Source organism: Cognatiluteimonas profundi (assembly GCF_009792795.1).
Classification (GTDB): domain Bacteria; phylum Pseudomonadota; class Gammaproteobacteria; order Xanthomonadales; family Xanthomonadaceae; genus Cognatiluteimonas; species Cognatiluteimonas profundi.
In genome coordinates, this window is sequence record NZ_VKHQ01000004.1 from 57672 (window position 1) to 113863 (window position 56192).

Below are 56192 nucleotides of genomic sequence, written 5' to 3' on the forward strand. Positions count from 1 at the left end.
CGACATGATCGCCGGCCTGATCATCGAGCCCGTCGTCGGCAACGCGAATTGCCTGCCACCGCGCGACGGCTTCCTGGCGCACCTGCGCGAGCTGTGCACGCAACACGGCGCACTGCTGATCTTCGATGAAGTGATGACGGGCTTCCGGGTCGCGCTTGGCGGCGCACAAGGGCTGTACGCAGTCGCCCCGGACCTGAGCACCTTCGGCAAGATCATCGGCGGCGGCATGCCGGTCGGCGCATATGGCGGGCGCCGCGAGCTGATGGAGCAGATCGCGCCGAGCGGCCCGATCTACCAGGCGGGAACGCTCAGCGGCAACCCGGTGGCCATGGCCGCAGGCCTGGCAATGCTCGACCTGGTGGCCCAACCCGGTTTCCACGCCGACCTTGGACAACGCACCAACGTGCTGTGCGACGGACTGGAGGCAGCCGCGCGCGATGCCGGCGTGCCGCTGACGAGCAACCGCATCGGCGGCATGTTCGGCTTGTTCTTCACCAGCGAAAAAGTCGACACCTACGCACAGGCGCTGGCCTGCGACACCGCAGCGTTCAATCGATTCTTCCACGCCATGCTCGATCGCGGCGTCTATCTCGCGCCCTCCGCATTCGAGGCCGGATTCATGTCCAGCGCGCATGGGGATGCCGAAATCGCGCACACCCTGGCCGCGGCGCGCGAAGCCTTCCAGATCGCAAGGGGTTGACGATGTCCGCCACCAGCACGCTGCATCCCGCGACACTCGCCGTCCACGCCGGCGCCGAACCCGATGCCGAAACCGGCGCCGTGGCCCCGCCCATCCACCTGGCAACGACGTTCCGCCACGGACCCGCCGGTGAACGCCAGTCCGGCTATGAGTACCAGCGCGAGGGCAACCCGACGCAGGACCGACTGGAAACCGCACTGGCGACGCTGGAAGGCGGCGCTGGAGCGTTGGTGTTCGCGTCCGGCATGGCCGCCATCAGCGGCGTGCTCGAAGCCCTGCCGCCGGGATCTCGCATCCTGATTCCCGACGATTGCTACAGCGGATTGCGCTACCTGGCCGCTGAGTTCCTGCCCGAACGCGACGTCCACGCCATCGCCGTCGACATGGCCGACCTGCCCGCGGTGGAAGCTGCGTGCGCTGCCGCGCCGGTCGCGCTGATCTGGGTGGAAACGCCATCCAACCCGCTGCTGAAGGTCTGCGATGTCGCCGCGCTGTCGCGCATTGCACGGGCCCATGGCGCATTGCTGGCCTGCGACAACACCTTCGCCACGCCGGTGCTGCAGCGCCCCGTGTCGCTGGGCGCCGACGTCGTGATGCACTCGACGACCAAATACTTCGGCGGCCACAGCGATGTGCTGGGTGGCGCGCTGGTGTTCGCGCGACGCGACGACTTCTTCGATCGTGTCGCCCACCGCCGCCACATCACCGGCGCGGTGCTGGCACCCTTCAATGCGTGGCTGACCCTGCGTGGCTGTCGTTCGCTGCCGGCGCGGATGGCATTGCACTGTGCCAACGCACGCAGGCTCGCCGATTTCCTCGCCACGCACCCGGCGATCAAACGCGTGAACTATCCAGGCCTGGCGGCACACGCCGGCCACGCCGTCGCCGCGCGGCAGATGTCCGATTACGGCGCGATGATGAGCATCCAGCTGCGCGGCGGACGCGAAGCCGCGCTGTCGACAGCCGGCAAACTGCGCTTGTTCACCAACGCCACGTCTTTGGGCGGCTGCGAATCGCTCATCGAGCACCGCGCATCGGTGGAAGGCGCGCATCCGGTCTCGCCACAGGACCTGCTGCGGATTTCGGTTGGCCTGGAACATATCGACGACCTGGTCGCGGACTTCGAACAGGCGTTGGTGTAACCAGGTTCCAGCCCGTCATCGAATGGCGGCGGGCTTGAGCCCGCCCTACCAGCTGCCGGTATTCGGCATCGATGCCCACGGCTCGCGCGGTGGCAGATGCTCGCCCTTCTGCAGCAGTTCGATCGAGATCAGGTCGGGCGATCGCACGAAGGCCATGTGGCCGTCGCGTGGCGGGCGGTTGATGGTGATACCCATGGATTGCAGCTTCGCGCACAGCGCGTAGATGTCATCGACGCGGAATGCGAGGTGGCCGAAGTTGCGGGCACTGCCGTAGTCCTGCTCCGCCCCGCCATCGGGCGCCGGCCAGTTGCAGGTCAGCTCGATTTCGGCATCCGGCGTCTCATCGGCAGCGAGGAAGACCAGCGTGTATCTCCCCTGCGCGTTGTCCTGCCGCCGGACTTCGCGCAGGCCCAGGCCTTCGCAGTAGAAGCGCAGCGACGCGTCGAGATCGCGGACGCGCACCATCGTGTGCAGGTAGCGCATCGCAAACCTCCGGCAGTCAATCCAGGAACAGGTCAGGCAGCAGGTGCTGCGAAGGATCCACCGCGTACCGCGAAAAATCGGTGACGCCGGCCGCCCGCAGCACGTCCTCGTCGATCAGGAACCGGCCGGTCAGGTCTTTCGCCGGCTGCACGAGGATGGCGTGCGCCGCATCGGCCACGATGTCCGGCTTGCGGCACCACGCGGGATCGACGCCCGGAATCATGTTGATCGCATCGGTGGCGATGACCGTGCGCGGCCACAGCGCGTTGACGGCGACGCCTTGCGGGCCGAATTCCGCGGCAAGGCCGAGCGTGACGAAGCTCATGCCCATCTTCGCCAGCGTGTACCCGGTGTGCGCACCCCACCATTTGGGGTCGAGCGACGGCGGTGGCGCCAGCGTGAGGATGTGCGGATTCGGCGCCTGCAACAGCGATGGTAGGCAGGCTTGCGCGCACAGGAAACTGCCGCGCGAGTTTACCTGCTGCATCAGGTCGAAGCGCTTCATCGGGGTGTCCAGCGTTCCGCGCAGCCAGATCGCGCTGGCGTTGTTGACCAGGATGTCGATGCCGCCGAAGGTGTCGATCGTGGCCGCCACCGAGGCGCGCACGGCATCCTCGTCGCGGATGTCGCACTGCAGCGCCAGGGCGCGGCCGCCGGCGGCTTCGACTTCCGCGGCGACGCTGTGGATGGTGCCCGGCAGCCTGGGATTGGCGACGGCGGACTTGGATGCGATGGCGATGTTGGCGCCGTCGCGTGCGGCGCGCAGCGCGATCGCACGGCCGATGCCGCGCGAGGCACCGGTGATGAACAGGGTCTTGCCGGACAGTGTGTTCACGCGTTGATCCTTGGCTTGGGAGGTTGCCGGCTGTCGCCGGGCCTCACGGTTTCGGCCCCTGGCCTTCGTTGTCTTCCCATTGCAGCAGCTTGCGGGTCACGAAGCGATAAACCGGTTTGCCGGTGGCGAACCAGGCATTGCGCAGCCATGAGTGGCGCTGCAGCAGGCGCCGCTCCACGGGCGTCAGCGCTTGGGGGCAATACATGCGCTTGTGCTTGAGCAGATGGCGCAGGTCCTCGCGCGCGAGCAGGCGCAACCAGCGCGCCCGCGGCGGTCCGCGCACGGCGAGCTGGAAGTCGATCAGCGCGGGCTGGCCGTCGGCCAGCACCAGCCAGTTGGCTTCCTTGGCCAGGTCGTTGTGGGCGACGCCACGGCGGTGCAGGGCCTGCAGCAGCCGGCGCGCATTGGCAAAGTACGCCGTGTCGCCGCGCGGTGGCCGCTGGTACATGGCGGCGCCCTCCATGTAACTGCGATCCAGCACCCTGCCGTTCCAGCGCAGCAATTGCGGCGTCGCCGGCATGCCCTGGATGCAGCGCAGCGCGGCCGCCTCGCGTCGCGCCAACCACCATGCCGGCAGTCGCAGCCACGTCGGCACATGGCGCAGGTCGCGGCGCACGAACAGGCCCTCGGCGTCCTGCATCAGCGCGATCCGGCCGAAGCTGTCGGCTTTCAATGCCTGGATTTCAACCGCGTCCACGTGCGTCATCGCGACAGTGTAGGTGAGCCGCGTCATGTGCCGTCGCTCGACGGCGATGACAACAACACCAGCAGGTGGTCGAGTCGCGCATGCGGGTCGTCTTCCTGCAGCAGTTCCTGGCGCTGCGGTTCGGACAAGGGCAGCCATTCGGCCAGGCGCCAGCCAATCCATGCGGCCATGTCCAGTTGGGCAGGCGTCGCGTCGACGCCCGCCTGCTCGAGGATGCGCGCGAGCACCAGTCCCAGCACCGCGTGTTCGGGCCGCAAGGGATCATCGGGGTCCGGATCGCGCCAGTCGACCTGCGCCGTGATGACGCCATTGTCGCCAGGCTGCCGATGGCGCACCTGGAACCGGCGGCCACCGCGCACGCGCAGCGTCGGCACGCCATCGTCACCGGTGGAGAAATCCTCGATGCATGCCTGCGTGCCGTGCGTGGCCAGCGTCGCCGCAGTCTCCGGGGACGACGCATCCAGCAGGCACATGCCGAAGCCGGCGTCGCGGCGGCTGCATTCGCGCATGAGGTCCAGATGGCCCGGATCGACGAGGCGCAGGGTCAATCCCGCGCCCGGAACCAGGACAGCGCTGTAGGGCAACAGCAGCAGCGATGGCGACATCGCGGATCCCTCAAGGCGATCGGTCAGTCGCGCAGGGTCGCGAGGAAGCGGCGTGGTGCATTGTCGAAGCCGCCATTGGACATGAACACCACGTGGTCGCCCGCCTGCACGTGCTCGCGCAACGTGGCGACCAGCGCATCCACATCGGCAACCGCGATGCCCTCGCCGCGCAGGCCGTCGATCACCTTGCCGGCATCCCACGCCAGTTCCGGGCGCTGCAGGAACACGACGAGATCGGCATCGTCCAGCGACGGCGCCAGCGCATCGGCATGCGCGCCCAGGCGCATCGAATTGCTGCGCGGCTCCATGGCCGCCACGATGCGCGCCCTACCGACCCGCGCCCGCAGGCCGGCCAACGTGGTCGCGATCGCCGTCGGATGGTGGGCGAAGTCGTCGTACACGGTGATGCCGGCTGCGTCGCCGATCACCTCCATGCGGCGCTTCACGCTGTGGAAGGCCGACAGCGCCGGCAACACGGCGGCGATATCCACGCCCACCGCGGCGGCGGCGGCCAGCGATGCCAGCGCGTTCATGACGTTGTGGCGGCCGAGCAACGGCCAGCGGACTTCGCCGATGTCAACGCCATCGCGCACGACGATGAAGGCGCTGCCGTCGGCCTCGATCAGCCGGGCGGTCCACTGGTAGTCGCCGCCATCCAGTCCGAAGCGCTCGACCGGCGTCCAGCAGCCCATCGCCAGTACTTCGGCGAGACGCGCGTCCTCGCCATTGACGATCAGCCGGCCGCGGCGCGGCACCGTGCGCACGAAATGATGGAACTGGCGCTGGATCGCCTCGACGTCCGGGAAGATGTCGGCATGGTCGTACTCGAGGTTGTTGAGGATCGCCACCAGCGGCCGGTAATGAACGAACTTGCTGCGCTTGTCGAAGAATGCCGTGTCGTACTCGTCGGCCTCGACCACGAATTCGCGCCCGCCGCCAATCCGCGCCGATCCACCGAAATCCTCGGCGACGCCGCCGATCAGGAAGCCCGGCTCGCGCCCGGCCGTCTGCAGCAGGAACGTCAGGATGCTGGTTGTCGTGGTCTTGCCGTGGGTACCGGCGACGGCAAGCGTGTCGCGTCCGGGCAACACGTTCTCGGCCAGCCATTGCGCACCCGAGGTGTATTTGCGGCCGTCGTCCAGCACCTGCTCAACTGCAGCGTTGCCGCGTGACAGCGCATTGCCGACGACGATCTCGTCGCAATCGGTCGAGATGTTGTCGGGCGAATAGCCCTGGCGCAGCTCGATGCCCAGCTGTTCGAGCTGGGTGGACATCGGCGGGTACACGGTCTGGTCGCTGCCTTCGACTGCGTGTCCCAGTTCGCGCGCCAGCGCGGCCACGCCGCCCATGAAAGTCCCGGCGATGCCGAGGATGTGCAATTTCATCTGCAGGATCAGCCGATCAGCCGACCTCGCGCACGGGCGCGATCGCTTCGAGGATGCGGGTGAAGACGTCGTCCAGCGTGCCGACGCCGTTCACCACGCTCAGCATCCCGTGCTGGCGGTAGAAGTCGACGACTGGCGCGGTCTGTTCGTTGTAGATCGACAGGCGCTTGCGAACGGATTCGGGATTGTCGTCGGCGCGGCCTTCGGCCTTGGCGCGGCCGGCGATGCGTTCGACCAGCAGTTCGGTGTCGACGTCGAGCTGCACGGCGCAATCGATCGGTTGCCCGATCCGCCCCAGCAATGCATCCAGCGCGCTGGCCTGCGCGAGGTTGCGCGGATAGCCGTCCAGGATGAAGCCGTTGCCGGTGTCGCCACGCGAGAGGCGGTCTTCGATCATGCCGAGCAGGATCGCGTCGGAGACGAGGTCGCCACGGGCCATGATTTCCTTGGCTTCCAGCCCAAGCTTGCTGCCGGCCGCGACTTCCGCGCGCAGCAGGTCGCCGGTGGAGATGTGCGGCACCTGCAGGTGATCCTTCAGCCGCGTTGCCTGCGTGCCCTTGCCGGAGCCCGGCGCGCCCAACAAAACCAATCGCATCGATGACTCCAGGTTGCGCGGCCGGCGGGAGGCCAGTCGCGTCGCAGCGGTCGCTCACGGGTCCCGGCAGCGTCGGGGACTACACTCGCCAGGCCCGTCTCGCCCCGCCAAACGGCGGGCCAGCTTACCGCATCCGCAGCCAGGCCCAGACCGGGAAATCGACCAAGATGACTGTTGGAACCCTGCTCTACGCGCAATCAGGCGGCGTCACCGCCGTCATCAATGCCACTGCCGCCAGTGTGCTGGAGACGGCCAGGGCCCGCCGGGTCAAGGTGCTGGCCGGCCGCAACGGCATCCTCGGCGTGCTGCGCGAGGAGCTGATCGACACCTCGAAGGAATCCGCAGCCGCGATCCGCGGCCTTGCGCAGACGCCGGGCGGCGCGTTCGGATCGTGCCGGGTCAAGCTCAAATCGCTGGACGAGGACCGCGCGAAGTACGAGCGCCTGCTGGCCGTGTTCAAGGCCCACGACGTGCGCTGGTTCCTCTACAACGGCGGCAACGATTCCGCCGACACCGCGCTCAAGGTGTCGCAACTGGCCGACGAATACGGCTATCCACTGACCTGCGTGGGCGTGCCGAAGACCGTCGACAACGACCTCGCCGTCACCGACTGCTGTCCGGGCTTTGGCTCGGCCGCGAAGTACACCGCCGTATCCGTGCGCGAAGCGGCGCTGGACGTCGCCGCGATGGCCGACACGTCGACGAAGGTGTTCGTCTACGAAGCCATGGGCCGCCACGCCGGCTGGCTCGCCGCGGCCGCAGGGCTCGCCGGCCAGGGACCGGACGACGCGCCGCAGGTCATCCTGTTCCCCGAGCGCGCCTACGACGAGGACGCCTTCATCGGCCAGGTGCAGGCGGTCGTCGCGCGCGTGGGCTGGTGCGTGGTCGTCGCCAGCGAGGGCATCCGCACGGCGGATGGCAGGTTCGTCGCCGACGCCGGAGCGGGCAAGGACTCGTTCGGCCACACCCAGCTGGGTGGCGTGGCCGCGCACTTGGCCGGACGCGTCAAGGACCGGCTTGGCGTGAAAGTGCACTGGACGCTGCCCGACTACCTGCAGCGCTCGGCGCGACACATCGCATCGAAGACCGACCTCGACCAGGCGCGCGCGGTCGGCAAGGCGGCGGTGCAATTCGCACTGAAGGGCATGAACGCGACGATGCCGGTGATCGTGCGCACGGCCGATGCGCCATATGGCTGGAAGATCGAAGCGGCATCGCTCGACAGGATCGCCAATCGCGAGAAGACGATGCCGGCGAATTTCATCCGCAAGGACGGCCATGGCATCACGGCGGCGGCGCGTCGCTACCTGGAGCCCTTGATCCGTGGCGAGGCGTATCCCGCCTATGCGCGCGACGGGTTGCCGAAATACGTGTCGCTGAAGAACGTCGCCGCCGGGAAGAAATTGCCCGACTGGACCGCTTGACCCCAAGCGCCGGGATCAGCCCGGCGATGTCGATGCCGCGCGCTAGATCGCCTCGTGCCCGACATCCAGTTCGCGCACGTGCTTGGCGTCGCGACGCTGTTCGACCAGTCCGCGCACGCGTTCACGAACGCCTTCCGCATCGCGGATGTCGGCGAGCGTGACCACCGGCGTACTGGTGTCCGACGTGCTGAGCACGATGTCGCCGATGCCGACCATGCGTTGCCAGAACGTCTGCTGGAAATGCGTGTCCTTCACCCGGTACAGCTCGATGTCGTCGGTGACGCGACTGAAAACGCCGCGCGTGGTCTTGAGCCGCTGCGTGGTCAACTGGTAGCGCGTGGAGCGCGTCACCAGCGCGCGCCACAGCGCCCACGGGATCGGCACCAGCAGCACGCACGCGACCCACGCCCACAGGTTCTGCCACTGCGACGGCGCTCCGGTCCACATCGCCTGTTCGTCGGCCGACGGCATCACGGGGGCGGGCTCGTTCATGGCGTTCTCCAAGGATGGACAGCGGCATCATAGGCGCGTCGGGCGCGCATGTTGCGCGGACTGAAGCTCAAGAAATCCGAAACGATCCTTGCCCTGGTGGACAAGCGCTCCGGCGTGCAGGTCGCCATGGCGCAGGGCCAGGGTCGCAGGACCAGTTTCGGGCCGGGAGGCCTGGGCGGCGCAGGCGGGATCGGCGCGTGGAGCGATACGCCCGAAGGCAAGGTGATCGGGCTTGCCTTTGCCGATGCCTACAACAACCTGGTTCGATCATTGGCGCGAGTACAAGGCGCAGACGGTGCAAGGCGGCCTCGGCAAGGGCGGCCGCCTCGACATGGCGCAGTGAGGCTGCCGGCACGAGCGGCCCGACCCGTCGCGAAACGCCCTTCCGGCTAGGGGCAGGCCTTGCCCTCCACCGCCATCGCTGCCGCGTACAGCGGGATCGGGGACAGTGCGTGGGCCTTGGCCTTGGCCACTCCCTCGGCAAGATAGATGCGCGACTTGCCCTGGGGGTCGAGTTTCGGCGGCACGGCGGTATCCGCCGGATGGCGCCACACGGTCACGACGGCCTGTTGCCCCGGGCATGTCGCACTGGGAACCCGAATGCGGTCATTCAATATCCAGCCATCGCTGGTGGCTGGCTTCGCCGCCTTGGCCTCGACGAAGCGCGCGCGTGGCTGGCAGTTGGCGCTGGTCGGCACCGCCTGGAACAGATACGGCTTGGCGGCCTCGCCGGTAAATGCGCCTTCCAGCCGCGTGCAGGCCTCCGGAATGACGCGCAGCGTGTGCACCGCGCCGATGGCTTGCGGGGCACCAAGCGGACGGGCGATCTCCGGCGTTGGATCGGCTGCGAGAGCGGGCAATGCCACCGACAAGGGGATCACGGCAGCAAACAGCAGGGCGGCCAGGCGCATGGAGTGACTCCGGTGGATAGCAGGCCGGCAGGCTGGCACGGCCGGCCTGAACCCGCATTGACGCGGTTCCTCCGGTCGCGGTGCTGTGCGATAGTCGAGCGGTTGCCACTTGGCTTCCACCTGGGGAGGGTTTTCATGCTGGTCGAGAACGGTCTGTACCTGGCGCTTGGTTGCGCCGCACTCGCGATCCTTTACGGAATCATCTCCGCGCGCTGGATCAGCGCGCAGCCCGCCGGCAACGAACGCATGCAACAGATCGCCGGCGCGATCCAGGAAGGCGCCCGCGCCTACCTCAACCGGCAGTACACAACCATTGCGATCGCTGGAGTGGTGCTTGCGGCGCTCATCGCGTGGCAATTGGGCATCTACACCGCGATCGGGTTCCTGGTCGGCGCGGTGCTGTCCGGCGCTGCCGGCTACATCGGCATGAACGTGTCGGTGCGCGCCAACGTGCGCACCGCCGAAGCCGCGCGTCGTGGCATCAGCCCGGCGATGGACATCGCGTTTCGCGGCGGTGCCATCACCGGGATGCTCGTGGTTGGCCTCGGCCTGCTCGGCGTCGCCGGCTATTACCTGTTGCTGCAGCGCATGGGCGTCACCGGCGAACCGGCGCTGCACGCGCTGGTCGGACTGGCCTTCGGCGCATCGCTGATCTCGATCTTCGCGCGACTGGGCGGCGGCATCTTCACCAAGGGCGCCGACGTCGGCGCGGACCTGGTCGGCAAGGTCGAAGCCGGCATCCCCGAGGACGACCCGCGCAACCCGGCGGTCATCGCCGACAACGTGGGCGACAACGTGGGCGACTGCGCCGGCATGGCTGCCGACCTGTTCGAGACCTACGCGGTCACGATCATCGCGACGATGCTGCTCGGCGGCCTGACCTTTGCCGCCGACACCAACGCGGTGCTGTACCCGCTGCTGCTGGGCGCAGTGTCGATCATCGCCTCGATCATCGGCGCGTTCTTCGTCAAGGTGAAAGCAGGCGGCTCGATCATGGGCGCGCTGTACAAGGGCGTGATCGTCTCGGCGCTGCTGTCGGCCGTCGCATTCTGGTTCGTCACCGCCGACCTGTTCCCGGCCGGCCTGACCACGCTCGATGGTCTCGCGATCACCTCGATCAACATCTTCTACTGCGGCCTGATCGGCCTGGCGCTGACCGGCGCGATCGTGTGGATCACCGAATACTACACCGGCACGCAGTTCAAGCCGGTGCGGCACATCGCGCAGGCATCGACCACCGGACACGGCACCAACATCATCGCGGGCCTCGGCATCTCGATGAAGTCGACCGCGTTGCCGGTGATCGCGGTCTGCGCCGCGATCTGGGGCGCATTCGCGCTCGGCGGCCTGTACGGCATCGCCATCGCCGCCACCGCGATGCTGTCGATGGCCGGGATGATCGTCGCGCTGGATGCCTATGGGCCCATCACCGACAACGCCGGCGGCATCGCCGAAATGTCGGAACTGCCGCCTGAAGTGCGCGCCGTCACCGACCCGCTGGACGCCGTCGGCAACACGACCAAGGCCGTGACCAAGGGCTACGCGATCGGTTCGGCCGCGCTGGCCGCACTGGTGCTGTTCGCCGACTACACCCACAACCTCAACACGCTCGGCGAGGCCAAGGCGCTTGCCAGCGGCGTTGCGTACGAGGCGATGCGATTCGACCTCTCCGACCACATGGTGATCATCGGCCTGTTGATCGGCGGCCTGATCCCCTACCTGTTCGGCGCGATGGCGATGGAGGCCGTCGGCCGCGCTGCTGGCGCCGTCGTCGAGGAAGTCCGTCGCCAGTTCCGCGACATCCCGGGGATCATGCAGGGCACCGGCAAGCCGGACTACTCGCGTGCGGTCGACATGCTGACCAAGTCGGCGATCAAGGAAATGATCGTGCCATCGCTGTTACCGGTTGCCGTGCCGGTCGTCGTGGGCCTGCTGCTCGGGCCGAAGGCGCTTGGCGGTTTGCTGATCGGCACGATCGTCACCGGCCTGTTCGTCGCGATCTCGATGACGACCGGCGGCGGCGCGTGGGACAACGCCAAGAAGTACATCGAGGATGGCAACTTCGGCGGCAAGGGTTCCGAGGCCCACAAGGCCGCGGTCACCGGCGATACCGTCGGCGATCCCTACAAGGACACCGCCGGCCCGGCGATCAACCCGCTGATCAAGATCATCAACATCGTGGCCTTGCTGCTGGTGCCACTGCTGATGCGCTGATCGCGACCCGCAATTGAAGAAAAGCCCCGCTCCGGCGGGGTTTTTTTTCGCTCGGCGGCCAGGTCCCATTCGGCCCATTGAAAAAAGGACATGGCGGCGTGAAGATTCGCCTTCACACAGCCCCCTGGAGGCGACGATGGCCGGTTCGTTCTTTGCGGAAATCCGCGCGTTGCACATCATCGTGGCGGCGGCATGGTTCGGGGCCGCGGCATTCGTGACGCTGTACCTGATGCCGGCGATGCGCCAGGTCGGACCGCAGGGCGGCCCGGTCATGCAGGCGCTGGACCAGCGCAAGTTCCACGTCTTCATGGCGGCCAACGCCGGACTCACGGTACTCAGCGGCTGCTGGCTGTACTGGACGCTGACCGCAGGCCTGCAGCCTGGCGTGGTGCACAGCCCGATGGGCGTGGTGTTCGGCCTGGGCGGGCTTGCCGGCCTGCTGGCGGCCATCCTCGGGGCGGCGGTGATCGGCCGCAACGTCAAGCGACTCGCGCTGGTCGCGGGCAAAGCCGCAACCGGAGACCCATCAGCCGCCGGGGAAATGGCGGCACTGCAGCAGCGCATCCGCACTGCCAGCCGGCTGGTCCTGATGCTGATGGTGGCCGCCCTGCTGTCCATGACCCTCGGTCACAGCGTGTAGTCCGCGCGGAACCTGCCGGCGAGCAGTCGGCGGGCCGCGGAATTGCTGCATTGCAGCACGTGTTGCCGTATCCTGCGCAGCCCCCGCGCGGCCGATCCGGCTGCGTCCGCATGCCGGAGTCAACACCCCCATGGGCCTGGATCTCGTCGCCACCGGCCGCAATCCGCCGGACGAAATCAACGTCATCATCGAAATCCCGAAGGATGCGGAGCCGGTCAAGTACGAGGTCGACAAGGCCAGCGGCGCGATCTTCGTCGACCGCATCCTGTCCACGCCGATGCGCTACCCCTGCAACTACGGTTACATCCCGCACACGGTCTGCGGGGATGGCGACCCGGCCGATGTACTGGTGATCCTGCCCTTGCCGCTGATCCCCGGCTCGGTGATCCGCTGCCGTCCGGTGGGCGTGCTGAAGATGAGCGATGAAGCCGGCAGTGACGAAAAGATCCTCGCCGTGCCGATCGACAGCGTCTTCGCCGGCTACAGCCATATCGACGACATCGGCAAGGTCAGCCCGCACTGGTGCGAACGCATCGGGCACTTCTTCGAGCACTACAAGGACCTGGAGAAGGGCAAGTGGGTCAAGCTCGATGGCTGGGGCGGCGCGGCCGAAGCCAAGCGCATCCTCAGCGAGGCGATCGTGCGCTACGACGGCACGCCGGCCTCCGACAAGCCGCACTTCTGACCCGGATCAGCGATCGGCCATCGCCTCGGCGCGGCTGATCGTGTCCTGCAACGCCGGCATCAGCGGCTCGATGGCCGCGGCATGGCGGGTCCACTTGCGCGGATCGGGCGCGGTCAACGTGTGCCGCGATGGCGGCAATTGCGCGGACAAGGCGACATCCCAGCCGTAGCCCAGCGTCGCGCACAGTGCTGCGGTTTCCGCCGGCGGATCGGCCAGGAACCGGTCGAAACGGATCGCGCACCAGCGGTCGCCCGGCAGCGCCTGCAGGTCATCGAGCATCACGCGCATGGCGCTGTCCCACTGGCCGGCGACGATCTCCGGCAGCGGCTTGCCAGCCAGCGATTGCCAGCCCGGTGTCAGCAGCAACGACCAGTACGGGTGCGGCCAGCCCGGCAATTGCAGGTAGGTCCGGAAGTGGCCCGACATCCACGCGTCGATCATGCTCGCCAGCACCTGGCGTGGATCGCGATGCAGGTAGACGAAGCGTGCGTCGGGAAAAGCCTGCAGCAGGAACGGGATCCGCAGGGCGTTCTTCGGCGTCTTTTCCAGCAGGCGGAATCGACCCGCCGGTGCATTGCCGTCGCGATCCAGTGCCCGCCGGTGGAAGCGTTCGCGCAACTCGGCGACAACCTCCGGCGTGGCATCGGTCGCGACGAGGCGGTTGGAAGCAAAGCCGCGGTGGCGCAACTGCAGGCCCGGGATCGATTCGATCAGCGCGTGGCTCTCTCCACCGATCGTGCAGACTTCCGGCGCACGCGCGAGCGTCTCGAACAACAAGGTGCTGCCCGAGCGCGGTGGCGAGATGATGAACACCGGGCGGTCGTACAGCGCATCGTGCGCCCGCGCGTCGTTGCCTTCTCCGCTCACGCGCGGTCCGACATGCCGTATTCGTCGGCTGCCGCGGGGATCCGCAGATCGACGACCGCCGACTTGCCCAGCGCGATCACCATCGCCCCATACCAGCGCAGGTCGTTGCGCAGGACCAGCGATTCCGCAGGCTGCCTGACCTCGCCAATGAAGCGGTCCATGACCTCGCGATAGCGATCCCGGCCCTCGACGCCGTCACCGAATTGCGCCCACAGGCTGCGCCACGTGCGGACCAGCTGGCCGGCCATCTGGTGGACCACGCCGAGCTGCGGGTTGGGCAGCACGTCGGCGAACAACATGGACAACTGCGAGTTGAGTTCCCACGGTGTCATCACCGCGGGCACGTTGCTTGATTCGAATGCGAGTTCCTGCGTCGGCTCACCAGGCGCAATGCGACGCGGCTGCCATCCCGGGCCGCGTGGCGCGTCATGCGGCCGGCCGCGACTGGTGAGCGCCCAGAATCCGTCGCCGCCCACCGTGTCGACGACCAGGTGGATGCGCGATGCCTCGGCGTCGTTGATCACGCGATGCGGGCGCCACGTGTCGAAGATCCAGCATTCGCCCGCCGCCATGTTGACGGCCGCGCCACCACAGTCGAAACGCACGCTGGGCTGGGTGACGATCGGGACGTGCACGCGCATGCGCTCGGTCCAGTAATAGCCCTGGTCGACGTGCAGGCTGACTTCGGCGTGCCCGGACAGTCGCATCAGGCGGCTGCGACCCAGCACGACACCGAGGTTCGACATGACCTGCGTGAGATAGCGACAGCTCGCAAGGTGGGGCGTCGCGGCCATGCGTCCGGCGAAAGCTTCGTTGTCCGGATCGCCGCCGACCGCGACCAGCGGCAGCATCGAATTGCCCGGATAACCCTGCGGATGCGGTCGCCAGTGGTCCTCGCCGAGCGCCGCGATCTCGTCGGCGAGGGCGGCGGCATCGAACAGCAGCGGCAGCTGGAGGAAAGGCACCTGGAGTTTCAAGGCAATATCCTGCGCGAGGTCATCGTCGACGGGAGAATGTTACCCGGCCGATCACCTGGCACGCGCAATGCCCAGACCGATCAGGCGCGACACGACGGTTGCGATGTAACCCACGCCCGCGAACTGCTCGAGCATCACCAGCACCCGCGCCCGCGAGCCCAGCGGAATGACGTCCCCGATCCCGGTCGCGGACAGGTTGGTGAAACTCAGGAACAGCAGCTCCACCCAGCGCCGCGGCCGGTCCGGCTCGACCATGCCGGTGAAGCTTCCCGGATACCACGCCTGGCAGACGAAATAGGCGTACGCAAACGCCCAGGCGAGCAGCGTGAACGTGGCGCCTGCCGCGAACAGATCGTCCGCACTGACGTGGGCATCGCGAAGCATGTAGGCGATCAGGCTGCCCGCCGCATAGAAGTACAACGCCGACTCGAACAACGCCGACACCGGCAGCAGTGCGTCGTGTTCCAGCAGCACGCCGACCAGCGTCAATGCCAATGCCGGAATCGCCAGCAGCCAGCCGACGACGGACACGAAGGGGCTGCGGTTGACCACCCACACGGCCAGCGGAACGATCACGACCGCGACCGCACCGAAGACCAGGCGGCCACTGGTGCTGTCGTCCATCAGCGGATACAGCAGCAGGCTGAGCAGCTGCGCGGCCAGCAGGAAAGCCGACGGATGGCTGCGCGCCATCGTGGCCCAGGCACGCCTGCGGGCCGGGGCTGCCATCACCGGACCCGCATGGGATCGACGCGGCATCGCCGCGCCAGCGCGGTGCCTTGGCGATTCACTCAGACCTCCCGGTAGACCTGCGCGCCGGCGTCGCGGAACTCGGCCGACTTCTCCGCCATGCCCGCATCGATCGCGGCCGCCTCGTCGACGCCCTGCCCGGCCGCGTAATCGCGTACGTCCTGGGTGATCTTCATCGAACAGAAATGCGGGCCGCACATCGAGCAGAAGTGCGCGAGCTTGTGCGCATCCTTGGGCAGGGTTTCGTCGTGGAATTCCTTTGCCTTCTCCGGATCCAGGCCCAGGTTGAACTGGTCCTGCCAGCGGAACTCGAAGCGCGCCTTGCTCAATGCGTTGTCACGCACCTGCGCACCCGGGTGGCCCTTGGCCAGGTCGGAAGCGTGCGCGGCGATCTTGTACGCCATGATCCCGTCGCGCACGTCCTGCCGGTTCGGCAGGCCCAGGTGCTCTTTCGGCGTGACGTAGCAGAGCATCGCGGTGCCAAACCAGCCGATCATCGCCGCGCCGATCGCGCTGGTGATGTGGTCGTAACCCGGGGCGATGTCGGTCGTCAGCGGCCCGAGCGTGTAGAACGGCGCCTCGCCGCACTCGGCCAGCTGCTTGTCCATGTTCTCCTTGATCAGCTGCATCGGCACATGGCCGGGGCCTTCGATCATGGTCTGCACGTCGTGCTTCCAGGCGATCTTCGTGAGCTCACCGAGCGTTTCCAGCTCACCGAACTGCGCGGCATCGTTGGCATCGGCGATGCAGCCCGGGCGCAGGCCATCACCGAGCGAGAAGGCCACGTCGTACGCCTTCATGATCTCGCAGATGTCCTCGAAATGCGTGTAGAGGAAGCTTTCCTTGTGGTGCGACAGGCACCACTTGGCCATGATGCTGCCGCCGCGCGAGACGATGCCGGTGACGCGCCTGGCGGTCAGCGGCACGTAGCGCAGCAGCACGCCGGCGTGGATGGTGAAGTAGTCGACGCCCTGCTCGGCCTGCTCGATGAGCGTGTCGCGGAAGATCTCCCAGGTCAGTTCCTCGGCGCGGCCGTCGACCTTCTCCAGCGCCTGGTAGATCGGCACCGTGCCGATCGGCACCGGCGAGTTGCGGATGATCCACTCGCGGGTTTCGTGGATGTGCTTGCCGGTCGACAGGTCCATGACGTTGTCGGCGCCCCAGCGGATCGCCCACACCAGCTTCTCGACTTCCTCGGCGATTCCCGACGACACCGCGGAATTGCCGATGTTGGCGTTGATCTTGGTGAGGAAGTTGCGGCCGATGATCATCGGCTCGCTCTCGGGATGGTTGATGTTGCAGGGCAGGATCGCGCGACCGCGTGCGATCTCGTCGCGCACGAACTCCGGCGTGATGCGGTGCTGGATGCTGGCGCCGAAGCTTTCGCCCGGATGCTGCTTCAGAAGGCCCGCATCGGACAGGGATTCGATGCGCTGGTTCTCGCGGATCGCGACGAATTCCATCTCCGGGGTGACGATGCCGCGGCGCGCGTAATGCATCTGCGACACATTGGCCCCGGCAATGGCGCGTCGTGGCAGCGGCCGGTTGCCGAAACGCACGGCATCCAGGCGCGCGTCGTGCTCGCGACCACGCCCGAACGACGACGACAGCGCGGTCAACGGCTCGCTGTCGCCACGATCGGCGATCCACCGCGCACGCATCGGCGCAAGTCCCGATGCCAGGTCGATGCGGACATCCGGATCGGAGTAAGGGCCGGACGTGTCATAGACCGTGATCGGCGGATTGTCCTCGCCGCCGAACAGCGTCGGCGTCTGCGTCTGCAGGATCTCGCGCATCGGCACGCGCACGCCGGGCTGCGTTCCATCGACATGGATCTTGCGCGAGCCGGGAATCGGCCGCGTCACCGCCTCGGAGAGTTGCTCGGTGTCGCGGATCAGTTGCGAGGGCACTGCATTCATGGGATTCGTCCAGTGGGGTGGAGGCGGTCGGCTTTGGTGACCTCGCCTGCGAAGGTCCTCCCGCGCGGAGGCGCGTTGGACGTTCCAGCAGCCTGTCGATCAGCGCGGCGCGGACGAAGCGGCGGCGCGCACCGCGTGGCGGTGTCGCGAAGCTTCCCTACGCCGGTGTCAACCGGATCAGGTTCGAAGGGTCTGTCTCAACCGGCCGTCGTGCCACCGGTACCCCCGCCTCGACCGCCATTTCAACATGCCACGGCGACCGGGGCCAGCCGGGAGGCGAGCGGGCGTCTATCCTGTGACGATGCCGACCTGCCTTGTCTGCGATTCAGCCACCGCCCACGTCGGAAGCCAGCTGGTGCTGGGACGGCACACGGCTGAATACCGTCGCTGCGGCCAGTGCGGATACGTCTTCGTCGTCGAACCGCATTGGTTGGCGGAGGCCTACACGACCGCGATCGCGGCGCTGGATACGGGGATCGTCACCCGCAACCTGTGGCTCGCCGATGCAACCACCGCGCTGCTGGGTTCCAGCTTGCGTGGCGTGAAGCGCAGCGTCGACTACGGCGGCGGCACCGGACTGCTGGTGCGGCTGATGCGCGATCGCGGCCACGACTTCCACTGGCATGACGCCTACAGCCCCAACCTGCTCGCCATCGGCTTCGAGGCCGATCTCGCGCAGCAGTACGACCTGGCGACCGCATTCGAACTGCTCGAGCACCTGCCCGACCCGGTGGCGGGCGTGCAGGCGCTGCGACGACTGGCACCGGCCCTGCTGCTCTCCACCGAGTTGCTGCCCGATCCGATGCCGGCGCTGGATCGCTGGTGGTACTACGCCCCCGAAGCGGGCCAGCACATCGGCTTCTTCACCCGCCGCAGCCTGGAAGTCCTCGGCGAGCGACTGCGGCTGCGGCTGTCGAGCAACGGCCGCAACCTGCACGTGCTGGCACCGACGCAGATCAGCGAAGTGCTGTTGCGCCTGCTGCGCAAGCCGCAACGCGCACGCATCCTGGCCATGGCCGGACGACGCCGCTCCCTCGCGCATCGTGATGCCGACCTGCTGCAGGCCAGGCTGCAGGCGCGACACGGCGCACCGCCCGGCGGTTAGCGCGCCGGCGCGCGCACCCGGAACCATGCCGCATACAACGCCGGCAGGAACAGCAACGTCAGCGCGGTGGCCACGGTGAGACCGCCCATGATGGCGACTGCCATCGGCCCGAAGAACGCGCTGCGCGACAGCGGGATCATGGCCAGGATCGCCGCGAGCGCGGTCAGCACGATCGGGCGGAAGCGACGCACCGTCGCCTCGATGATCGCGTGCCAGCGATCATGGCCGGCGGCGATGTCCTGCTCGATCTGGTCGACCAGGATCACCGAGTTGCGCATGATCATTCCCGCCAGCGCGATCGTGCCCAGCATCGCCACGAACCCGAACGGAACCCGGAACACCAGCAGGAACAGGGTGACGCCGATCAGGCCCAGCGGCGCGGTGAGCAGCACCAGCGCCGTGCGCGAGAGGCTGCGCAACTGCAGCATCAACAGCGTCACCACGACCAACAGGAACAACGGCAGTCCGGCCTTGATCGAATCCTGGCCGCGCGCCGAATCCTCCACCGTACCGCCCGCCTGCAGCAGGTAACCCTCGGGCAGTCGTGCACGGATCCCGTCGAGCGTCGGCAGGATCTGCGCGGTGACGGTGGCCGGTTGCTCGGCGTCGCGGATATCGGCGCGCACGGTGATCGTCGGCAGGCGGTCGCGATGCCAGATGATGCCTTCCTCGAATCCGTCCTCCAGCGTGGCGACCTGCGACAAGGGCACCGAGGTGCCGTTCGCCGTCGGCACCGCGAGGCTTGCCAGCATCTCCAGGTGCGTGCGTTCGTCATCGGCGCCGCGAAGCAGCATCTCGATCAATTGGTTGCCCTCGCGATAGGTGCTGACATGTAGCCCCGACAGCGATCCGGAGAGGAATTTCGCCAGTTGCGCCGAACTCACGCCCAGCGCACGCGCGCGCTCCTGGTCGATATGCAGCCGCACGACCTTGCTTGGTTCGTCCCAGTCCAGGTTGACGTTGGTGACATGCCCGTTGGCGCGCACCTTGGCCACCACTTCGCGGGCGATGGCGCGGACCTGGTCGATGTGTTCGCCGGAGACGCGGAACTGGATCGGATAGCCGACCGGCGGCCCGTTCTCCAGGCGCGTCACGCGTAGTTGCAGGGTCGGGAAACGCGGCACCACGTCGCGGATCAGCCACTCGCGCACGGCCTCGCGCGCGGCGATGTCCTCGCCGTGCACGACGAACTGGGCGAAATTCGTCGCCGGCAGCTGCTGGTCCAGCGGCAGGTAGAACCGTGGCGATCCGGTGCCGACATAGGCGACGTAATTGCCGATGCCCGCATGCCCGCGCAGCATCGTTTCCAGCCGCTTCGCCTGCTGCGCGGTGGCCTGCAGCGACGCGCCTTCGGGCAGCTCCATGTCGACCATCAGTTCGGTGCGCGTGGAGTCCGGGAAGAACTGCTGCGGCACGAAGCGGAACAGTACGATCGACAACGCGAACACGGCAACGGTGGCGCCGACCACCAGCCACCGGTTCGAGAGGCACCAACCGAGCAGCGTCCGGAACCGGCGGTAAAAGGGCCGCTGGTAGGGATCGTGGTCGCGTGCATCGCGCGCGGGCGGCGCCAGCACGAAGGCGTATTGCGGCCAACGGTCGGCAAGCCCCAGGCGCCAGGCATGCCAGCGCCCTGCGATCGAACCGGGCCGGGGCGGCGTGGGGTGGGCCAGGTCAGGCAGCATCCTGTCGCCGAGATAGGGAATGAACAGCACCGCGGCGATCCACGACACCACCAACGCGATCGTCACCACCTGGAACAGCGAGCGCGTGTATTCGCCCGTCGACGATGCGGCCGTTGCGATCGGCAGGAATCCCGCCGCGGTCACCAGCGTGCCGGTGAGCATCGGGAATGCCGTGGTCTCCCACGCGAAGCTGGCGGCTTTCAGCCGCGAGAACCCCTGCTCCATCTTGATCGCCATCATCTCCACGGCGATGATCGCGTCGTCGACCAGCAGGCCCAGTGCCAGCACCAGCGCACCGAGCGAGATCTTGTGCAGGCCGATGCCGAAGTAGTGCATGACCGCGAACGTCATCGCCAGCACCAGCGGGATCGACACCGCCACCACCAGGCCGGTGCGGAAACCCAGCGAAAAGAAGCTCACCAGCAGCACGATGCCGACCGCCTCGGCCAGCACGCGCAGGAATTCGCCGACCGATTCGCGCACGGCCTCGGGCTGGTCGCTGACCTTGCGCAGTTCCATGCCCGCCGGGAGCGTCTTCTGCAGGCGCACGAACTCCTTGTCCAGCGTGTCGCCGAGATTGAGGATGTCGCCGCCGTCCTTCATCGCAACCGCGATGCCGATCGCGTCCTTGCCCATGAAGCGCATCTTCGGCGCAGCCGGATCGTTGAAACCGCGGGTCACCTGCGCGACATCGCCCAGGCGGATGGTGCGATCGCCGGCGCGGATGGGGAAATCGCGGATCGATTCGACCGAGCTGAAGCCGCCGTCGATGCGCAACTGCACGCGGTCGCTGCCCGTCTCGAAGAACCCTGCCGGCAGCACGGCGTTCTGTTGTTCGAGCGCGTCCTTCACGGCGGACAGCGGAATGCCAAGCGTGGCCAGTCGCGTGTTGCTGACCTGGATCCAGATCTTCTCGTCCTGCAGGCCGACCAGTTCGATCTTGCCGGCGTCGGGCACGCGCTGCAGTTCGAGCTGCACGCGCTCGGCGTAATCCTTCAGGACCGCGTAATCGAAGCCCTCGCCGGTCAACGCGTAGATGTTGCCGAAGGTGTCGCCGAACTCGTCGTTGAAGAAGGGACCGACCACGCCATCGGGCAGCGTCGGCCGGATGTCGCCGATCTTCTTGCGCACCTGGTACCAGAGCGCCGGCACGTCGCGGGACGGCATCGAATCGCGCGCCATGAAGATCACCTGCGACTCGCCCGGCCGGGAGTACGCGCGGATGAATTCGTACTGGCCCGTCGTCATCAATTGCTTTTCGATGCGCTCGGTGACCTGGCGCGAGACTTCCTCGGCCGTGGCGCCGGGCCACAGCGTCCGCACCACCATGGCCTTGAAGGTGAACGGTGGATCCTCGGATTGGCCCAGGTGCCGATAGGACCACGCGCCGATGAGCGCCAGCACGAGCATCGCGTACAACACGAGCGCGCGATTGCGCAGCGCCCATTCCGACAGGTTGAATTTTGGCATGGCCTACTTCGCCGCCATTGCGGGGGTTGCCGCCATGACGACCGGCCGGTTGTCGCGATCGACCGGTGCCACCGGTTGTCCTTCGCGCAGCAGGTGGCCGCCGGCGGCAACGATCCACTGGCCAGCCGACAGTCCGCCCAGCACCGGCACGCTGTCCGAACCGATGGCGCCGATCCGCACCGGCGTGAGGCGCGCCGTGCGTGTCGACGGATCCACGATCCAGACCGCGAACGCGCCATGCGCGCCACGCTGCAACGCCGACAGCGGGATCGCCAGCGTCTGCCCGCCATCTCCAGCGGCATAGACGCGTGCGCTCTGCCCCAGTTCGACTGCCTGCGCCGCCGCACCGACCAGCGTGACCCGCGCCGCGTAGGTGCGGGCCTGCGGATCGGCAGCCGGCGAGATCTCGCGGATGGTTCCGGGCAGGCGCACGCCGGGCGCATTCCACAGTTCGACCAGGACGGGCTGGCCCACGTGGAACTGGCGGATGCTGGTTTCCGGCAGCGCGATGGCGACCTCGCGCCCTGCGTCACCGGCGAGGACGAACACCGTCTGCCCGGCAGCGACGACCTGGCCGGCCTCGGCCTGGCGGTCGGCGATGACGCCATCGCGCGGCGCGCGCAGCAGTGTGTATCCGGCCGCATTGCTTGCCACGTCCAGTTGCGCGCGGATGGCACGGACCTGGCCGGCGGCGGCGGCGGCGGCGGCGTTCTGCGCATCGGCCTGGGAGCGGCTGACCAGCTGTTGCCGGGCGAGCGCGGCATAACGGCTGCGATCGGCGCTGGCGCGGGCGAGTTCCGCCTCGGCGGCGGCGAGTTGCGCGCGGGTCGCCTGGGCCTGCAGGCGCAGGTCGGCCGGGTCGAGTTCGGCGAGGACGTCGCCGCGCTTCACCCGATCGCCCAGATCGACGTTGCGGCGAATGATGTTGCCGCCGACGCGGAATGCCAGCGCGCTTTCCTGCCGCGCGCGGATCTCGCCAGCGAAGGCCGACACCGCCGTCCCCGGCCCGGGTGCGGGATGCATGACCAGGACCGGCTGCGCCTGCTCGGCGACTTGCGGGCTGGGGCTGCAGGCGCCCAGCAGGAAGACACCCAGCAACACCATCGCAGCCACACCGCCGAAGCCCGCACGCTTGCCAATCCCTGCCATGTCGCACCGGGCCACGACGGCCAATTAATGAACTTGTCGGTATGGTATAAATAACAAACCGATTAGTCTAGTATTGTTTTCCATGTCGCCGCGTCCCGCCCCCGCCAAGACCGCCGCCCCGGGTCGCCCCAAGGACCTGGGCAAGGGTGCCGCGATCCTGGATGCGGCCAAGCGCCTGTTCACGGCCCAGGGATTCGACGGCACCAGCATGGACCAGATCGCGGCGGAAGCCGGCGTCTCCAAGCTGACGGTCTACAGCCATTTCGGCGACAAGGAGACGTTGTTTGCAGCCGCTGCCAAGGCCTATTGCGAGCAGCAACTGCCGACGTCGCTGTTCGAGGCGCGTCCGGAAGTTCCCCTGCGCGAACGCCTGCTGCAGATCGCGCAGGCGTTCTTCGCCATGATCAGCGCGCCCGAAGCCGTGGCCGGACACCGCATCCTGTGCACGCCGCAGATGGCCGATTCGCCGCTTCCGCAGATGTTCTGGGAAGCCGGACCCCGGCGCGTCCAGGACGCCTTCGCCGAGTTGCTGCGCTGGCGCGTGTCGGCCGGCGAGCTGGAGATCGACGATATCCCGCGTGCGTCATCGCAGTTTTTCACCCTGCTCAAGGGCGAGCCGCATGCGCAACTGGTGTTCGGCTGCGACGGCTTCTGCAACGGTGATATCCAGGAGCATCTGGTATCGACGGTCGACCTGTTCCTGCGGGCCTATGCGGTGCGGGACCGGAACGATGCGACAGCTGCGCAACGGTGACGCCCGGCCTACTGACTTCTGGCACTCAGTGTCGCTGTGCTACTACAGCCATGCTGCCCGCGTCGCCACCGTCCGCCACGGACGTCGCCGGCCGGTAAAATCGCCGGCTCCCGGCTCCGAGAACAATCCATGACCGTCATCGATTACGCCAAAGTCCGCGAAACCATGGTCGAACAACAGGTGCGACCCTGGGACGTGCTCGACATCCGCGTGCTCGACGTGCTCACCCGGCTGCCGCGCGAAGCGTTCGTGCCGCCCGCCTACCGCGCGCTGGCCTACGCCGACCTGTCGGTCCCGATCGGGCACGGCCAATGGATGCTCAAGCCTGTGGTCGAAGGCCGCATGTTGCAGGCACTGGCGCTGCTGGGAACGGACGAAGTCCTTGAAATCGGCACCGGCAGCGGTTTCATCACCGCATGCCTGGGCCAGCTGGCCCGCGACGTGCTGAGCATCGAGATCGACCCCGACCTCGCGAACGCCGCCCGCACCCGCCTGGGCGAGCTCGGTCTTGATCGCAACGTCCGCATCGAGACGGCGGACGCGTTGCACTACGAACCCACCCAACGCTTCGACGCGATCTGCGTTGGCGCCGCGGTCGCCAACATCCCGGCGGCGTTCGGGCAGTGGCTGCGACCGGGCGGACGGCTGTTCATCGTCCGCGGCCGCGCGCCGGCCATGGCCGCCGAGCTCATCCGCAACACGACCGACGGCCTGGTGACGGAGTCCCTGTTCGAAACCGAAGTGCCCTATCTCGTCGGCGCCACGCCGACACCCGAATTCCAGTTCTAACCGAAGGACTTTCCGCATGCGCCGCCCCCTCGTCCTCGCCCTTGCCGTCGCCCTGCTGCCCGTCGCCGGCGCGCACGCCGAAGACCTGCTGCAGACCTATCAGCTCGCACGCGCAGGCGATCCGCAGTTGTCGGCGGCCGAGTCCACGCGGCTGGCGACCCGCGAAGGCGCCGTGCAGGCGCGCGCGGCGCTGCTGCCGCAACTCGACGGTACGGCCACGCTGCAGAAATCCCGCAGCAGTGGCTCGTCCAGCAACACCCAGTTCGACCCGAACACCGGGCAGCCGCTGCAGTTCCAGGTCAACAGCTCGAACGAGACGACGTCGCGCGATATCGGCGTGAACCTGCGACAGATGGTGTACGACCGCGGCAACTTCACCCGCCTCCAGAGCCAGCGCGCGCTGAGCAAGGCCAGTGATTTCCAGCTGCGCTCGGCCGGCGATTCGCTGGTGACGCGTACATCGGCGGCGTACTTCAACGTGCTCGTGGCCATCGAGACCCTGGCCGCGGCCGAAGCGCAGGAAAATGCACTGAAAAAGCAGTTCGATTTCGCCAGCAAGCGGCTGGAGGTCGGCCTGGCGCCGATCACCGACGTGCACGAGGCGCGCGCCCAGTACGAAGGCGCCCGCGCCAACACCATCGTGACCCGCAACGCGCTCGAGGACGCCTACCAGGCGCTGGCCGAGATCACCGGCACGCCGGTGCGCAACCTCAAGGGCCTGCCGGCGGACTTCCAGCCGACGCTTCCATCCGCCAATGACGCCGACGGCTGGGTCGCTTCCGCCATCCAGAACAATCCTGCATTGAAGGCGCAGCAGCTGCAGGTGGAGTCGAGCGAGGCCAACGTCGAGACCGCCCGCGCCGGTCACTGGCCGACGCTGTATCTCAATGGCAACTACGGCGACAACAAGAGCTGGGGCAGCAATACCTTCCAGGGGCTGACGCTGCCCTCGGACCGCGACAGCTCGGGACCGTCGCTCGGGCTGACGCTGAGCGTCCCGATCTTCTCCGGCGGCGCGACGCAGTCGCGCGTGCGCCAGGCACTGGCACAGCGTGATGTCGCCGCCGATCAGCTCGAGCAGCAGAAGCGCGCGCTCGTGCGCAATACGCGCAACGCGTACCGGACGCTGGTCGCGGGCATCAGCGAGGTCGAAGCGCGCCGGCTGGCACTGGTCTCGGCACGCAGCGCCTACTCCGCCTCGCAGGTGGGACTCGAAGTCGGCACGCGCACCGTCCTGGACGTGCTCAACAACCAGCAGACGCTGTTCAACGCCGAGCGCGAATTCGCGCTGGCCCGCTACAACTTCCTGCAAAGCAGGCTGCTGCTGGAGCAGGCTGCGGGCACCCTCGACGTTGCCGACGTACAGGACGTCAACCGGCTGCTGACCGCCGACGCCGAATCGCAACTCGCCCCGGGCGACGTGCAGCAGCGCTGATCGGCGCTCAATACGCCGCCGGCATGTCCGGCGCGATCGCCGCAAGGGTGCGCGCAAGCGCCCCTCGGCCTTGTGCCACGAGTCCGCGCGCCGCCTCGACCATCCGTGCGCGCGTCGCCGTGTCGGCCAGCAGGTGTTCGATATGCTCGCCAACGGCATCGGCATCCGCGCCGATGCGCAGCGCGCCGGCCTGCTCCAGCTGCGCGGCGATGTCGCTGAAATTGTGCAGGTGCGGTCCACTGACGACGGCCGTGCCCGCAGCGGCGGGCTCCAGCAGGTTGTGACCGCCGATGGGCTGCAGGCTGCCGCCAACGAACGCGACCTGCGCGCAGCCATAGAAAGCGATCAACTCGCCCAGGGTATCGATCACGAACACCCCGTCATCGCGATCCGGCCATTGCGTCAGGCGACGCGTCGACACGCGCCATCCGCCATCGACCGACTGCTGCGTCACGGCCTTGAAGCGTTCGGGATGTCGCGGCGCCCACAGCAGCAGGAGATCGGGCCAGCGCTTGCGCAGGCGGTGGTGGATCGCAATGACCGCAGCCTCCTCCTCCGCATGGGTGCTGGCGGCGATCCAGGCCGGACGCTCGCCCACCCAGGTTGAAAACGCGGCGGCAAATGCCGGCAGGCCGACATGGGCGATGTCGAACTTGAGATTGCCGGTCACATGCGCCGAACCCGCAGGCGCACCCAGCCGGCGAAAGCGCTCACGATCGGCTTCGGACTGCGCCAGCACGCCTCGCGTCGTGCGCAGCGCGCGCGCGATCAATGGCCTGAGGACGCGATAGCCCTTCAACGAACGCTCGGACAACCTGGCATTGACGATATAGGTCGGCACGCCGTGGTCACGGCAGCCGAGCAACAGGTTGGGCCACAGCTCGGTTTCCAGGATCAGCGCCAATCGCGGCCGGAAGTGCCGCAGGAAACGCGAGACCGCGCCCGGAAGGTCGTACGGCAGGTACACGTGATCGATCGCGTCTCCCCACAGCGTCCGCACGCGCGCCGAGCCGGTGGGTGTGATCGTGGTGACGAGCAATCGAAGATCGGGGCGGTCGGACAGCAGTGCGTCCACCAGCGGTGCCGCGGCATTGACCTCGCCCACCGACACCGCATGTACCCAGACGACTGGACGGCCGTGGTTGCCGACATTGTCGCCATTGCCATAGACGGCGTAACGCTCGTTCCAGCGCAGGAAATAGTCGCGCTGGCGGAATCCCCGCCAGATCAGGTGGTACACGGTGACGGGGAGCAGCAGGTACAACGCCGCCGAATACACGGCGCGAAGCACCCGTTCGATCATCGTGTCGAGGAATCCGGCCTGCATCGCCACAGCATAGCGAAAGGACCGCGTCGGGCTGCGGATCGATGCCCATGCCGAAACGCCCGCGACCGATCGGCTCGTTAGAATCGCGGCATGAAGAATCACGGGATGACGTCCGCATCGCCCGATTCACCGCCGCTCGGCTGGCGCACATGGCCCGGCTGGATCGGCGTGCTGGTGCTGGTGCTGCTGGCCCGCCTGCCATGGCCCCTGCAACGGATGCTCGGTCGCGGCCTCGGCAGGCTGCTGCGCGCGATGCTGCGGGAACGGCGCGACGTTGCCTCGCGCAATCTCGCGCTGTGCCTGCCGGCGCTGGAACCTGCGGGGCGCGACGCCTTGCTGGCGGAACACTTCGCGGCGCTGGGGATCGGCATCTTCGAGTTCGCGCGCGCGTGGTGGGGAGCCATTGCCCCGCTGCGCCGCGGCCTGCAACTGGAGGGCCTGGAACACCTGGCCGCCGCGCGGGCCAACGGCCGTGGCGTCATCGTCATCTCCGGCCACTTCACCACGCTCGAAGTCTGCGGGCGCCTGCTCTGCGACCACGTGCCGCTGGCCGGGATGTACCGGCCCTACGGCAACGCCGCGATGGAGTGGGCGGTGCGGCGCGGTCGCCTGCGCTACGCGAGCGCCATGTTCACCAAGCAGGATATCCGCGGCGCGGTGCGCCATCTCAAGCGCGGCGGCTTGCTGTGGTATGCGCCAGACCAGGATCCCAGCCGCGGCGACAGCGTTTACGTGCCCTTCCTTGGCCAGCCGGCCAACAGCCTGACGTCGACCCACCAGCTGGCGCGCATGTCCGGTGCCGCAGTGGTGCTGTTCCAGCATGCGCGGTGTGATGACGGCAGCTACCGGCTGCGCCTGCTTCCGGCACTGGAGGCGTTTCCCTCGGCCGATGCCACCGCCGATACCGCGCGGATCATGGCCGGCATCGAAGCGATGGTGCTGCAGGCACCGGCGCAATACCTGTGGATCCACCGACGTTTCAAGCGTCGCCCGCCAGGCGTTGCCGACCCTTATTCCGATTCCATCATCTGATCGGGCGGCGGCGCGGCATCGTCGCCCCGCCCCAGCAGGCTGCCGGCGTACAGCGCCACGAGCAGCAGGGTGACACCGCCCCAGAAGGTCGAATAGAACGCCAGGTGCGTATTGAGCGGGAACACCGTCGCGCCGAGCGCCAGCATCGCGGGACGCGCACGATCGCGCGCCGCCAGCGTCGCGAACCGCCATGCGCGTGCCGCCAGCGCGACCCCCGCCAGCCACAGCAGCAGGCCCAGGGTTCCGGTTTCGCTGAGGATCTCCAGCACGATCTGGTGCGCATGCAGCGCGGGGCCCGTCCCCCATGCGGCCATCACGCCCGGTTGCGGATCGCAACCCGGGAATGCCTCGCGGAAACCCCGCGCGCCGACGCCATTGACCGGATGCTCGCGGACCATGCACAGCGCCGCCGTCCAGATGCGCGCGCGACCCGACAGCGCGACATCCACGCCCTCCTCGTCGGCTGTCAGTGCCTGGCCGGTGCGGACAATGCGCTCGCGCACCTGCGGTACCGACAGCGTCAGCACGCCCAGTGACAAGGCGCCGAACGCGAACACGCCGAGCAGGCGTTTCGCCCCGATCATGCGCCAGCCGGAAAACAGCAGGACAAGCCCGAAGGTGAGCCAGGAGGCACGCGCCCCCGCCAGCAGGATCACCAGCCCCAGCGCCGCAGCCGCCGCGCACCAGCCGACATTGCCGAAGCGCCTGCCTGCCGCGTGCAGGGCGAATGGCGACAAACTGGCCAGCAACAGGCCCAGCTTCAGGTTGCAGGGGCCGAGGATGCCGCTGAGGCGGTCGACACTCGCCAGGTCGCCCGCCGGACACATCGCATGCCCGCTGATCGCATGCTTGATGCTGTCGATTCCCCAGAACAGCGGGCTGGTGCCGGCGAATGCCTGGATCAACGCATCGAGCGTCCATACCCCGACGATGATCGCCAGGCCGGTGAAGGTGACGCGGCGTCCGTGGTTGTCCGCGACCGCCGCGGCGACCAGCCACAGGAACGGCAGGTAGCGCAGGTCGACCAGGGCTTCATCCCAGGCGTGGGCACGGTCGATCGCATCGAAAGCGGAGAACACTTCCGGCAACCAATAAGCGCAGAACAGCGCGCTGGTCAGCGCCCAGGCCGGGGCGCTGAGCAATGCAGTGCCGCCACGGAAGCGCGCCAGCAACAAGCGCGCGATCGCCACCAGCGCGCCCAGCACCATGACGCCTTCGGCATAGCCCGGTGCCGGCCACAAGGCCACGAATGCCAGCACCCACGCGGGGGCCCAGCGCCATCCGATGGGTGCGCGGGTCGGATCAGTCACTGCCGTTGGAGAAGCGATCGGCGCGGTGCTCATGCGAGTTGCTCATAGAGGGCGAGCGTGGCTGCCTGCATCGCACGCAAGCTGTCGGGCATCGTAACCGCAGGCGCGGACGGATTCGCCAGCATCCGGGCAGCGCCCTGCAACAGCGCGCCTGCATCGAAGGGAGCAATGGCCCCTTCGGGTTGCCAGTGCTGCAGCAGTTCGCCAACGCCGCCATGCGACCAACCCAGCACCGGCCGGCCAACCGCCAGCGCTTCGAGCACGGTGCGGCCGAAGGCTTCCGGCTTGCGCGACAACTGCAGCACCAGGTCGCAAGCCGCATACGCCTGGGCAATTGCCGCCGTCGGTGGCGTGATGGCGAGTGCGCTGGCGATGCCGAGCGCCCGCGCGAGGCCTTCGAGCTCATCGATGTAGGCATCGCGGCCGGCCTGGCGTGCGCCGGGCAGCCACAGTCGCGCATCGACTCCGGATCCGCGCAATCCGGCGAGCAGTTGCAGTGCATCGGCATGACCCTTCAGGCGCGTGCCGCGACCGGGGAGCAGCAGCAGGGGTCCGTCGCCAGCCAGCTGCGGCCAGTATTCCGCGACCTGCCGGCGCGCCTGCACCGACTCGCCTGCGGACGCCTGCGGAAAGTCAGCAGGGTCGATGCCGCGCGGTATCACCTGCAATCGCGACGCGTCGGTGCCTGGATAGTGGCGCAGCACGTGCGCGCGGACGGTTTCCGACACGCAGATCACGCGGTCGCCCGACGCCATCACCTGGCTGTAGCGCGATGGCGAATTGAGTCCGTGCACGGTGGTGACGAAGCGCGGCCTACGTGCCGCGGGCAGGCCGCGCAGCGCCATGCGGCCAATCCACGCGGGCAATCGCGACCGTGCATGGACGATATCCACCTGCTGGTCGACGAAAAGCCGCTGCAATGGCCGCACATGGCGAAGCGACAACAGCGACTTGCGGCCGATGTCCATCGCCATGTGCTCGGCGCCGAGCGCCTGCAGCTGCGGCAGCAGGCGGCCGCCGGCCGATACAACGATCGCGCGATGACCCGCCTGCACGAGGGCCTGGGCAATCTCCAGCGTCGAGCGTTCGACGCCACCGGCCTCCAGCGCCGGCAGCAATTGCACAACGGTCAACCGGCGGCTCATGCGCGCCCGGCGACGTCGGTCAGTCGACGAGGATGAAATGCGCCCCGCAATACGGGCATTGCGCCTCGCCGCCCTCCTGCGCCACCGGCAGGTAGACGCGCGGGTGGGAATTCCACAACGCCATCGAGGGCAAGGGACAGCTCAGCGGCAGGTCGGCCCGGCGAACCTCATAACGCTGCTGCGTATTGGCCGGTGCGGTGGCGATGTGCGGGGCGGCGTTGGCCATGGCAGGCGTCGTCGGCTGTAGCGGGGCCCGCAGTTTAGCAGCGCCGGCCGCGGATCGATTTCCGGGGCCTGCTGCGCTTCAACGCATGTCATCAGCGCTGCGCGACGGCGTTCGCGGCCGCGTGACTTCAACGCACCTCACAAGCGCGGCCGCTCACCCACTGCGGCGGCGGAAGAGGACTGTTGATATGCCCAGCATCAGCAGCGATGGGATCAGGTAGGCGATCCGGTAGTCGAACTTGTAGACCCCGGCCAGCTTCACGAACTGCGTCTGCAGCAGCCAGAATCCCAGCGCGAACACGATGCCGATGAACAGGCGCTTGCCGACGCCGCCGCTGCGCAGGCTGCCGAACGCGAACGGCATTGCGGCCAGGCACAGCGCCAGCACGTTGAAGGGATAGAACCATCGTCCCCAGTAGCTTTCCTCGAACTCGCTCGCGTCCAGGCCGTTGCGCTGGCGGTACAGGATGCCGCTGCGCAGCGAACTGGATGGCAGGTACGCGGGTTGGGTCACGCTGGCGGCCAGCGCGGTGTCGTCCAGTTTCGACTGCCAGCGCTCCTCCATGACATCGGTCTGGGTGACCGAACGGGCATCGAACCAGGTCCGCCGCACGTTGTGCATCAACCAGCCCCCCTGGCGGTGTTGGGCGCTGCCGGCACGGGCGATCGATTCCAGCCTGCCCGCATCGTCGAACTCGTACAGGCGCACGTCGCGCAGTTCCAGCCAGTGGTTGTTGCCGTCATTGCGCTCCTGGCCGGTCTGCGCGTTGAGGAAGGTGTTGCCCTCCCGCGCCCACAGGCCCGAGTACTGCGCGACGATCATGTCCCGGGACTTGGCCGATGCCTTCATCGCATCGGCGCGGCGGGTCCCCCAGGGCGACAGGGTTTCACCGTTGATCACCATCAGCGCGGTCAGCACGGACAAGGCCAGCGCCACCGCCAGCCCAAGTCGGCGACGCGACAGGCCCAGAGCGCGCAGCGCGGTCAGCTCGGAGCTGGCCGCGAGCTGGCCCAGTCCCATCAGCGTGCCGATCACCGCGGCCGTCGGAAACAGGGTGTACAAACGCCGCGGCACCGAGAGCACGATGCCCAGCATCGCCGTGGTGAAGGTGTAATCGCCCTTGCCGACATCGCTGACTTCGGAAACGACGGCGAGCACGACGTCCAGGCCCACCAGCACGGCCCAGCTCATCAGCACCGTCCCCAGCAGGACCTTGGCGATGTAGACATCGTGGATCTTGGGAAAGGGCTTCATCGAGCGGCCCTCGCCGCGCGCGGCTTGAATGACAGCTTCGATCGCGGCATGTGCCCGTCGCGCAGGTACATCCACCCGGCCACCGCCAGCAGCGGCACTTCCAGCCACCACAATCCGGCCGTCATCGGCAGCCTGCCACTCGACAGCCAGTCGGTCCCGAGCACCATCAGGTTGGTGCCGATGAGATAGGCGAGGAATCCGACCAGGATGCGGCCATAACGCGCCTGTCGCGGCGAACTGCGCGCCAGCGGCACCGCCAGCAACGCAAAGGCAAGCGCCAGCAACGGCGGCGCGAGTCGATAGTGCAGCTGTGCGGTGGCTTCGCGGCGCGGATCCTTGGACAGCTCGCGCAGGGTCATGGTCTGCGTGTCCTCGCCATCGCGGCGCTCCTGCGTCTGCGGCATCAACATCGCATTGCTGGCGTAGCGCATCAGGCGGTAATCACGGCCTTCGTCCTGCGGACCCTCGACGCGGAATCCGTCCTCCAGCGTCAGGTAACGATCGCTGCGACCGACAAACGACAGCGTGCCGCCGCGGGCGGTGGTGACGTCGATGCGGCCGCCCTCCTGCTTGTAGACGAAGATCCGGTTCAGGTGGGTGCCGTCGTTGGACATCGAGCCGACGTAGACCACGCCGCCGCCGCCCGGCAATTCGGTGAAGCGACCCGGCTCCAGCCCCGCGACCAGCAGGCTGCGGCTGCCGGCGATGATCATGTCCTCCGACGTGCGCTTGGCCCAGGGGCCGAACCAGAGCGAGCACGAGCCGACCAGCACCACCACCGGCAGCACCAGCATCAGGAAGGGACGCAACATGCGCCGGGGCCCGATCCCGATGGAGGTCAGAACCGGCATTTCCGCGTCGCGGTACAGCCGTCCCATCGCCAGCAGCAGGCCAAGCATCAATCCCAGCGGCAGGATCAGCGGCAGGTAACGGATCAATTCCAGGCCCAGCTGCGCCAGCATCATCCCTGCGGGCACGCGACCGCGGGCGACGTCGCCCAGCACGTCGGCGAAGACGCCGCCCAGGCTGACCATCAGCAAGACCACCAGTGCCGCCAAGGTGGCCTGGCTGAATTCACGCAACAGATAACGGTCAAGCTTGGGCATCGGATCTCGGCATCTGCGGCGCTGGTGGGGTTGGCATCGGGCGGGCTTGCTTTAGACTTCGGCCTTGTTTCGTCGTCGACCGCCCGTGCGCAGGGCCGTCGAACCATCCGGCCCGGATCAGCCATTCCTCATTGCTGGCCTGGGGGGATGTGGCCTGCGACCGCTCGTGGCGAGCGAGTCCCGGGATTGTACGGAAGTCACGGAAGCCCACGCCCCCATCCCTTGGAATCTGGTCGATGTCCCTCGAATTCACCCTGAACCGCACTTCCCCCGCCGACGTCGCTGCCGACTGCATCGTGGTAGGCGCCTTCGCCGCCGGCGCCACCGCAGGCGTCTCGCTCAGCCCGGCCGCGCAGGCGATCGATGTCGCCTCCAGCGGCAGGCTCGCTGCGCTGGTTGCCCGCGGGGACGTCACCGGCAAGACCGGCACGACCACCTGGCTGCACGACCTGTCCGGGCTGAAGTCGCCGCGCGTGCTGGTAATGGGATTGGGCGAACAGGCCAAGTTCGCGGTTCCGCAATACATCAAGGCCATCGGCGATGCGGCGCGTGCGCTGCGTACGGGCCCGGTGAAAAGCGCCGTGCTGACCTTGTCCGAGATCGCCGTGCCCGGGCGCAATGCCGCCTGGAACATCCGCCAGGCCGCGATCGCCACCAGCCATGCCTGCTATCGCTACACCGCCACGCTGGGCGCGAAGAACAAGAAACGCGAGGAATCGGGGCTTGCGTCGCTGGCGATCAGCGGCGACGACGCCACCGCGCTGTCGCAGGGCAGCGCGATCGCCGCCGGCGTCACCTTCACCCGCGAGCTCGGCAACCTGCCACCCAACATCTGCAACCCGTCCTACCTCGCCGACCAGGCACGGGAACTCGCGGGGCGCCTGTCGAACGTGCATTGCGACGTGCTCGATCGCGAACAGATGCGCACGCTGGGCATGGGCTCGCTGCTGGCCGTGTCGCAGGGCTCGGCGAACCCGCCCAAGCTGATCGTCCTGCGCTATACCAATGGCGGCGACGCGAAGCCCTACGTGCTGGTCGGCAAGGGCATCACCTTCGACACCGGCGGCATCAACCTCAAGACGCAGGGTGGCGTGGAGGAGATGAAGTACGACATGTGCGGCGCGGCCACGGTCATGGGCACCTTCGTGTCCGCCGTCGGCATGCAGCTGCCGATCAACCTGGTCGTCATCGTGCCGGCAGTCGAGAACATGCCCGATGGCGACAGCTACCGTCCCTCGGACGTGCTCACCAGCATGTCGGGCAAGACCATCGAGGTCGGCAACACCGACGCCGAAGGCCGCCTGATCCTCTGCGACGCGCTCACCTACGCGCAGCGCTTCGAGCCGCAGGCGCTGCTCGACGTCGCCACGCTCACCGGCGCCTGCGTGGTCGCGCTGGGCAAGTACGCCGCCGGCCTGATGAGCAAGCACGACGACCTGTCGTCCGAATTGCTTGCCGCCGGCGAAGACACCTTCGATCGCGCGTGGCGCCTGCCGCTGTGGGACGAATACCAGTCGATGCTCGATTCGGCCTTCGCCGACGTCTACAACATCGGCGGCCGCTGGGCCGGTGCGATCACCGCGGGCTGTTTCCTGTCGCGCTTCACCGAAGGCCAGCGCTGGGCGCACCTGGACATCGCCGGCGTCGCCAATGGCGACGGCAAGATGGGCATGGCCACGGGGCGACCGGTCGGACTGCTGTCGCAGTGGCTGCTCGACCAGGCCCAGAACGGGTGAGAGTCAAAAAGGGGTCAGAGTGAAGTTTTGCGAATGGAATGCTTCGGGGAAGTCTGGATCCTCGGCGCAAAATTCACTCTGACCCCTTTTTGCCCCCGGATCCCTCCCCATGCCGCGCGCCGATTTCTACCTGATCGCCAAGGAGCGTTTCCGCGAGGAGCCGCTGCTGCTGGTGTGCGAACTGGCGCGCAAGGCTTACGACGCCAACCTGTGGACGCTGGTGCTCGCGCGCGACGCCGACCAGGCCGAGGCGCTGGACGAGATGTTGTGGGACATGGGCGACGATGCCTACATCCCGCACCAGATCGCCGGCGATGAGGAAGACGCATTGACGCCCGTGCTCATCGCCACCCCCGATATCGACGCGGCGATGCGCCCGCTGGTGATCAACCTGCGCGATGGCGCGGTCGAAGGCAGCTTCGAGCGCGTGCTGGAAGTCGTGCCGGCCGACGATTCCGCGCGCGAGCCGTTGCGCGAGCGCTGGAAGCAGTACAAGGCGCGCGGGTTGGACCTGAAAAAATTCGACATGTGATGCGATCCCGATGACTGCGCTTGCCCCCGGCTACGACCCCACCCAGTTCGAAGCGCGCCTCTACGCGCAGTGGGAGGCCAGCGGCGTGTTCAAGCCCAGCGGCAAGGGCGAGCCGTACTGCATCCTGCTGCCGCCGCCGAACGTCACCGGCACGCTGCACATGGGGCATGCGTTCCAGCACACGCTGCAGGACGCGCTGGTCCGCTACCACCGCATGCGCGGCTTCGACACGCTGTGGCAGATGGGCACCGACCACGCCGGCATCGCGACCGAGATGGTGGTGTCGCGCAACCTCAAGCTCGAAGGGAGCGCGGACACGCGCGACTCGCTGGGCCGCGAACGTTTCGTCGACAAGGTCTGGGAGTGGCGCGAGCAGTCCGGCCACACCATCGAGCGGCAGATGCGGCGGCTGGGCACGTCGGGCGACTGGTCGCGCAGCGTGTTCACGATGGACCCGATGGCGGCCGAGGCCGTGGTCGAGGCGTTCGTGCGACTGCATGCCGACGGCCTGATCTATCGCGGACAGCGCCTGGTCAACTGGGACCCGGTGCTGAAGACCGCGATCTCCGATCTGGAAGTCGTCAGCGAGGAGGAAGACGGTTTCCTCTGGTCGATTTCCTATCCGCTGACCGATGGCAGCGGCTCGCTGGTCGTGGCGACGACGCGTCCGGAAACCATGCTCGGCGATACCGCGGTGATGGTGCATCCGGATGACGAGCGTTATGCGCACCTGGTCGGAAAGACCGTGACGCTGCCGCTGACGGGCCGCGAGATCCCGGTCATCGCCGATGCCTATGTCGACCGCGAATTCGGCACCGGCGTAGTCAAGGTCACGCCGGCGCACGACTTCAACGATTACGCCGTCGGCCAGCGGCACTCGCTGCCGCTGATCAACATCTTCACGCCTGACGCCGCGACGAACGACGAGGTCCCCGCGCAGTATCGCGGCCTGGATCGTTACGATGCACGCAAACTCGTGCTCGCCGATCTCGACGCCGCGGGACTGCTGGTCGAGACCAAGCCCCACAAGCTGCAGGTGCCGCGCGGCGATCGCACCGGGCAGGTGATCGAGCCGTATCTCACCGACCAGTGGTTCGTGAAGATGGAGGCGCTTGGACAGCGTGGCCTCGAACTGGCCGAGACGGGTGCCGTTCGCTTCGTTCCGGGCAACTGGATCAACACCTATCGCCACTGGATGGAGAACATCCAGGACTGGTGCATCAGCCGGCAATTGTGGTGGGGCCATCGCATCCCGGCGTGGTACGGCACCAACGGGAAGGCGTATGTCGGACGCACCCTGGAAGAAGCCAGTGCCAAGGCCATCGCGGATGGATATCAGGGCACGTTGAGCGACAGTGATCGCGACAACGACGTCCTGGAGACGTGGTTCTCGTCGGCGCTGTGGCCCTTCAGCACGATGGGTTGGCCGGATGCCGGCCTGATGGGAGAACGCGGGTTCGACCGCTACCTGCCCTCGTCGGTGCTGGTCACCGGCTTCGACATCATCTTCTTCTGGGTCGCCCGGATGATCATGATGACCGACAAGCTGGTCGGCGAAGTGCCATTCCACGACGTCTACATCACTGGCCTGGTCCGCGATTCGCACGGGCAGAAGATGTCCAAGTCGAAAGGCAACATCCTCGACCCGCTGGACCTGATCGATGGTATCTCGATCGAGGCACTCGTCGCCAAGCGCACGGCGGGCCTGATGCAGCCACGCATGGCCGAGAAGATCGAAAAGGCCACGCGCAGGGAATTCCCCGACGGCATCCCCGCGTTCGGCGCCGATGCGCTGCGCTTCACCATGGCAGCGCTCGCCGGCCATGGCCGCGACATCAAGTTCGACCTCGGCCGCGCCGAGGGTTACAAGAATTTCTGCAACAAGCTGTGGAATGCGACGCGCTTCGTGCTGATGAACACGGAGGGCGCCACGTTCAGCGGCGCTCCGCAGCCGCAAACCGATGCCGAGCGCTGGATCCTCGCGCAACTGGACAGGGTCGCCGCCGAAGCCGAACAGCATTTCGCCGCCTACCGCTTCGACCTGCTGGCGCAGTCGCTGTACGAGTTCGCCTGGAATGATTTCTGCGACTGGTTCGTCGAGTTGTCCAAGCCCGCGCTCAATGGCGACGCCGCCGCCGCGGCGCAGAGCACGCGACACACGTTGCTGTTCGTGCTGGAGCGGCTGTTGTCGCTGCTGCATCCGCTGATTCCCTTCGTCACCGAAGAGTTGTGGCAATCGGTCGCGCCCCGGCTTGGGATTGTCGGTGGCACGATCATGCTGCGGCCGTATCCGCAGGCGGGCGACCTCACGGCCGCGCCATCGGATGCCGCGGCGGACATCGAATGGCTCAAGGCGATGGTGACCGCGCTGCGACGCGTGCGCAGCGAGCTCAATGTGCCGCCTGCAAAGCTGGTGCCGCTGCTGCTCGCCGATGGCGGCGCGGGCGATCGCGCGCGGGTTGGGCGCTTCGCTGCATCGCTGCGGTTCCTCAACAAGCTCGATTCGATCGACTTCATCGGCGATGCGAACGACGCACCCGCGGCCGCTTCGGCCGTCGTCGGCGAACTGAAACTGCTGGTGCCGCTCGAAGGCCTCGTCGACCTCGGCGCCGAACGCGCGCGCCTGGACAAGGAACTCAAGCGGGTCGACGCGGAGCTCGCCAAGTCCCGGAACAAGCTCGCCAGCGACACGTTCGTGCAGAACGCGCCAGCCGCCGTCGTGGAGCAGGAGCGCCAGCGCCTGCTCGACTGGGGCATGCAGCGCGAAGCGCTGGCGACGCAGCGCGCGAAGCTCGCGTAGGGCGGGTCTCGACCCGCCCTACCTCATGCGGGAAGAGGTCCAGGCAAAAGCCGGACTCAGTCGTCGGCGAACAGTTCCTTCGCCATCACGATCGCGTCCTCGCGGCCACCGCGCGCCGGGTAATAACGCGGGCGCCGGCCGATTTCGTTGAAGCCTTCCGAATCGTAGAGCGCGATGGCCGACGTGTTCGACGGCCGGACTTCCAGGAATACGTGCTGCGCGCCCCGATGCCGCGCGGCCTTGAGCAGTGACCGCAACAGACGCCGGCCATGGCCCTGGCGCTGCACTTCAGGGGCCGTGCAGACATTGAGGACATGCGCTTCATCCGCGGCGATGGTCAACATGCCGTAGCCGATGATCACGCCGTCCAGTTCGAGCACCCACGCCGGATAACCCGCGCGCAGGCAGTCGTGGAAGATGCCGCGCGTCCACGGAAACGGATACGCGCGCAGCTCGATGTCGAGCACCGACTCCAGGTCGTCCACGCGCATCGGCCGCATCGTGGCCGGTGCAGGATCGGCGTGGCCTGCCTGCGCGCTCATCAGGGGTGGCTTCGCAATGTCCGCAATCGGGGCCACGACGCGCGCTTGGCCGCGACATCGCCGCGAAGCTGCGCCCATTCCTGCAGCATGCGCAGCACCTGCGCCAGGTCGGCTGAATCGCGATCGCGCCCGACCGCCCGCAACAACGCATGCAGCAGCGGATCGTCGGGCACCACTGGTGGCGCCTGCACCAGTGGCTCCAGGCCCAGTGCCGCGAGGATCTCGCGCTGGAACGGATCCCACATGGTCATCCCGACAGGGCCTGCGATGATGCGCGCCGCCGCGCCCAGAGCACCGGGCCGGACAATGCGTAGACGGTGGCCGCGGCCAGCAACAGCTTCGGCGGGTCGAGCACCAGTGCGATCAACACCGCAAGCGCGACGACGATGCCCATGAACGGAACGCGGTCTCCCTTCGGACCGCGCGCGCCCTTGAAGCTGCTGTAGCGGATGCGGCTGACCATCAGCAAGGCGGCAATGACGGTGACCGCGATGGCGACGTAGCGCATCTGCGGGCCCTGGAGATCCAGGTCGGTGCAGGTCCAGACAAAGCTGGCCATCAGTCCCGCGGCCGCCGGGCTCGCCAGTCCGATGAACCAGCGCTTGTCGACCTGGGCCACCTGGCTGTTGAATCGCGCCAGGCGCAGCGCCGCGCACGCGGCATAGAGGAAGGCGGTCAGCCAGCCGATCTTGCCCGGCGTGACCCCGTCCAGGCGCAACGATGACAGCGCCCAGTAGTACATCACCAGTGCTGGCGCCATGCCGAAGCTGACAAGGTCGGCCAGCGAGTCGTATTGCACGCCGAACTCGGTCTGGGTGTTGGTCATGCGTGCCACCCGACCGTCGATGCCGTCGAGGATGGCGGCAATGAAGATGGCGATGCACGCCGCCTCGAATCGGCCCTGCGAGGCCGCGATGATCGCGAAGAACCCGCCGAAGAGCCCCCCGGTGGTGAACAGGTTGGGCAGCAGGTAGATCCCCCTGCGGCGCGGCACTGCCCGCAGCTCAGCGCGTTCGCCGTCCTGCTCGTCGGTGTCTTCGTTCATGTCCGGAGTTTAACGGGCTTGCACCGGGGACGGCGCGATGCTGCAATCAGGCTTCCCTCGTGCACGAGAACCCCGATGACCACCAGGATATTGCCGGCACTGTTGGCGGCCTCGCTGCTGCTTGGTTGCGCCACGCTGGCCAACGCCGCCGGCCTGTACCAGTGGAAGGACGCAAAAGGTGTGACCCACTTCGCCGATGCGCCGCCACCCAAGGGACACTTCACCGCACGTGATGTCCATCCCGGCGATCCCGCGCCGGCCGCGCCCGATGCCGCGAAACCCACGCCGGCAAGCACCAATTGCTCCCTCGCCCAGGCCAACCTCAAGCTGCTGCAGGCCGGCGGGGCCATTGGCGTGGATGCCGATGGCGACGGCAAGCCCGATGGGGCGATGACTGCCGACGAGCGCGTGAAGCAGACCGAGCTGGCGCAGAAGAACATCGGCGCGTTCTGCAGCAACGGGGCGCCCGCCGCGTCCCCATGAGAGCTGCCTGGGCGATCGCCGCCGGGCTTGCACTGGGCGGGGGCGCCGCCTGGTGGTTGTCGCACGAGTCGCCGGGCGCGGAGCACCAGCGGCGTGCCCGTGCCGAGCAGGCGGCTGCCGCCAGCGCCCGCGACGCCATCCCCTCCCTGTATCGCTGGCGCGATGCCAATGGCGTGCTGCAGGTGACGGACAAGCCGCCCAAGGGCGTCCACTACGAACGCATCGGCCAGCGTCCGCGCGACGGTATCGAGGTTCGCGGCGACCGCCCGCCAGCCCGCTGACAGTCGCATGGCAGAATGACGGCCCCCTCGCGCGAGCCGTCCCGATGCGTTTGTCCCGGTTCCACCTCCGCACCAGCAAGGAAACGCCCGCCGATGCCGAGATCGTCAGCCACAAGCTGATGCTCAAGGCCGGCATGCTGCGCAAGCTCGCCGCCGGCATCTACACCTGGTCGCCGCTGGGCCTGCGCGTGCTGCGCAAGGTCGAGCGCGTGGTGCGCGAGGAAATGGACCGTGCCGGCGCGATCGAGCTGCTGATGCCGACCATCCAGCCGAAGGAACTCTGGGAGGAGACCGGGCGCTGGCAGAAGTTCGGCCCACAGCTGCTGAAGGTCAAGGACCGCAAGGAGGCCGACTACTGCTACGCCCCGACCGCGGAGGAAGTCATCACCGATTTCGCGCGGCAGGAGCTCGCGAGCTACAAGCAGTTGCCGGTGAACTTCTACCAGATCCAGACCAAGTTCCGCGACGAGATCCGCCCGCGTTTCGGCGCCATGCGCGCGCGCGAATTCCTGATGAAGGATGCGTACTCGTTCCATGCGGACGAGGCCTCGCTGGATGCCGAATACCGCAACATGTACGACACCTACGCACGCATCTTCACGCGCCTGGGCTTGAAGTTCCGCGCGGTGTTCGCCGACACCGGCGCGATCGGCGGCAGCGCGTCGCACGAGTTCCACGTGCTGGCGGACTCGGGTGAGGACGCCATCGCGTTTTCCGACGGCTCGGATTACGCCGCCAACGTCGAGCTGGCCGAAGCCGTATCGCCAGGTGCACGTGCGCCGGCTATGGAACCATTGCGCAAGGTCGACACGCCGACGCAGAAAACCTGCGAGGACGTCGCCGCCCTGCTCGGCCTCCCGCTGCAGCGCACGGTGAAGTCGGTCGCGCTGATGCGCGCGGCGACCGACGGCCAGCCGGCGTTCGTGCTGGCGCTGGTGCGCGGCGATCATTCGGTCAACGAGATCAAGCTGTCCAAGCTCGACGGGATGTCGGATTACCGGCTCGCGAACGAGCAGGAGATCGTCGACCACCTCGGCAGCGAGCCCGGCTTCCTCGGCCCGATCGCGCCGAAACGCCCGATCACAGTGATCGCCGATCGCAGCGTGGCGGCGATGGCGGATTTCGTCGTGGGTGCGAACGAGTCCGGATTCCATATCGCAGGCGTCAACTGGGGCCGCGACCTGCCCGAGCCTGCCGTGGTCGCCGACATCCGCAACGCCATCGCCGGCGATGCATCGCCGGATGGCAAGGGCGTACTCGGCATCGCGCGCGGCATCGAGGTGGGCCACGTGTTCGCGCTCGGCGACAAGTATTCCGAAGCGATGGACTGCACGGTCCTCGACGCCGCCGGCAAGGCCGTGCATCCGCTGATGGGTTGCTACGGCATCGGCGTGTCGCGCATCGTTGCCGCCGCCATCGAACAGAACCATGATGATGCCGGCATCCTCTGGCCGGAGGCGATGGCGCCCTGGCAGGTGGCCGTCTGCGTCATCAATCCGAAGAACGATCCGGCGGTCGCGGACGCAGCCGACGCGCTCTATCGCGAATTGCTCGCGGCGGGCGTCGATGCGGCGCTGGACGATCGTGGGTTGCGTGCGGGGGCGATGTTCGCCGATATCGAACTGATCGGGATTCCGCATCGGGTCGTGGTGTCCGAGCGGGGGTTGGCGGCGGGGATGTTTGAGTATCGGGCGCGTTCGGGCAGCGAGTCGGAGCAGCTGACTCGCGAGGCGTTGCTGGAAAGATTCCGCGCCGCTTGATCAGTCACTTTGCGCAACTGCCTGCGGCGCGATAACGCTTTCGCCGTTGGCGAGTTACTTTTCTTTGATGGCGCCCAAAGAAAAGTAACCAAAAGAAAGGGCGCTTTCCCCGATCAAGGCCAACTTTGGTTGGCGCGTCCCTCGACCATTTCCAGACTCGCCATCCTGGCTCGGCTGAAAACGGCGCACATCCATGTGCGCCGCCCTCCGGGTCGCTGTGCGAGTTCGCATTCCGGCTCTTCTTGAAGAGCGACGGCCACAGGTCGCGCCCGGCCTGTTGCGCTGGCACAATCGCTGGATTCGGATCAAGGAGATTGCCATGTCGATCGACGTCACCCGGTTGTCGGTCAAGGAGCTCGACGCGCTGATCAACCAAGCGAAGAAGCGCAAGGCGACCTTGAGCAAGCGCAAGCCGGTCGCGGTGGTTCGCCAGAAGCTGACGCAGCTGGCCAGGGCGGAGGGCTACTCGATCGCGGAACTGTTCGCGCCGGGGCCAGCGGCGACTCCGCGTGCGGTCAAAAGCGCTGGGAAAGCCAGCAAGTCGAAGGGCGTCTCGACAGGCAAGGTCGCGCCGAAATACCGCAACCCGTCCAATCCCGCGCAGACGTGGGCCGGTCGTGGGATGCAGCCGAAATGGCTGGCCGAGGCGATTGGCAAGGGCGGCAAGCTCGAGGATTTCCTGATCCGCTGAGCCGGCGGCATTGCGCGGAGACGACAACGCCGGCATCTGCCGGCGCTTTGTTTTTGCGATGGGGTGATGTTTACACCGGCAGGTCGAACAGCAGCACGTCCGCGATGTCGTCACCCGTGTCGCGCAATCGATGCGGCCCGTCCTCCTCGACGAATCCCAGCGCATCACCCGCCTGCAAAACGCGACCATCGACGGTCACGGTGCCGCGCGCCACATGCACCCAGTAGCGTCGCGACGGTTCGCAGGCGAATTCCACCTCCTCGCCAGCCGCCAGCAACGCGCCGCGCAGCCAGGCCTGCTGGCGGATCGCGATGCTGCCCGCGTCGCCATCCGGCGAGGCCAGCAGCGCCCAGCGGCCACGGCGGTCCGACGGCTCGAACGTGCGTTGTGCATAGGCGGGCGCCGCATTGACCCGATCGGGTTGCAGCCAGATCTGCAGGAAATGCACCGGCAGCGTCGTCGATGCGTTGAACTCGCTGTGCTCGATGCCATGCCCGGCGCTCATCCACTGCAGATCGCCGGGATGGATGACCCCGCCTTCCCCGCCCGAGCTGCTGTCCTTGTGCGACAGGGCGCCGGACAGGACGTAACTGAGGATTTCCATGTTGGCGTGGCGATGCGGCGGGAACCCGCCACCGGGCGCCACCCGGTCCTCGTTGATGACGCGCAATGGGCCAAAACCCATCCACTCGGGATCATGGTAGTGGCCGAACGAAAACGTATGGCGGCTGTCGAGCCAGCCCGCCTTGACGGTGCCGCGCGCGGCGGATGGACGTTCGATGATCATGCATGCCTCGACATCGGGGGTCGCGGGAAATGTCGCGTGGGCGACGCCATCATTCGATGCGGCAGACCTCGTCGAATCCCAGGCGCGGCGATCGCGCGAAGATGCTCGCCGGGTCGCCATGTCCCAGGTTGACCAGGAAGTTGGAGCGGATGCGGGTGCCGGCGAAGAAGGCCGCATCGAGCATGGCATTGTCGAAACCCGACATCGGTCCGCAATCCAGTCCCAGCGCGCGCGCGGCGAGCAGCAGGTAGGCGCCCTGCAGGCTGCTGTTGCGCAGCGCGATGGTCGTCAGCTCCGCTTCGCTCTTGGTGTCGAACCACGACCTGGCATCGGTATGCGGGAACAGCACCGGCAGCTTGTCGAAGAACGCCAGGTCGTAGGCGACGATCACGGTCACCGGCGCCGCCATCGTCTTGTCGTGGTTGCCGGCATCCAGCGTGGGCCCGAGTTTGGCCTTGGCTTCGGCGGACCGGACGAAGACGAAGCGCGCCGGGCAGGAGTTGGACGTGGTCGGGCCGAACTTCATCACGTCGTACAGCGCATGCAGCGCCTGGTCGCTGACCTCGCCGGAAAATGCGTTGTAGGTGCGGGCCTGCCGGAACAACTGGTCCAGGGCTGATGCGTCGAGCGCGGAATGGGGCATGGGAGGATCCTTTGGAAAGTCGCGCGCCACGCGGTGGCATTCGCCGGCGCGTGCGCGGGGTCGCAGTGTAGAGTGTCGCAAGGCGCATGTCGGTCAACGCAACGAAACGATTGGTCGCACGCATGGAACGATCCGCTCGCCCCGCTGCACGCGATACCGGCGCCGACGCGGCGGCCACATTGGCATTGAGCGATGGCCGCGCGGGCAATGCGCGCCAGGCCGACGCCCTCGCCCGCGCCCTCGGCCTGGAACCTGTCAGGACGCAGGTGATTGCTGCCCATTTGCCGTGGCGCGCCTGGGCACCCCTGCTCGGTCCCGGCAGCGCGCATGCCTTCGGCAGCGATTTTGCGTCCCGGCTGGCCAGTGCCCCGCGACTTGCGATCGGCTGCGGACGACAGGCCGCCCTGGCGACGCGGCTGTTGCGCGCGCACGGGTCGCGCGTCGTGCAGATCCTCGATCCACGACTGGACCCACGACACTGGGACCTGGTGATCACGCCGCAGCACGATCGCCTGCGGGGCGACAACGTGCTGTCGACGGTGGGCAGCCTGCATCCCGTCGATGACTTGTGGCTGGCGCAGGGGCGGGCCGTGTTTCCGACATTCGCCCACCTGCCGCGACCACGTACGACGGTGCTGCTGGGCGCGTCCAGCCGGCATGCACCGCTGGATCGTGCAGCCTTCATGCGGATCGCGACCCTGCTGGATCGCGAGCGCGAGAACAGCGGTGGCAGCGTGCTGCTGACCGCCTCGCGGCGCACGCCGACGGCCCTGCGCGCGGCGCTGCGGCGGCGCTTCGCACAAGTACCGGGATCGGCCTGGCTCGGTCCGGAAGACGGAACGAATCCCTATGCCGGACTGCTCGGCTGGGCCGACCGCATCGTGTGCTCGCCCGACTCGGTGAACATGATCTCCGAGGCCTGCGCCACGACCGTGCCGGTGTATGTGTTCGAACCTGATCGCGCACGCGGCAAACTGCGCATGTTCATCGACACGCTGATGGACCGCGGCCGCATCCGGCCGCTTGACGACAGGATGGCGCCATTCAACGTGCTGCCCTTGCGCGAGACGGCCCGGGTTGCCGCCGAAGTCCGGCAGCGGCTGGGCTTCTAGCCGAAGGCCAGGCCGGCGACGCGCGTCGCTTCGATGACCGCCGCACGCGCTGCCGAGATGGCATCGGTCTGCGCCATGATCCGCGCGCGCCGGTCCAGCGTGCAGCGCAGTCCTGCGTCCAGCAGCACGGCGTGCGCCTGCAGCAGCGTTGCGCAGGCTTGCTGATCGAGCAGGCCCGCCGCGCACAGCGCAGCCAGCAGTCCTGGCGTATCGCGCGGGACCAGCAGCGCGGGCACCGCGTGGGCCTCGCGCAGGACGAGGTATTGCAGCAGGAATTCCAGGTCGACCAGTCCGCCCTCGCCCTGCTTGAGGTCGAACCGGCCCAGGCTGTCGCCGCGATCGGAGCGATCCAGCTCGGCGCGCATCTTCGCCCGCATCCCGGCCACATCGGCGCACAGCGATTGCGGATCGCGCAGCAGCGACAGCGTCTGCCTGCGTGTGTCCTCGAAAGCCGCACACAGCCGTGCATCGCCGGCCACGCAGCGCGCCCGCACCAGCGCCTGGTGTTCCCAGGTCCATGCGCGCTCGCGCTGGTAGTCGGCAAACCCGGACACGGTCGAGACCAGCAGGCCCTTGGCGCCATCCGGGCGCAGGCGCACGTCGACGTCGAACAGGCGGCCCGCGCCGGTCACCGTGCCGAGCAGTGCGACGACCTTCTGCGCAAGCCGTGCGAACCATCGCGGCGCATCGAGCGGCCGCGGGCCAACCGAATGCACGTCGCCGGGCGTGTCGTACAGGAACACGACGTCCAGGTCCGAGCCGAAACCCAATTCCTCCCCACCCAGGCTGCCGTATCCCAGTACCACGAAGCGTCCGCCCGCAGCCTCGCCAGGCAGGATCGGGCCGTGGGCCGCGATCGTCTCCCGCGTCGCCAGCTCCAGCACGGCGGCGATCACGGCATCGGCCAGCCACGCCAGTTGGCGGGCACTGGCCTGGGCGCCCTGGCGCGCATCCAGCGTCGCCAGCGCGATGCGGAAGCTCAGCGCCTGGCGGGCTTCGCCCAGTGCGTGCAATGCCGCTTCGGTATCGCTCGCCGCCAGCGCCGCCGCGCACGCGCGCTGCAGGTCGCCGCGGTCCGGCAGCGGTCCGGCGACCCGCACGTCGAGCAGTTCGTCGAGCAGCACCGGATACGCGGCCAGGCGTTCGGCGAGCAGCGCGCTGCGCGCGACCACGTCGACCAGCCGTTGCAAGGCGGCTGGTTGTTCGTCCAGCAAGGCCAGATAACTGGCGCGACGCAACAGGGTCTGCAGCAGGGGCAGGAGCCGGCGCAGCGCCGCATCGGATTGCGCCGATGCACCGGCAGCGTCGAGCAACGCCGGCAGCACGCGATCCAGCCGTGTCCGCGCCGCGTCCGACAAGGCGCGCAGGGACGGTGCTCGCGCAAGGTCGCGCAGGCTCGCATCGGCGGCGATGACATCGCTGAAGCCAGCGGTCGCCAGCGCATCGGCCTCCCCGGCATCGGGCAGCGCGCGCCAGTAGGTCGACAGTTCGCTCGCGGCGGCCTGGCGTCGCCGCGGCGCCAGCAGCGCGTCGAATTCCGCGCTGACGCGGGCGCGATGCGCGTCCAGCTGCAGCCGCAGGTCCGCCCAGCCATCCATTGCGAGGCCGTTGGCGATGCGCTCGCGCACCTCGGCACTCTCCGGCAGCGCGTGCGTCTGCGCGTCACGCAGCATCTGCAGGCGGTTCTCCAGCCGGCGCAGGAAGCGGTAGGCATCACGCAAGGCTGCCGCGGTGGTCGCTTCGACGTGACCACCCGCGACCAGCGCCTGCAGCGCCGGCTGCAGCCGGCGCTCGCGCAAAGCCGGCTCGCGACCAGCGCGGATCAGCTGCAGGGCCTGTACCAGGAATTCGATTTCGCGGATGCCGCCGGGTCCGCGCTTGATGTCGTCCGCGAGATCCTTGCGCGCGACCTCGGCGGCGATGGTGGCCTTCATCTCGCGCAGGCCATCCAGCGCGCCGTAGTCCAGGTAGCGCCGATACACGAACGGCCGCAACACCTCGAGGAAGCGTTCACCGGCGGCGATGTCGCCGGCGACCGGCCTGGCCTTCTGCCAGGCGTAGCGTTCCCAGTCGCGGCCTTCGCGCTGGAAATACTGCTCCATGGCCGAAAACGACAGCGCGATGCGACCGGCATTGCCGAACGGACGCAGTCGCAGGTCGACGCGATGGCAGAAGCCGTCGGCCGTCAGCTCGTCGAGCAGCTTCGCCAGCTGTTGTCCCAGGCGCGAAAAATAATCCTCGACGCCAATCGCGCGCGGACCGGTGCTGTCCGCGGCGACGCCCTCGCCGTCGTAGGCGTAGACCAGGTCGATGTCGGAGGAGAAGTTCAACTCGCCGCCGCCGAGCTTGCCCAGGCCGAAGACGATCAGTCGTTGTTCGACGCCAGCGGCATTGCGCACGACCCCGAACCGTGCGGCGAATTCGCCTTCCAGCGCACCAAGTGCAAGCTGCAGGCAGCGCTCGGCCAGCGCGGTGCTGCCCGCGAGGGTGTCGTCGACATCGTCCAGCCCCAGCACGTCACGCCACACCAGCCGCGTGGATTCGGCCGCGCGGTAACGACGCAACTCCGCCGCCCATTCGCCACGGTTGCCCGGCGCCAGTTGCGGTGGCGACGCGGCGCCATCCTGCACCAGCAACGACAGCAGCGCCGGTTGCTGCAGCAGCGTTGCGATCGCGAAATCGCTGACGATCGCGAGCCTGTCGACCTGCGCTGCGATGTCGGGATCGGCAAGCAGTGCATCGAGCCCGGCCGAGCGGCTGCGCAATTGCTGCAGGGCCCGCTGTGCGATTGCTTGGTCGGAACCGGCTGCGCTCATCCAGCCGATTCTGGCATGCGCGCGCGGCCACAAAAAAAAGCGGCCGCCCGAAGGCGGCCGCCGATGTCGCAATGCCGCTCGGGTCAGTCGGCCTGCACCGCGCGCGCGGCATTGACACGGCCGCCACCGTAGGCCGGGTCGTTGCCAGGCTTGCCGAGGTCGTCCGACGTGGCCCGCAGGATCCGCTCGACCTCCGACGGGGCCATCGTGCCGCCATGCTTGCCGATGATCAGCGCTGCCACGCCGCTGACGTGCGGCGCCGCCATGCTGGTTCCGGCAGCCCAGCTGTAGGACGCGAACACCTGGCCGCCCGATATCGAATAACCGCCCGGCGCGAACACCAGGTCGAACACCCAGCACGGCCGCGTCAGGCCGCCGACGGTGCAGTTCTCGTTGCCTGGATACGCGGAGTCGCCGCCCGGACCCGCGAAGTCGATGCCCGACGCGCCGTAGTTGGAGTAGCTGGCGAGGTTGTCCAGGAACGTCGAAGTCGGCGCCTTCGCCCAGCCGATCGGCGCGGTTGCCGAAATCGACAGTGCGCCAGGCAATTCGGCCGGGAACGCACGCAGGTTGGCGACGTAGCAGGCGCCATCGGTATCGCAGACCTTGACGCCGCTGTTGTGGTCGAGATCCTGGGCATCGTTGCCGGCGGAGACGACGGTCAGGGCATTGCGCGAACGCGCGTACGCGACGGCACGCTTGGTGGCGTTGACCAGTTCGGCGACGTCATTGGCGCCCTTGCCGTTGACCGGCAGGCCGCCATGCACGCCCAGGCTCATGTTGATGACGTCGGCGCCGTGGTCGCCCGCGTACACGATGCCCTGGATGATCCCGGCAAAGCTGCCGCTGCCGGCGTCGGACAGGACCTTCACCGCGAGGATCTTGGCCTGCGGAGCGACACCGATCGTTCCGTAGCCGTTGTCGGGCGCGGCGATGATGCCGGCGACATGGGTGCCGTGGTTGAAGCCATTGATCACCGGGTGGCAGACGCCTTCGCCCGGGACGAAGGACGTGGATTCGCTCAACAGCAGGTTGGGCGCGATGTCCGGGTGCTGGCAGGAGATGCCCGAGTCGAGTACCGCGACCGTGGCGCCGGCCCCGCGGTAACCGGCATTCCAGGCGCCGGCGACGTCGATCGCCTGGCTGCCCCACTGCAGGTCGAAGCGGGTGTCGTCGTCGCCGGAGGCCGGCGGATTGGTGAAGTCGGCGTCCGTGACGCTGGTGGCTTCGGATGGCTCGGACTGGAAGTGGAAGTCGTATACCGCCGAGCGGATGCCCTGCAGCTTGGCCGCGCGCAACGCGAAGTCGCTGTCCGACGACTCGACCACGGCGACTCCGATCTGCGGCAATCGAGCGGTGATCGTGCCACCGGCAGCTTCCACCTTGCGCGCCAGCGCCGTGTCGAAAGCCAGCGACCTGGCGGTGACGATGTAGGTTGCGGCTTGCGCCGACGTGGCGACACCACAGAACGCAATGGCCATCGAAATGGCTTTGGCAAGTTTGTGCATTGGAGAGTCCTTTCGACTGTTGACGCGACCGAGGGGGGATGTACCAGAAACGTGACGGGCCGCACGCTTCCGGATCGACTCTACGTTGGCGACCCCAACCGCGCATGCTGCGTCGCAGCACCATCAGGGCAGTCGGAGCGTCACGGACCCCCAAAGAAAAAGCCCGCACCGGCGAACCGGTACGGGCCTTGCTCCCTCCCCCACGTCGGGTGCGGATTTATCGTGAAGGAAGCGTTATTCGGGTTGCACGCTGCACTGCAGCAATAAGCTGAGCGGTTCAGAAAAAAGTGCCGGCGACATGCGGGATTTCGCTCAATCAGGCCGTGGCTTGCGCCGCATGTCGCGCAGGATCTCGCGCGCGGCATTGCGCCCGGGCAAGCCGGTGACGCCACCGCCGGGATGGGTGCCCGATCCGCACAGGTACAGGCCACGCAGCGCACCGCGATAGTTTCCCTGGCCGAGCACCGGGCGCGCACTGAACAACTGGTCCAGTCCCAGCGACCCATGGAAGATGTCGCCGCCGACCAGGCCATATTCGCGCTCCAGGTCCAGCGGCGTCAGCGCCTTGTAGCCCAGCACGCTGCGGCGGAAATTCGGTGCATACGCATCGACCGTGTCGATCATCAGCTGGGCGACGGTGTCGCGATGCGCATCCCAGCCGCCGTTGTCGTCCATCACCGGATTGACGTGCTGGCAGAACAGGCTGGCGACGTGCTGGCCAGGTGGCGCCAGGGTGTCGTCGAGCGTGGAGGAAATCACCAGTTCGACGATCGGTTGGCGCGACCAGCCCGCGTTGTGTTCGCGCGACTTTGCATCGAAGTACGCCTGCTCGAAATAGCGCAGCGACGGCCCGACCAGGATGCCGGACTGGTGGTGCGGTTGCAGCTGCGTGCCGGGTGCGGCAGTGAAGTCGGGCAGCTCGGACAAGGCCACGTTCATGCGGAAGGTGCCCGATCCGCAACGATAGCGATCCATGCGGTCGGCGACGTCGGCATCCAGGTGCTCGCGCGCGACCAGCTTCTGGTACAGCAATTTCGGATTCACGTTGGAGATGACGGTCGGCGCATGCAGCTGGCGGCCGTCGGCCAGTTGCACGCCGACCACCTTGCCGCCGTGGACGAGCACCTGCGCCACGGCGGCGTCGGTGTCGACGACCACGCCGCGCGCCGCGCATTCCCTGGCGATCGCCTCGGTGATCGCGCCCATGCCGCCGATGGCGTGTCCCCACACACCGGATTTGCCGTTGACCTCGCCGAACACGTGGTGCAGCAACACGTAGGCCGAGCCCGGCGTGTACGGGCTGGCGAAGTTGCCGACCACCGAGTCCCAACCCAGTACCGCCTTGAGCGGCTCGGATTCGAACCAGGCGTCGAGCAGTTCGCCGGCCGACTTGGTGAACAGGTCCAGCAGGTCGCGGCGACCGCGCATGTCCAGGTGCTTGAGCCGCCTGGCGACGTCGAGCGACGACAGCCAGTCGGCGAGGACGAAGCCGTCGGTCACGTTCGGCGGCGTGCGGACCATCAATTCGCGCAGCACCACGACGACCCGATCGAGCATCGCGTAGTAGCCGGGCAAGCGCTCGGCGTCGCGCGTGGACCAGCGTGCCACCTCGGCCTGCGTGCGTTCACCGCCGAGGCGGAACGCACGGCCATCGGGCAGCGGCAGGAAGTTGGCGTAGGGCCGCTCGACCACGCGCAGGCCATGTTGCTGCAGGCGCAGGTCGGCGATCACCGTCGGGTTGAGCAGGCTCACCGTGTAGCTGGCGGTGGAATTGCGGAAGCCCGGGAAGAACTCCTCGGTCACCGCCGCACCGCCGACGATCGGGCGTCGTTCCAGCACCCGCACCTTCAGGCCCGCGCCGGCGAGATAGGCCGCGCAGACCAGGCCGTTGTGGCCGCCGCCGATGATCAGGGCATCGCAGGTTTCGCCAGCCATCCGTTTGACCCCTGAAGTGGATCGCGAGCATAGCCGGCACGCGTGGATGCGCCAAATGCGCGCGGCGATCCGCGGGTGCGGCGGCAGCATTCCGACGGGTTACGGGCTGGACTGTTCCAACCATTTGGCCGGGCCTTCCACGCATGCAGAGCGCGGGATGCGCAGCGTGCGGGCCCGCCGACCGGCCGGGCCGCGGGCCGTGGCAGGATTGACTGCGGATTCGGGGCACCGATGAACGCCACCGCCATCGACACAGCCGGCTTTACCAAACGTCGCGACGCTGTCGGTATCCTCCTCGACTCGACAACTCCACGCTGGACCCATGGCCACCACGCTGGAGCCTGCTCGGCACGACGACCCTGGCGCGATCCCGCCCCTGCCTCCGCACGCACCCTGCGCACGGACGCATCCCTGGGAACGCGCGTTCGCCGGCTGGCTGCTGCGCCGGGCCGGCTGGCAGATCAGGGGCCAGGTTCCGGATGTGCCAAAGGCCGTCATCATCTTCGCGCCGCATTCGTCCAACTGGGACGGCATCTGGATGTATTTCGCAACGACGGCGATCGGCCTGGACGTCTGCATCCTGGGCAAGCCGGTGTTGTTCCGGATCCCCATCCTGGCGTCGATCCTGCGGCGCTATGGCGGCTTTCCTGCCAGCCAGGATCCCGACAATCCGGTGCTCGACCAGGCCGGCGCGCTGTTCTCGGCCCGCGAGCGGTTCTGGTACGCGCTCGCCCCGGAGGGCACGCGCAAGCCGGTGACGCGCTGGAAGATCGGCTTCTGGAAGATCGCAAAAGCAAACGGCGTGCCGATCGTGCCGGTCTACCTGCATTACCCGGACAAAGTCGTCGGCATCGGCCCGGTGTTCCAGCCGGGCGACGACATGCGCGGCGACATCGAATCGCTGCGCGATTTCTACCGCCCCTGGCAGGGCAAGCACCACGGCCTGGGCTGAGTTGGCGCAAGGGCAATCGCCGCACAAAAAAAGGCCCGCTTTCGCGGGCCTTTCCTGTTGCATGTGACGCGGATACGGCTGCTTAGAAATCCATGCCGCCCATGCCGCCCATGCCACCGCCGCCGCCACCCATGGCCGGCTCTTCCTTCTTCGGAAGTTCGGCCACCATGGCTTCGGTGGTGATCATCAGGCCAGCAATCGAAGCCGCGTTCTGCAGCGCCGAACGGGTCACCTTGGTCGGATCCAGGATACCCATCGCGACCATGTCGCCGTACTCGCCGGTCTGCGCGTTGTAGCCGTAGTTGCCGGTGCCGTCCTTGACCTTGTTCAACACGACCGACGGCTCTTCGCCGGCGTTGGCGACGATCTCGCGCAACGGCGCTTCCATCGCGCGCAGGGCGATCTGGATGCCATGGTTCTGGTCTTCGTTGGCACCGACGATCTTGCCGACCGCGCCCAATGCACGAATCAGGGCAACGCCGCCGCCCGGGACCACGCCTTCTTCAACCGCTGCGCGCGTGGCGTGCAGGGCGTCTTCGACGCGGGCCTTCTTTTCCTTCATCTCGATCTCGGTCGACGCACCGACCTTGATCACCGCAACGCCGCCGGCCAGCTTGGCAACGCGCTCCTGCAGCTTCTCGCGGTCGTAGTCCGAAGAAGTGTCTTCGATCTGCGCCTTGATCTGCTTGATGCGGCCTTCGATGACGATGGACTCGCCGGCGCCGTCGATGATCGTGGTGTTTTCCTTGGTGACCTGCACCTTCTTGGCGCGGCCGAGATCCTTGATCGTGGCCTTCTCGAGCGACAGGCCGACTTCCTCGGAGATCACGGTGCCGCCGGTCAGGGTGGCCATGTCTTCCAGCATCGCCTTGCGACGATCGCCGAAGCCCGGTGCCTTGACCGCGCAGACCTTGACGATGCCGCGGATCGTGTTGACGACCAGGGTCGCCAGCGCTTCGCCTTCGACTTCCTCGGCGACGATCAGCAGCGGCTTGCCCGACTTGGCGACGCCTTCGAGCACGGGCAGCAGGTCGCGGACGTTGGAGATCTTCTTGTCGTGCAGCAGGATGAACGGGTCATCCAGCTCGGCCGACATCGACTGCTGGTTGTTGATGAAGTACGGCGACAGGTAGCCGCGGTCGAACTGCATGCCCTCGACGACGTCGAGTTCGTTGTCCAGGCCGGAACCTTCCTCAACGGTGATGACGCCTTCCTTGCCGACCTTCTTCATCGCGTCGGCGATGATGTTGCCGATCGACTCGTCGGAGTTCGCGGAGATCGTGCCGACCTGCGCGATCGCCTTGTCGTCGGCGGTGGGCTTGGAGATGTTCTTCAGCTCGGCGACGGCGGCGGTCACGGCCTTGTCGATGCCGCGCTTGAGGTCCATCGGGTTCATGCCGGCGGCGACCGCCTTCATGCCTTCGCGGATCAGCGCCTGGGCCAGCACGGTCGCGGTGGTGGTGCCGTCACCGGCGTTGTCGGAGGTCTTGGACGCGACTTCCTTCAGCATCTGCGCGCCCATGTTCTCGAACTTGTCGGCCAGTTCGATCTCCTTGGCGACGGACACGCCGTCCTTGGTGATCGTCGGCGCGCCGTAGCTCTTCTCGAGCACGACGTTGCGGCCCTTCGGGCCCAGTGTTGCCTTGACGGCATTGGCGAGAATGTTGACGCCGCGCAGCATCTTGGCGCGCGAGTCCTCACCGAAACGAATTTCCTTGGCAGCCATGTGGATTTACCTCAATTCAAAGTTGGGATTTGCAGGGCGGGTTTTAACCCGCCATCGGTGTATGGATTTCGGCGTGCGGCGGCGGGTTGAAACCCGCCCTACGCAATCAACCCAGGATCGCGAAGATGTCGTCTTCCTTCACCACGAGCAGGTCGGTGCCATCGAGCTTCACTTCGGTGCCGGCGTACTTGCCGAACAGCACCTTGTCGCCGACCTTGACCTTGGGGGTGCGCAGCGAACCGTTGTCCAGCGCCTTGCCTTCACCGACGGCGACGACTTCGCCCTTGATCGGCTTCTCGGCGGCCGAATCCGGGATCACGATCCCGCCGGCGGACATCTTTTCTTCTTCCATGCGCTTGATGACGACGCGGTCGTACAGCGGCTTGATATTCATTGGCAACCTCTAAGTGGTTGATTGGGATGGAAATCGGCCGATCATTCTAGCACTCGACATATTCGAGTGCCAAAGGCCGGCAACAAAAATGCCCGCTGAACGGGACGATCCAGAGATGGGGCGACCGTGTTGGCGTTTCAAGTGCGGCCGGCCGCGTCAGGCCAGTGGATCGACGCCGTGCCGGCACCCGGACACAACAAGGCCCGCAAGCGCGGGCCTTGTTGTTGCCGCAAATAGCGTCCCCGACGGGCAGTGGATCACTTCTGCCGCCGGCAGCCTGTACGCCGTCCCTGGCATCCGGGCCCACGACTGTGGCCCGCTATCCCTCCCCCGACATCCCTGTTGCAGCGACCCGGATCAACCGGGCCAATCCACCCACGTCCGTGTGAGTGCCAACCTCCCTGTCGGCGCACGCAGCATCCCGCGCGGCATGGAAATAGTGAAGACCCGGCGGGGGCGAAAAAGGTGAAGGATGATGGCCCTGGAGGTCTCGCAGGCCCCGTCTGCGTACACGTTGCCGCCGTATGGATACCGATAGCGGACGTATTGACTTGAATATCGCTATCAGGGTTAATCCGAGTAGCCGGTCACGCTTCCATGGCCGCCAGCACCATGCCCAGGGGGAGGAGCCATGCCATCGCAGTCCCGCATCCGGCTGGCCAGGCGCCACGCCGGGCTGTCGCAAATGCAACTGGCCGACGCCGTCCACGTCCAGCGCAGCGCCGTGAGCCATTGGGAATCCAACCAGCCGAAGAATCCCAGCGTCACCCATTTGCGGGAGATCGCGCGGGTGACCGGCGTGCAATTCGAATGGCTGGCGACGGGGCGCGGGGGCATGGCCCTGTGCGACGACGTCCGGCTGGCGTCGGTTCCCACCGCCGATGCCCTGCTGGTGGACGAGCCCATCGAGTTGCGCCTGATGCGCGCGTTCCGGGCGGTGTCGGCATCGTCGCGGGTGTCGCTGGTGGAAATCGCCGAGCAGCTTGCCGCCAGTCGCACCGGGCGCCCGAAAGACGGCGCGGTGCGACTGGGTCCAGCCTCGTCCGGCGATCTCGGCGGATCGGGACAATGAGATCATGCGCACCCTGATCTGCTGGATCCCCCGACTGTCGTGACCGTGCTCGTCTGTTATTGCAGCTGCCCCGACCCGCTGAGCGCCGATCGCATCGCGCAGGCGCTCGTGGACGAACGCCTGGCGGCATGCGTCAACGTGGTCCCCGGCGTGCATTCGGTGTATCGCTGGCAAGGCGCCGTCGAGCGTGCCGACGAAGTGCTGCTCCTGGTCAAGACGACGAACGCGCGCCTGGAGGCGCTGACGGCGCGCGTGCGCAG

Annotated in this window: 52 protein-coding genes and 1 riboswitch (2 of these 53 cut by a window edge); of the genes, 22 read left to right on the forward strand and 30 right to left on the reverse strand. The window is 67.5% G+C overall.

Annotation, left to right across the window (positions count from 1 at the left end):
• Positions 1-700, forward strand: the 3' portion of a protein-coding gene (gene hemL / locus GST15_RS06860; protein WP_159016529.1) for a glutamate-1-semialdehyde 2,1-aminomutase. 590 nt of this gene lie to the left of the window's left edge; only the last 700 of its 1290 coding nucleotides appear in the window; its start codon lies off the left edge, out of view; it ends in the stop codon at positions 698-700.
• A gap of 2 nt (positions 701-702) precedes the next feature.
• On the forward strand, positions 703-1842 hold the full coding sequence (locus tag GST15_RS06865) for a trans-sulfuration enzyme family protein (protein ID WP_159016530.1): 1140 nt from the start codon (positions 703-705) through the stop codon (positions 1840-1842).
• Between the two features lie 45 nt (positions 1843-1887).
• Here GST15_RS06865 and GST15_RS06870 read toward each other — a convergent pair whose 3' ends face one another.
• Genes GST15_RS06870 through GST15_RS06895 form a run of 6 tightly spaced genes read right to left on the reverse strand, consistent with a single transcriptional unit; the run spans position 1888 to position 6451 of the window.
• Positions 1888-2325 carry a VOC family protein gene (locus GST15_RS06870; RefSeq protein WP_159016531.1) on the reverse strand — a complete coding sequence of 146 codons (438 nt, stop codon included), beginning with the start codon at positions 2323-2325 and terminating at the stop codon, positions 1888-1890.
• Between the two features lie 16 nt (positions 2326-2341).
• Positions 2342-3160: an SDR family oxidoreductase gene (locus GST15_RS06875; protein ID WP_159016532.1), complete on the reverse strand. Its 819-nt coding sequence runs from the start codon at positions 3158-3160 to the stop codon at positions 2342-2344.
• Positions 3161-3203: 43 nt separating this feature from the next.
• The gene (locus GST15_RS06880; protein ID WP_159016533.1) at positions 3204-3866 is read right to left on the reverse strand and encodes a protein kinase family protein; all 663 of its coding nucleotides are present in this window, start codon (positions 3864-3866) and stop codon (positions 3204-3206) included.
• 23 nt (positions 3867-3889) lie between these two features.
• Entirely contained in the window at positions 3890-4471 is a 582-nt protein-coding gene (locus GST15_RS06885) for an LON peptidase substrate-binding domain-containing protein (RefSeq protein WP_159016534.1), read from the reverse strand.
• A gap of 23 nt (positions 4472-4494) precedes the next feature.
• Complete coding sequence (gene mpl / locus GST15_RS06890) at positions 4495-5856, reverse strand: UDP-N-acetylmuramate:L-alanyl-gamma-D-glutamyl-meso-diaminopimelate ligase (protein WP_159016535.1); 1362 nt, start codon at positions 5854-5856, stop codon at positions 4495-4497.
• A gap of 16 nt (positions 5857-5872) precedes the next feature.
• A complete protein-coding gene (locus tag GST15_RS06895) occupies positions 5873-6451 on the reverse strand; it encodes an adenylate kinase (protein ID WP_159016536.1) in 579 nt (192 codons plus the stop codon).
• Positions 6452-6618: 167 nt separating this feature from the next.
• On the opposite strand from GST15_RS06895, the gene GST15_RS06900 reads away from it, so the two are divergent.
• On the forward strand, positions 6619-7875 hold the full coding sequence (locus GST15_RS06900) for a 6-phosphofructokinase (protein ID WP_159016537.1): 1257 nt from the start codon (positions 6619-6621) through the stop codon (positions 7873-7875).
• 42 nt (positions 7876-7917) lie between these two features.
• Here GST15_RS06900 and GST15_RS06905 read toward each other — a convergent pair whose 3' ends face one another.
• Entirely contained in the window at positions 7918-8367 is a 450-nt protein-coding gene (locus GST15_RS06905) for a PH domain-containing protein (protein ID WP_159016538.1), read from the reverse strand.
• Positions 8368-8756: 389 nt separating this feature from the next.
• Positions 8757-9278, reverse strand: coding sequence for a hypothetical protein (locus GST15_RS06910; RefSeq protein ID WP_159016539.1), 522 nt, complete (start codon positions 9276-9278; stop codon positions 8757-8759).
• 135 nt (positions 9279-9413) lie between these two features.
• On the opposite strand from GST15_RS06910, the gene GST15_RS06915 reads away from it, so the two are divergent.
• The 3 genes from GST15_RS06915 to ppa all read left to right on the forward strand — a co-directional run bounded on the left by GST15_RS06915 (position 9414) and on the right by ppa (position 12817).
• On the forward strand, positions 9414-11492 hold the full coding sequence (locus tag GST15_RS06915; protein ID WP_159016540.1) for a sodium-translocating pyrophosphatase: 2079 nt from the start codon (positions 9414-9416) through the stop codon (positions 11490-11492).
• A 136-nt stretch (positions 11493-11628) separates the two neighbouring features.
• A complete protein-coding gene (locus GST15_RS06920; RefSeq protein WP_159016541.1) occupies positions 11629-12132 on the forward strand; it encodes a hypothetical protein in 504 nt (167 codons plus the stop codon).
• A gap of 130 nt (positions 12133-12262) precedes the next feature.
• The gene (gene ppa / locus GST15_RS06925; protein ID WP_159016542.1) at positions 12263-12817 is read left to right on the forward strand and encodes an inorganic diphosphatase; all 555 of its coding nucleotides are present in this window, start codon (positions 12263-12265) and stop codon (positions 12815-12817) included.
• Between the two features lie 6 nt (positions 12818-12823).
• Here the strand turns inward: ppa and GST15_RS06930 are convergent, their stop codons facing one another.
• The 4 genes from GST15_RS06930 to thiC all read right to left on the reverse strand — a co-directional run bounded on the left by GST15_RS06930 (position 12824) and on the right by thiC (position 17330).
• A complete protein-coding gene (locus tag GST15_RS06930; RefSeq protein ID WP_159016543.1) occupies positions 12824-13684 on the reverse strand; it encodes a sulfotransferase family protein in 861 nt (286 codons plus the stop codon).
• Positions 13681-14661 (reverse strand): aspartyl/asparaginyl beta-hydroxylase domain-containing protein, encoded by a 981-nt coding sequence (locus GST15_RS06935; RefSeq protein ID WP_159016544.1) that lies wholly within the window; start codon positions 14659-14661, stop codon positions 13681-13683. Before GST15_RS06935 ends, GST15_RS06930 begins: the two co-directional genes overlap by 4 nt.
• A gap of 51 nt (positions 14662-14712) precedes the next feature.
• Entirely contained in the window at positions 14713-15390 is a 678-nt protein-coding gene (locus GST15_RS06940) for an ion channel (protein WP_233263093.1), read from the reverse strand.
• A 62-nt stretch (positions 15391-15452) separates the two neighbouring features.
• Positions 15453-17330: a phosphomethylpyrimidine synthase ThiC gene (gene thiC / locus GST15_RS06945; protein ID WP_159016545.1), complete on the reverse strand. Its 1878-nt coding sequence runs from the start codon at positions 17328-17330 to the stop codon at positions 15453-15455.
• Between the two features lie 136 nt (positions 17331-17466).
• Positions 17467-17567: riboswitch (TPP riboswitch) on the reverse strand.
• A 64-nt stretch (positions 17568-17631) separates the two neighbouring features.
• Between thiC and GST15_RS06950 the strand changes: the two genes are divergently transcribed.
• Positions 17632-18435, forward strand: a complete 804-nt coding sequence (locus GST15_RS06950; protein ID WP_159016546.1) for a class I SAM-dependent methyltransferase — start codon at positions 17632-17634, stop codon at positions 18433-18435.
• Here the strand turns inward: GST15_RS06950 and GST15_RS06955 are convergent.
• Entirely contained in the window at positions 18432-21590 is a 3159-nt protein-coding gene (locus GST15_RS06955; protein ID WP_159016547.1) for an efflux RND transporter permease subunit, read from the reverse strand. The genes GST15_RS06950 and GST15_RS06955 overlap by 4 nt on opposite strands.
• Positions 21591-21593: 3 nt before the next feature.
• Entirely contained in the window at positions 21594-22739 is a 1146-nt protein-coding gene (locus tag GST15_RS06960) for an efflux RND transporter periplasmic adaptor subunit (protein ID WP_233263094.1), read from the reverse strand.
• Between the two features lie 73 nt (positions 22740-22812).
• Between GST15_RS06960 and GST15_RS06965 the strand changes: the two genes are divergently transcribed.
• From GST15_RS06965 to GST15_RS06975, 3 genes are all read left to right on the forward strand, one after another.
• On the forward strand, positions 22813-23493 hold the full coding sequence (locus tag GST15_RS06965) for a TetR/AcrR family transcriptional regulator (protein ID WP_425482213.1): 681 nt from the start codon (positions 22813-22815) through the stop codon (positions 23491-23493).
• A 129-nt stretch (positions 23494-23622) separates the two neighbouring features.
• Complete coding sequence (locus GST15_RS06970) at positions 23623-24282, forward strand: protein-L-isoaspartate O-methyltransferase family protein (protein ID WP_159016549.1); 660 nt, start codon at positions 23623-23625, stop codon at positions 24280-24282.
• A gap of 16 nt (positions 24283-24298) precedes the next feature.
• Positions 24299-25717 (forward strand): TolC family outer membrane protein, encoded by a 1419-nt coding sequence (locus GST15_RS06975; RefSeq protein WP_159016550.1) that lies wholly within the window; start codon positions 24299-24301, stop codon positions 25715-25717.
• A 7-nt stretch (positions 25718-25724) separates the two neighbouring features.
• On the opposite strand, the gene waaA is transcribed toward GST15_RS06975, so the two are convergent.
• Positions 25725-27044 carry a lipid IV(A) 3-deoxy-D-manno-octulosonic acid transferase gene (gene waaA / locus GST15_RS06980; RefSeq protein WP_159016551.1) on the reverse strand — a complete coding sequence of 440 codons (1320 nt, stop codon included), beginning with the start codon at positions 27042-27044 and terminating at the stop codon, positions 25725-25727.
• Between the two features lie 105 nt (positions 27045-27149).
• Between waaA and lpxL the strand changes: the two genes are divergently transcribed.
• Entirely contained in the window at positions 27150-28076 is a 927-nt protein-coding gene (lpxL, locus tag GST15_RS06985; protein WP_159017088.1) for an LpxL/LpxP family Kdo(2)-lipid IV(A) lauroyl/palmitoleoyl acyltransferase, read from the forward strand.
• On the opposite strand, the gene GST15_RS06990 is transcribed toward lpxL, so the two are convergent.
• From GST15_RS06990 to lptF, 5 genes are all read right to left on the reverse strand, one after another.
• Positions 28055-29419, reverse strand: a complete 1365-nt coding sequence (locus tag GST15_RS06990; protein ID WP_159016552.1) for an O-antigen ligase family protein — start codon at positions 29417-29419, stop codon at positions 28055-28057. The genes lpxL and GST15_RS06990 overlap by 22 nt on opposite strands.
• Complete coding sequence (locus GST15_RS06995; protein ID WP_159016553.1) at positions 29416-30531, reverse strand: glycosyltransferase; 1116 nt, start codon at positions 30529-30531, stop codon at positions 29416-29418. Before GST15_RS06995 ends, GST15_RS06990 begins: the two co-directional genes overlap by 4 nt.
• Positions 30532-30550: 19 nt before the next feature.
• Entirely contained in the window at positions 30551-30757 is a 207-nt protein-coding gene (locus tag GST15_RS07000) for a zinc-finger domain-containing protein (protein ID WP_159016554.1), read from the reverse strand.
• A 153-nt stretch (positions 30758-30910) separates the two neighbouring features.
• A complete protein-coding gene (gene lptG, locus GST15_RS07005; protein ID WP_159016555.1) occupies positions 30911-32011 on the reverse strand; it encodes an LPS export ABC transporter permease LptG in 1101 nt (366 codons plus the stop codon).
• Positions 32008-33117, reverse strand: a complete 1110-nt coding sequence (gene lptF, locus GST15_RS07010) for an LPS export ABC transporter permease LptF (protein WP_159016556.1) — start codon at positions 33115-33117, stop codon at positions 32008-32010. Before lptF ends, lptG begins: the two co-directional genes overlap by 4 nt.
• Before the next feature lie 236 nt (positions 33118-33353).
• On the opposite strand from lptF, the gene GST15_RS07015 reads away from it, so the two are divergent.
• From GST15_RS07015 to GST15_RS07025, 3 genes are all read left to right on the forward strand, one after another.
• Positions 33354-34853, forward strand: a complete 1500-nt coding sequence (locus GST15_RS07015) for a leucyl aminopeptidase (RefSeq protein ID WP_159016557.1) — start codon at positions 33354-33356, stop codon at positions 34851-34853.
• A 109-nt stretch (positions 34854-34962) separates the two neighbouring features.
• Positions 34963-35385, forward strand: coding sequence for a DNA polymerase III subunit chi (locus GST15_RS07020; protein WP_159016558.1), 423 nt, complete (start codon positions 34963-34965; stop codon positions 35383-35385).
• Between the two features lie 10 nt (positions 35386-35395).
• Positions 35396-38185, forward strand: a complete 2790-nt coding sequence (locus GST15_RS07025; protein WP_159016559.1) for a valine--tRNA ligase — start codon at positions 35396-35398, stop codon at positions 38183-38185.
• Between the two features lie 56 nt (positions 38186-38241).
• On the opposite strand, the gene rimI is transcribed toward GST15_RS07025, so the two are convergent.
• Genes rimI through pssA form a run of 3 tightly spaced genes read right to left on the reverse strand, consistent with a single transcriptional unit; the run spans position 38242 to position 39772 of the window.
• Positions 38242-38727 carry a ribosomal protein S18-alanine N-acetyltransferase gene (gene rimI / locus GST15_RS07030; RefSeq protein WP_159016560.1) on the reverse strand — a complete coding sequence of 162 codons (486 nt, stop codon included), beginning with the start codon at positions 38725-38727 and terminating at the stop codon, positions 38242-38244.
• The gene (locus GST15_RS07035) at positions 38727-38972 is read right to left on the reverse strand and encodes a hypothetical protein (protein ID WP_159016561.1); all 246 of its coding nucleotides are present in this window, start codon (positions 38970-38972) and stop codon (positions 38727-38729) included. Before GST15_RS07035 ends, rimI begins: the two co-directional genes overlap by 1 nt.
• 2 nt (positions 38973-38974) lie before the next feature.
• Complete coding sequence (gene pssA / locus GST15_RS07040) at positions 38975-39772, reverse strand: CDP-diacylglycerol--serine O-phosphatidyltransferase (RefSeq protein WP_159016562.1); 798 nt, start codon at positions 39770-39772, stop codon at positions 38975-38977.
• A 75-nt stretch (positions 39773-39847) separates the two neighbouring features.
• On the opposite strand from pssA, the gene GST15_RS07045 reads away from it, so the two are divergent.
• The 4 genes from GST15_RS07045 (at position 39848) to GST15_RS07060 (ending at position 42987) form a co-directional block, all read left to right on the forward strand.
• Complete coding sequence (locus tag GST15_RS07045; RefSeq protein WP_159016563.1) at positions 39848-40255, forward strand: DUF4124 domain-containing protein; 408 nt, start codon at positions 39848-39850, stop codon at positions 40253-40255.
• Positions 40252-40536, forward strand: a complete 285-nt coding sequence (locus tag GST15_RS07050) for a DUF4124 domain-containing protein (protein ID WP_159016564.1) — start codon at positions 40252-40254, stop codon at positions 40534-40536. Before GST15_RS07045 ends, GST15_RS07050 begins: the two co-directional genes overlap by 4 nt.
• Before the next feature lie 44 nt (positions 40537-40580).
• Complete coding sequence (locus GST15_RS07055) at positions 40581-42296, forward strand: proline--tRNA ligase (protein ID WP_159016565.1); 1716 nt, start codon at positions 40581-40583, stop codon at positions 42294-42296.
• Positions 42297-42489: 193 nt separating this feature from the next.
• Positions 42490-42987 carry an H-NS histone family protein gene (locus GST15_RS07060; protein ID WP_233263095.1) on the forward strand — a complete coding sequence of 166 codons (498 nt, stop codon included), beginning with the start codon at positions 42490-42492 and terminating at the stop codon, positions 42985-42987.
• Between the two features lie 70 nt (positions 42988-43057).
• Here the strand turns inward: GST15_RS07060 and GST15_RS07065 are convergent, their stop codons facing one another.
• Both GST15_RS07065 and GST15_RS07070 read right to left on the reverse strand, forming a co-directional pair.
• A complete protein-coding gene (locus GST15_RS07065) occupies positions 43058-43774 on the reverse strand; it encodes a pirin family protein (RefSeq protein ID WP_159016566.1) in 717 nt (238 codons plus the stop codon).
• A 49-nt stretch (positions 43775-43823) separates the two neighbouring features.
• Complete coding sequence (locus GST15_RS07070) at positions 43824-44417, reverse strand: malonic semialdehyde reductase (protein ID WP_159016567.1); 594 nt, start codon at positions 44415-44417, stop codon at positions 43824-43826.
• A gap of 122 nt (positions 44418-44539) precedes the next feature.
• Between GST15_RS07070 and GST15_RS07075 the strand changes: the two genes are divergently transcribed.
• The gene (locus GST15_RS07075) at positions 44540-45529 is read left to right on the forward strand and encodes a mitochondrial fission ELM1 family protein (protein WP_159016568.1); all 990 of its coding nucleotides are present in this window, start codon (positions 44540-44542) and stop codon (positions 45527-45529) included.
• Here the strand turns inward: GST15_RS07075 and glnE are convergent.
• The 3 genes from glnE to GST15_RS07090 form a co-directional block, all read right to left on the reverse strand.
• Positions 45526-48345, reverse strand: a complete 2820-nt coding sequence (gene glnE / locus GST15_RS07080) for a bifunctional [glutamate--ammonia ligase]-adenylyl-L-tyrosine phosphorylase/[glutamate--ammonia-ligase] adenylyltransferase (RefSeq protein ID WP_159016569.1) — start codon at positions 48343-48345, stop codon at positions 45526-45528. The genes GST15_RS07075 and glnE overlap by 4 nt on opposite strands.
• A gap of 83 nt (positions 48346-48428) precedes the next feature.
• Positions 48429-49853: a S8 family serine peptidase gene (locus tag GST15_RS07085; RefSeq protein WP_159016570.1), complete on the reverse strand. Its 1425-nt coding sequence runs from the start codon at positions 49851-49853 to the stop codon at positions 48429-48431.
• A 312-nt stretch (positions 49854-50165) separates the two neighbouring features.
• Positions 50166-51788, reverse strand: coding sequence for a phytoene desaturase family protein (locus tag GST15_RS07090; protein WP_159016571.1), 1623 nt, complete (start codon positions 51786-51788; stop codon positions 50166-50168).
• Between the two features lie 322 nt (positions 51789-52110).
• Here GST15_RS07090 and GST15_RS07095 point away from each other — a divergent pair, with 322 nt between their 5' ends.
• Positions 52111-52740: a 1-acyl-sn-glycerol-3-phosphate acyltransferase gene (locus GST15_RS07095; RefSeq protein WP_159016572.1), complete on the forward strand. Its 630-nt coding sequence runs from the start codon at positions 52111-52113 to the stop codon at positions 52738-52740.
• Positions 52741-52822: 82 nt separating this feature from the next.
• Here the strand turns inward: GST15_RS07095 and groL are convergent, their stop codons facing one another.
• Together groL and groES are read right to left on the reverse strand one after the other, a co-directional pair.
• Positions 52823-54466, reverse strand: a complete 1644-nt coding sequence (gene groL / locus GST15_RS07100) for a chaperonin GroEL (protein ID WP_159016573.1) — start codon at positions 54464-54466, stop codon at positions 52823-52825.
• A 106-nt stretch (positions 54467-54572) separates the two neighbouring features.
• Complete coding sequence (gene groES, locus GST15_RS07105; RefSeq protein WP_159016574.1) at positions 54573-54860, reverse strand: co-chaperone GroES; 288 nt, start codon at positions 54858-54860, stop codon at positions 54573-54575.
• A gap of 631 nt (positions 54861-55491) precedes the next feature.
• Here groES and GST15_RS07110 point away from each other — a divergent pair.
• Complete coding sequence (locus tag GST15_RS07110) at positions 55492-55932, forward strand: helix-turn-helix transcriptional regulator (RefSeq protein ID WP_159016575.1); 441 nt, start codon at positions 55492-55494, stop codon at positions 55930-55932.
• Positions 55933-55971: 39 nt separating this feature from the next.
• Positions 55972-56192 carry the 5' portion of a divalent-cation tolerance protein CutA gene (gene cutA, locus GST15_RS07115; RefSeq protein ID WP_159016576.1) on the forward strand. 103 nt of this gene lie beyond the right edge of the window, so the window shows 221 of its 324 coding nt (coding positions 1-221); its start codon is at positions 55972-55974; the stop codon falls past the right edge of the window.

Coding starts and splice junctions, on each gene's coding strand:
- GST15_RS07035 (WP_159016561.1), bottom strand. CDS start 38,972: ATGTGGGATCCGTTCCAGCGCGAGATCCTCGCGGCACTGGGCCTGGAG.
- lptG (WP_159016555.1), bottom strand. CDS start 32,011: ATGAAGCCCTTTCCCAAGATCCACGATGTCTACATCGCCAAGGTCCTG.
- GST15_RS07085 (WP_159016570.1), bottom strand. CDS start 49,853: ATGCACAAACTTGCCAAAGCCATTTCGATGGCCATTGCGTTCTGTGGT.
- GST15_RS06885 (WP_159016534.1), bottom strand. CDS start 4,471: ATGTCGCCATCGCTGCTGCTGTTGCCCTACAGCGCTGTCCTGGTTCCG.
- rimI (WP_159016560.1), bottom strand. CDS start 38,727: ATGAGCGCGCAGGCAGGCCACGCCGATCCTGCACCGGCCACGATGCGG.
- GST15_RS07025 (WP_159016559.1), top strand. CDS start 35,396: ATGACTGCGCTTGCCCCCGGCTACGACCCCACCCAGTTCGAAGCGCGC.
- mpl (WP_159016535.1), bottom strand. CDS start 5,856: ATGAAATTGCACATCCTCGGCATCGCCGGGACTTTCATGGGCGGCGTG.
- ppa (WP_159016542.1), top strand. CDS start 12,263: ATGGGCCTGGATCTCGTCGCCACCGGCCGCAATCCGCCGGACGAAATC.
- GST15_RS06870 (WP_159016531.1), bottom strand. CDS start 2,325: ATGCGCTACCTGCACACGATGGTGCGCGTCCGCGATCTCGACGCGTCG.
- GST15_RS06880 (WP_159016533.1), bottom strand. CDS start 3,866: ATGACGCACGTGGACGCGGTTGAAATCCAGGCATTGAAAGCCGACAGC.
- GST15_RS07045 (WP_159016563.1), top strand. CDS start 39,848: ATGACCACCAGGATATTGCCGGCACTGTTGGCGGCCTCGCTGCTGCTT.
- GST15_RS06915 (WP_159016540.1), top strand. CDS start 9,414: ATGCTGGTCGAGAACGGTCTGTACCTGGCGCTTGGTTGCGCCGCACTC.
- GST15_RS06905 (WP_159016538.1), bottom strand. CDS start 8,367: ATGAACGAGCCCGCCCCCGTGATGCCGTCGGCCGACGAACAGGCGATG.
- GST15_RS07070 (WP_159016567.1), bottom strand. CDS start 44,417: ATGCCCCATTCCGCGCTCGACGCATCAGCCCTGGACCAGTTGTTCCGG.
- GST15_RS06990 (WP_159016552.1), bottom strand. CDS start 29,419: ATGAGCACCGCGCCGATCGCTTCTCCAACGGCAGTGACTGATCCGACC.
- GST15_RS07055 (WP_159016565.1), top strand. CDS start 40,581: ATGCGTTTGTCCCGGTTCCACCTCCGCACCAGCAAGGAAACGCCCGCC.
- GST15_RS06950 (WP_159016546.1), top strand. CDS start 17,632: ATGCCGACCTGCCTTGTCTGCGATTCAGCCACCGCCCACGTCGGAAGC.
- groL (WP_159016573.1), bottom strand. CDS start 54,466: ATGGCTGCCAAGGAAATTCGTTTCGGTGAGGACTCGCGCGCCAAGATG.
- GST15_RS07060 (WP_233263095.1), top strand. CDS start 42,490: ATGTGCGCCGCCCTCCGGGTCGCTGTGCGAGTTCGCATTCCGGCTCTT.
- glnE (WP_159016569.1), bottom strand. CDS start 48,345: ATGAGCGCAGCCGGTTCCGACCAAGCAATCGCACAGCGGGCCCTGCAG.
- GST15_RS06955 (WP_159016547.1), bottom strand. CDS start 21,590: ATGCCAAAATTCAACCTGTCGGAATGGGCGCTGCGCAATCGCGCGCTC.
- groES (WP_159016574.1), bottom strand. CDS start 54,860: ATGAATATCAAGCCGCTGTACGACCGCGTCGTCATCAAGCGCATGGAA.
- GST15_RS06940 (WP_233263093.1), bottom strand. CDS start 15,390: ATGGCAGCCCCGGCCCGCAGGCGTGCCTGGGCCACGATGGCGCGCAGC.
- GST15_RS07020 (WP_159016558.1), top strand. CDS start 34,963: ATGCCGCGCGCCGATTTCTACCTGATCGCCAAGGAGCGTTTCCGCGAG.
- GST15_RS06975 (WP_159016550.1), top strand. CDS start 24,299: ATGCGCCGCCCCCTCGTCCTCGCCCTTGCCGTCGCCCTGCTGCCCGTC.
- thiC (WP_159016545.1), bottom strand. CDS start 17,330: ATGAATGCAGTGCCCTCGCAACTGATCCGCGACACCGAGCAACTCTCC.
- GST15_RS07015 (WP_159016557.1), top strand. CDS start 33,354: ATGTCCCTCGAATTCACCCTGAACCGCACTTCCCCCGCCGACGTCGCT.
- GST15_RS07065 (WP_159016566.1), bottom strand. CDS start 43,774: ATGATCATCGAACGTCCATCCGCCGCGCGCGGCACCGTCAAGGCGGGC.
- GST15_RS06900 (WP_159016537.1), top strand. CDS start 6,619: ATGACTGTTGGAACCCTGCTCTACGCGCAATCAGGCGGCGTCACCGCC.
- GST15_RS06970 (WP_159016549.1), top strand. CDS start 23,623: ATGACCGTCATCGATTACGCCAAAGTCCGCGAAACCATGGTCGAACAA.
- GST15_RS06865 (WP_159016530.1), top strand. CDS start 703: ATGTCCGCCACCAGCACGCTGCATCCCGCGACACTCGCCGTCCACGCC.
- GST15_RS07090 (WP_159016571.1), bottom strand. CDS start 51,788: ATGGCTGGCGAAACCTGCGATGCCCTGATCATCGGCGGCGGCCACAAC.
- GST15_RS06920 (WP_159016541.1), top strand. CDS start 11,629: ATGGCCGGTTCGTTCTTTGCGGAAATCCGCGCGTTGCACATCATCGTG.
- GST15_RS06910 (WP_159016539.1), bottom strand. CDS start 9,278: ATGCGCCTGGCCGCCCTGCTGTTTGCTGCCGTGATCCCCTTGTCGGTG.
- GST15_RS07000 (WP_159016554.1), bottom strand. CDS start 30,757: ATGGCCAACGCCGCCCCGCACATCGCCACCGCACCGGCCAATACGCAG.
- pssA (WP_159016562.1), bottom strand. CDS start 39,772: ATGAACGAAGACACCGACGAGCAGGACGGCGAACGCGCTGAGCTGCGG.
- lptF (WP_159016556.1), bottom strand. CDS start 33,117: ATGCCCAAGCTTGACCGTTATCTGTTGCGTGAATTCAGCCAGGCCACC.
- lpxL (WP_159017088.1), top strand. CDS start 27,150: ATGACGTCCGCATCGCCCGATTCACCGCCGCTCGGCTGGCGCACATGG.
- GST15_RS07075 (WP_159016568.1), top strand. CDS start 44,540: ATGGAACGATCCGCTCGCCCCGCTGCACGCGATACCGGCGCCGACGCG.
- waaA (WP_159016551.1), bottom strand. CDS start 27,044: ATGCAGGCCGGATTCCTCGACACGATGATCGAACGGGTGCTTCGCGCC.
- GST15_RS07050 (WP_159016564.1), top strand. CDS start 40,252: ATGAGAGCTGCCTGGGCGATCGCCGCCGGGCTTGCACTGGGCGGGGGC.
- GST15_RS06995 (WP_159016553.1), bottom strand. CDS start 30,531: ATGAGCCGCCGGTTGACCGTTGTGCAATTGCTGCCGGCGCTGGAGGCC.
- GST15_RS07110 (WP_159016575.1), top strand. CDS start 55,492: ATGCCATCGCAGTCCCGCATCCGGCTGGCCAGGCGCCACGCCGGGCTG.
- GST15_RS06960 (WP_233263094.1), bottom strand. CDS start 22,739: ATGGCAGGGATTGGCAAGCGTGCGGGCTTCGGCGGTGTGGCTGCGATG.
- GST15_RS07095 (WP_159016572.1), top strand. CDS start 52,111: ATGGCCACCACGCTGGAGCCTGCTCGGCACGACGACCCTGGCGCGATC.
- GST15_RS06895 (WP_159016536.1), bottom strand. CDS start 6,451: ATGCGATTGGTTTTGTTGGGCGCGCCGGGCTCCGGCAAGGGCACGCAG.